Origin of the sequence: Pseudoxanthomonas suwonensis (assembly GCF_000972865.1) — a bacterium.
Classification (GTDB): domain Bacteria; phylum Pseudomonadota; class Gammaproteobacteria; order Xanthomonadales; family Xanthomonadaceae; genus Pseudoxanthomonas; species Pseudoxanthomonas suwonensis_B.
This window is the reverse complement of sequence record NZ_CP011144.1, coordinates 1480070-1537439: the sequence shown is the minus strand read 5'-3', so window position 1 is coordinate 1537439 and position 57370 is coordinate 1480070. Positions and strand designations below refer to the sequence as shown.

Below are 57370 nucleotides of genomic sequence, written 5' to 3'. Positions count from 1 at the left end.
GCTGCGCGGCCAGGTCGGCTACGAGCAGATCGAGACCAACGTGCAGGGCCGCGCGCTGCGCACGATCGGCCGGGTCCCGGCGCGGCCCGGCGCCGACCTGCGCCTGTCGATCGACGCCGAACTGCAGCGCGCCACCGTGGCCGCGTTCGGCGAGCTGGAAGGCACCGCGGTGGCGATGGATCCGCGCACCGGCGAGATCCTGGCCATGGTCAGCCTGCCCTCGTACGACGCCAACCTGTTCGTCCACGGCATCTCGCATGCCGACTACCGCGCGCTGAGCGACAACCCCTCGCGCCCGCAGTTCAACCGCGCCGTGCTCGGCGGGGTGGCGCCGGGCTCCACGCTCAAGCCGTTCCTGGCGCTGGCCGGGCTGGACAGTGGCATCCGCCGGCCCGAGGACCGCACCCTGTCCACCGGCATGTTCTACCTGCCGGGCACCAGCCGCGGCTGGGGCGACTCGCACCGCGGCGGCCACGGCTGGACCGACGCGCGCAAGTCGATCGCCGATTCGGTCAACACCTATTACTACAAGCTCGCCGTGGACATGGGCATCGCCCGGGTCGACCAGTACCTGGCCCGCTACGGGTTCGGCCAGCCCAGCGGGGTCGACCTGGCCGGCGAGAACACCGGCATCCTGCCCAACCCGGCGTGGAAGCTGAAGAACCGCAAGGAGCGCTGGTATCCGGGCGACACGGTCAACATGAGCATCGGCCAGGGCGACTGGCGGGTGACGCCGCTGCAGATGGTGCGCGGCACCGGTGCGCTGGCCGACGGCCACCTGCGCCGGCCGCACCTGGTGCAGGCCCGGCGCGACCGCTTCGACGCGCCGTGGACGCCGCTGCCGCAGCCGGCACCGACCGCGATCAGCGACAACCCGGCCAACCTGCAGGTGGTGCGCGAGGGCATGACCATGACGGTGCACGGCCCCGGCGGCACCGCGCGCGCGATGAGCGTCGGCGCGCCCTACCGCATGGCCGGCAAGACCGGCACCGCGCAGGTGGTCAGCCGCCGCGGCACCGCCGCGGTGGACCCGCGCAGCCTGCCGATGCACCTGCGCCACCGCGCGCTGTTCATCGGCTACGCCCCGGCCGAGGATCCACAGATCGCGGTGGCGGTGGCGGTGGAAGGCGGCGGCTACGGCGGCAGCACCGCCGCGCCGATCGCGCGCAAGATCTTCGATGCCTGGCTGCTGGGCAAGCTGCCCGACGGCCTGGAACCGATCGACGGGCCGAAACCGGCGGCGCCATGCGTGGCCGGCGATGCCGCCTGCATCGAAGCGGCGGCCGCCGTCGCGACACGGCCAGCCACCGCCGCACCCGGGGCGGACGTGCGCGTCCTGGTCGACCGTCCCGCTTCCCCGGCCACGCCTGGCAGCGCGCCTGTCGATCCTGCACCGCCTCCCGCGCCGGCCACCACGCCCGCGACCGAGGCCGTCCGCCGCGACGATGCACCGGCACCGGCACGCGACGGGAGCGGCGTCGGCGACGAAGAAGACGAACGCGAGGTCGACCGGTGAAGGATTTCCTGCGCTGGCTGCTGGACCTGGCCGGACGCGCCACGCGCACCCTGGACTGGCCGCTGCTGCTGGCGCTGGTGGCGCTGATGGGATTCGGCCTGGCGGTGCTGTACAGCGCCGGCGGCGCCAGCAGCGGGCCGGCGCTGATGAAGGCCCAGGGCGCGCGCTTCGTGGTCGGCCTGGTGGCGATGTGGGCGCTGTCGCGGGTCTCGGTGATCCGGCTGCGCGCTTGGTCGCCGGGGGTGTACGTGCTGTCGCTGCTGCCGCTGGTGGCGGTGCTGCTGGTGGGCACCGGCAAGCATGGCCGGCACTGGCTCGACCTGGGCGTGTTCTACCTGCAGCCGTCGGAACTGCTGAAGATCACCCTGCCGATGGTGGTGGCGTGGTACCTGCACAAGCGGCCGCTGCCGCCGCGGATCGACACGGTGCTGGCCACCGGCGTGCTGATCGCCGTGCCGACCGCGCTGATCCTGCTGCAGCCGGACTTCGGCACGGCGATGCTGATCGGCGCCAGCGGCGTGTTCGCGCTGCTGCTGGCCGGGCTGCCGTGGTGGTGGGTGGGCGTGGCGATCGGCGGCCTGGCCGCGGTCGCGCCGGCGGCCTGGTTCTGGCTGCTGCGGCCCTACCAGAAGGACCGCATCCTGACTTTCCTCGAGCCGGAGCGCGACCCGCTGGGCACCGGCTGGAACATCATCCAGTCCAAGATCGCGATCGGCTCGGGCGGGCTGACCGGCAAGGGTTGGGGCGAGGGCAGCCAGTCGCACCTGAACTTCATCCCCGAGCAGACCACCGACTTCGTGTTCGCCGTGCTCAGCGAGGAGTTCGGCTGGATCGGCGTGGCCACGGCGCTGGCGCTGTACCTGTTCGTGGTCGGGCGCTGCCTGTGGATCGCGATGGAGGCGCGCGACACCTATTCGCGCCTGCTCGCCGGCGCGCTGGGCCTGGCCTTCTTCGTCTACGTGCTGGTCAACGGCGGCATGGTCTCCGGCCTGCTGCCGGTGGTCGGCGTGCCGATGCCGCTGCTCAGCTACGGTGGCACCTCGGCGGTGTCGCTGCTGGCCGGACTGGGGCTGGTGATGGCGGTGCGTGCGCACCGGCCGGTGCACGGGTACCGCTAGAGAACAGGTTCCGCCCATCTGGATGCAGAGGGGTAGCCGACACTGGGGGCAACGGCAACGGCAGGAGCGCCGATCGTCGCGGCTTTCGGTGACCGTGCAGTCCATCGCTTCGCTCGACCCGGGCGGATTTTGTAGGAGCGGGCATGACCGCGACACCGACGCCATCGGCACAGGCGACTCCCCCGTGATCCCGACGTCGTCGGTGTCGCGGTCATGCCCGCTCCTACAAGGAGCCCATCGAAGGTCGCGGTTCAGGGCAGCGGCCCACCGAAGCATTTCCCGCCGACGCGGGAATGACGGGCGAACGGGCGAAGTCGTTCATCGGTTGCTTGGCCGCAACGTGGAAAATCCCGCCGGTTCCGCGCGTTTGCCCGCGGTGCTAATCTGCCGTCGATGACGAAGCCTGCATTGACCGGTCTGCTCGCCCTCGTCCTCCTCGGCTGCGTGCCGAAGGAGGCGCAGGTGGCCTCTCCGCCGCCCGCCGTCCCCGCCGCGAACCCGGCCGCACCGGTGCCGGCCGAGGCCGTGCCGGAGAAGGCGGCCGCGCCGGCGGTGGACCTGACCCCGGTGCCGTTCGAGACCGCGCGCGCCAACTTCGTCCGCGACACCTCCGCGCGCTACGGCATCCCCGCCGCCGAGATCGAGGCGACCCTGGCCCGCGCCAACTTCCTCGACAGCGTGGTCAACGCGATGTCGCGCCCGGCCGAGCGGGTCAAGCCGTGGCACGAGTACCGGCCGATGTTCATCAGCCAGGCCCGGATCGACGGCGGGCGCCGGTTCCTGGCCCAGCATCGCGAGGCGCTGGAGAAGGTGCAGGCGCGCACCGGGGTGCCGGCCGAGCTGATCGTGGCGATCATCGGCGTGGAGACCAGCTACGGCGGCAACACCGGCCGCTACTCGGTGCTCGACGCGCTGTACACGCTGGCGTTCCGTTACCCGCGCAGCGGCGATCCGGCCCGGCTCGAACGCGAGGTGCGCCGCGAACTGTTCTTCCGCGACGAGCTGGCGCAGCTGTTCGCGCTGGCGCGCGAGGAGAACCTGGACATCGCCACGCTCAAGGGCAGCTACGCCGGGGCGATGGGCATGGGCCAGTTCATGCCGTCCAGCTACCGCGACTTCGCGGTGGACGGCGACGGCGACGGCCGCCGCGACCTGTTCGGCAGCCTGGACGACGTGTTCGCCTCGATCGCCAACTACTTCGTGAAGAAGGGCGGCTGGGTCGCCGGCGGCCCGGTCGCGGTGCCGGCCACGCTGGCGCCGGGACGCGAGCCGTTCAACCCCGAGGACTGGACGCCGACCTACGCGCTCGCCGACCTGGCCGCGCGCGGCTACACGCCGCAGCAGCCGGTGCCGGCCGGCATCGCCGCGACCCCGGTGTCGCTGGAAGGCAGCGCCGGCCCGCAGTACTGGCTCGGCTTCCAGAACTACTACGCGATCACCCGCTACAACATCTCCAAGATGTACGCGATGGCCGTGTACCAGCTGTCGCAGGCGATCGCCGGGCGCGAGATCCCGCCGGCATGAACGGCTGGCGGCCGCGCGCGGTCCCGCGGTTGGCGGTGCTGGCGCTGGCGGTGTTGGCGCTGGCGGCGTGCGGCAGTGTGCCGAAGAAGCCGACGGCCGGCGCACCGGGCAAGCCGGTCGCTGGCGCGAAGGCGGGCAAAGCTGTGGCAGGCGTCCCGGCCGATTGCAGCGGCGTGTCGCCCTACGCGCCGGCGCAGGAGGACCCGTCCACCCGCGGCGACTATGTCGCCGGCGGCCTGTACAAGCCGGGGGTCCGCGACACCACCCCGGAGTACGTGCCCAACGTGGCCTGCATCCCCGAGCCGATCGTGACCGACGAGCCGCGCTCGCCGGTCGGCAACCGCTCGCCGTACACGGTGCTGGGCAAGCAGTACTACGTGATGGACCGGCCCAAGGGCTATGTCGAGCAGGGCACGGCGTCCTACTACGGCGCCAAGTTCCACGGCCGCCGCACCTCCAACCAGGAGGTGTACGACATGTACGCCTTCACCGCCGCGCACAAGACCCTGCCACTGCCCAGCTTCGCCCGGGTCACCAACCTGGACAACGGCCAGTCGGTGGTGGTGCGGGTCAACGACCGCGGTCCCTTCCACGAGGGCCGGGTGGTCGACCTCAGCTATGCCGCGGCGGTCAAGCTGGGCATCATCGCCCGCGGCACCGGCCGGGTGGAGGTGCGCGCGCTGGCCCCGGGTGACCCCGACCTGCCGCGGCAGGCCGGGGCCGCGCCGAAGCGCGAGCCGGCCCGGCCCGCGCCGGTGGCCGCGACCACCGCGGCGGCCACCCCGGCGACCGGGCTGGACCATTTGGTGCAGGCGCTGCCGTCCAGCACCGGGCCGGCGGCGCCCGCGCCGGGCGTGGCGATGGTTCCGACCGCTGCGACGGGCACCGTCGCCGATGCGACCGCCCCGGCCGGACCGCTGCCGGTACCGCAGTCCGGCAGCTACGCTCCGGCCGGCAACCCGCCGCCGGCGGCGGCCGCGCCGGTGCTGCAGGTGGCCAGCTTCTCCAGCCTGGACAACGCCCGCCGCGCGCTGGACCGGCTGCTGGCTGCGGGCATCCCCGGGGCGCGGCTGGACGACGTGGTCACCGGCGGCCGCACCTTCTGGCGCCTGCGGGTGGCACCCGGCGGCGCCGATGCGACGGAACTTGCCGGCCGCATCGCCGGTCTCGGATTCGGGACGCCGCAGCTGGTCCGCGAATGAACCGGCGGCCCGCGGCCGTGGCCCGTACAATTCCCGTCCCGTTCCCGGCGCCGTTCCCGGCCGCCGCGATCCGTCAGTCCCGCCGGCCGCCGCGCCGGCCAATGCAGGAGTCCGCATCCGCATGAAGTTCCGTTCCGCCACCGGCGCGCCCGTCGGCGTGTTCGCCGCCGCCCTGGCCGCGACGTTCTCGATCGGCCTGGCCCTGGCCCAGGCACCCGCGCCGGCACCGCAACCGGCCGCCGCGGCGCCGGCCGCGGTCGCCATCCCCGACGCACCCAGGCCGGCCCAGTCCACCGCCTGGCTGGTGATGGACTACGCCACCGGCCAAGTGCTGGCCGGCGAGAACATCGACGCGCGGGTGGAGCCGGCCAGCATCACCAAGGTGATGACCGCCTATGTGGTCGCCGCCGAGACCGCCGCCGGCAAGGTCGGCCCCGACGACCAGGTGCTGATGTCCGAGCGCGCCTGGCGCGAGGGCGGCGCCCGCACCGACGGCAGCTTCAGCGGCTTCCCCGTGAACCAGCGCGCGTCGCTGCTGGACATGGAAAAGGGCATGGCCGTGCAGTCGGGGAACGATGCCGCCATCGCCCTGGCCGAGCACGTGGCTGGCACCCAGGAGGCGTTCGCCGACCTGATGAACAGTTACGCGGCCCGGATCGGGATGAAGAACACCCGCTTCGTCAACGCCCACGGCCTGTCGTCGCCGGAGCACTACAGCACCGCGCACGACCTGGCGCTGCTGGGCCGGGCCTTCATCCGCGACTACCCGGAGGCGTACGCGTTCAACAGCATCAAGGAGTTCACGGTCAACGGCATCACCCAGCCCAACCGCAACCTGCTGCTGTGGCGCGACCCGAGCGTGGACGGGATCAAGACCGGCCACCATTCCGGCGCCGGCTACTGCCTGATGAGCTCGGCCAAGCGCGGCGACCAGCGCCTGATCGCGGTGGTGATGGGTTCCAATTCCGAGCGCCAGCGCGCCGACGACAGCCTGGCCCTGCTCAACTGGGGCTTCCGCTTCTACGAGACCCACAAGCTGTACGAGCCGGGCAAGCCGGTGGCGCAGCTGAAGGTGTGGAAGGGCAAGGCCGACCAGGTGCAGCTGGGCGTGGCCGAGCCGCTGCTGGTCAGCGTGCCGCGCGGCCGCTACGGCGAGCTGAAGCCGGTGATGGAGGTGCCCAAGTCGCTGGTGGCGCCGATCGCGGCCGGGCAGGAGATCGGCACGGTGAAGGTGAGCCTGGACGACCAGGTCGTGGCGCAGGCGCCGCTGGTGGCGATCAACACGGTGGAGGAGGCCGGCTTCTTCAAGCGGCTGTGGGACGCGTTCTGGATGTGGTGGGAGTCGGATTGAGACCCGGCATGCCGGTCCGTCGATGACACGCGCGCGGCCCTTCGGGGCCGCGCTTCGTTTGTGGGCGAGTGCACCATGTTTCCGACGTCCGTGCCCTCTGCAACGCTGCTGGCGCTGCTGTTGTAGGAGCTGGCTTCAGCCGGCGACACGACGCCGTCGGCACAGGCGACTTCCTCGTGATCCCGACGCCCTGGTCGCCGGCTGAACCCGGCTCCTACACAAAGCGGCGGCGCTGTTGCTGTTGTAGGAGCTGGCTTCAGCCGGCGACACGACGCCGTCGACACAGGCGACGCCCTCATGACCACGACGCCCTGGTCGCCGGCTGAACCCGGCTCCTACACAAAGCGGCGGCGCTGTTGCTGTTGTAGAAGCTGGCTTCAGCCGGCGACACGACGCCGTCGGCGCAGGCGACGCCCTCGTGATCCCGACGCCCTGGTCGCCGGCTGAACCCGGCTCCTACACAAAGCGGCGGCGCTGTTGCTGTTGTAGGAGCTGGCTTCAGCCGGCGACACGACGACGTCGACACAGGCGACGCCCTCATGATCCCGACGCCCTGGTCGCCGGCTGAACCCGGCTCCTACACAAAGCGGCGGCGCTGTTGCTGTTGTAGGAGCTGGCTTCAGCCGGCGACACGACGCCGTCGACACAGGCGACGCCCTCATGATCCCGACGCCCGTGTCGCCGGCTGAACCCGGCTCCTACAAAGGCCGCTTCGCTGCGGCGCACTGCGTCCGATGCGGTGTGGGGTATCCTCCGGCCGGCTGTCCGCATCCCGTCCATCGATCCATTGATCCACTGGGGGAGCCTGCCGTGAGAGTCCGCCTGACCGGTCTGTGCCCGCTCCTGCTGCTGTGGAGCGCATGCGTCCCCGCCTTCGCCACCGAAGCGCCGATGCAGGTCTACACCCGCGCCACGCACACGCTCGACCGCGAGTGGAAAGCCATCGTCGATCCCTACGAGAACGGCTACTACGACTACCGCTACCAGCCCTTCGACCAGCGCGCCGAGCCGCCGCGCGGCGCCTACTTCATGGACGCCAAGCCGGCCTCGCCCACGGAGCTGATCGAGTACGACTTCGACCAGGCCATGTCGCTGCAGGTGCCCGGCGACTGGAACACGCAGGACCCGAAGCTCTACTACTACGAGGGCACCGTCTGGTACCGCAAGCGCTTCGACGCGCCGGCGCGCCGGCCTTCCGACCGCGTCTTCCTCGAATTCGGCGCGGCCAACTACCGCGCCGACGTCTACCTCAACGGCCGCAAGCTCGGCGTGCACGAGGGCGGCTTCACCCCGTTCCGCTTCGAGGTCGGCGACCGGCTGCAGGACCGCGACAACTCGCTGGTGGTGAAGGTGGACAACAAGCGCCGCGCCGACGGCGTGCCCACCCTCAACACCGACTGGTGGAACTACGGCGGCATCACCCGTTCGGTGGAACTGGCGGTGGTGCCGGCGGTGTTCGTGCGCGACTACCGGATCGCGCTGGAGTCGCTGGAGGACCGCGAGGTGGCCGCCAGCGTGCAGCTCGACGGCGCCCGCGGCGGGGAGAAGGTCACGCTGTCGCTGCCGGAACTGGGTATCCGCGAGACCGCCGCCGCGACCGCGGAAGGCCGCGCCGATTTCCGCTTCCGGGTGCCCGACGCGCAGCTGTGGTCGCCGACGGACCCGCGCCTGTACCGGCTGGAGATCGCCACCACCGACGACACCCTGGCCGACCGCGTCGGCCTGCGCACCATCGCCACCCGCGGCAAGCAGCTGTTGCTGAACGGCGAGCCGCTGTTCCTGCGCGGCATCTCGGTCCACGAGGAGTATTCGGCCGACGGCGGCGGGCGCGTGCGCAACGCGGAAGAGGCGAAGCAGCTGCTGCTCTGGGCCCGGCAGCTGGACGCCAACTTCGTGCGCCTGGCGCACTACCCGCATAACGAGCACATGGTGCGCCTGGCCGACGAGCTGGGCCTGCTGGTCTGGTCGGAGATCCCGGTCTACTGGACCATCGACTGGAACGACGAAGGCACCTACCGCAACGCGCAGGCGCAGCTGGAGGCGATGATCGGCCGCGACATCAACCGCGCCTCGGTGGTGGTCTGGTCGCTGGCCAACGAGACGCCGGTGTCGGAGCCGCGCAACCGCTTCCTGTCGCGGCTGGCGGCCCGGGCCCGCGCGCTGGACGGCAGCCGCCTGCTCAGCGCGGCGATGGAGAAGCATTACCGCGAGGACGATCCGGACGTGGCGGTGGTGGAGGATCCGCTGGCCGAGCTGGTCGACCTGGTCAGCTTCAACCAGTACATCGGCTGGTACGACGGATCGCTGGACAAGATCGACCGGGTGCGCTGGCAGATCCCGTACGACAAGCCGGTATTCGTCAGCGAGTTCGGCGCCGATGCCGGCCAGGGCCTGCACGCCGATCCCGGTGCGATCTGGACCGAGGAGTACCAGGCGGACCTGTACCGCCGGACCCTGGCGATGCTCGACCGGATCGACGGCTACGTCGGCACCTCGCCGTGGATCCTGGCCGACTTCCGCTCGCCGCGGCGGGTCCTGCCGGGCGTCCAGGACGACTACAACCGCAAGGGCGTGCTGTCGGAGAAGGGCGTGCCGAAGCAGGCGGCGCTGGTCCTGCGCGACTATTACCGGCGCAAGGCGGACGAGGCGCGCTGATTGGCGGCGCGGAGGACCCGGGAGCTCGATTCACGTACCCCTCCATCAGCTCCCGCGTCCCCACAATCCCCGTCGTCCCCGCGCAGGCGGGGACCCAGCGACTTTTCGCGCCGGATCAGGTCGCATGCGCAGCCGGAAGGCAAAAGCCAAGTCACTGGGTCCCCGCCTGCGCGGGGACGACGAGTGGTGGGGTTCCTGCCGAACCGGCAGACCGGCGCTGCGACCCGCAGGGCGGTTGAGCCGGTCTCCACGATGGCTGCGACTGCCCCGTCTGTCCCCGTCTGCCGTCACTTGGGATACCGCTCCCGCGCCCCGATAATGCCGGCATGGAGATCAAGTCCGACAACCCCGAGCACGGCTTCCAGTTCCCCGGCACCTTCGAGCTCAGCGCCATGGGCGCGGCCGACAAGGGCCTGGAGACCGAACTGCCGAAACTGCTGTCCGACGCCGGCATCGAAGTGCTGGAGGAGAGCATCCAGTGGAAGCACTCCACCAACGGCAAATACGTGTCGGTGCGGATCGGCTTCCGCGCCGACAGCCGCGAGCAGTACGAGGCCGCCCACCAGGCCCTGCGCGACCACCCGGAAGTGAAGTGGACGCTGTGAGCGGCACGCCGTCGCCCGCGCCGGCCTGCGCGGGCGAGGCGGCAGCACCGGGGCGTGCGCTGCAGCCGGCGAAGCTGTTCGACCTCGGCCGCCAGCCCTACGAGCCGGTGTGGCGCGCGATGCAGCGCTTCACCGACGCGCGCGGCGACGACACCATCGACGAGCTGTGGCTGGTCGAGCACGAGCCGGTGTTCACCCTCGGCCAGGCCGGCCGGCCCGAGCACGTGCTCGCGCCCGGCGAGATCCCGGTGCTGCACGTGGACCGCGGTGGCCAGGTCACGTATCACGGCCCCGGCCAGATCGTGCTGTACCCGCTGCTGGACCTGCGCCGGCTCAAGGTCGGCGTGCGCGAATACGTGTGCCGGATCGAGCAGGCGATCATCGACACCCTGGACGAGTGGAACATCGGCGCCGAGCGCCGCGAGGGCGCGCCCGGCGTGTACGTGGCCGGGGCCAAGGTCGCCGCGCTGGGCATCCGCGTGCGCCGCGGCTGCAGCTTCCATGGGCTGGCGTTCAACATCGGCATGGACCTGGAGCCGTTCCACCGGATCAATCCCTGCGGTTACCAGGGGCTGCAGGTGACCTCGGTGCGGGACCTGGGCGGCCCGTCCGGGATGGAGGCAGTCAAGCCGGTACTGCTGGAGCACGTCGCCCGCCAGTTCGGCCTGGAGTTGCGGCCGCAGGATGGCCTGCCGGAGCTCTAGCCTGCTGGTGGCGTCCTTGTAGGAGCGGGCATGACCGCGACAGGGGCGTCGAGGAAGTGGGGGCGTCGCCTGCGCCCAGCGGCGTCGGGTCGCGGTCATGCCCGCTCCTACAACAGTCGCCGCGCGTCGGTCCGGCTTTCGTGCCGTTGCCCCCGTTCCATTCGCCGGCCCGACTGTTGCGGCGCCGGCACCCGCCGCACCGGGCAAGCAGTCCGCCCGGGGCCTACAATAGCCGCCATGACGTCCTCCACCCCCCGCACCATCCCGCTCCAGGTCCTGTCCGAACCGGCCACGCCGCAGGCGCCGCTGCAAGCCGGCCCGCTCCAGACCGGCGCGAAGCAGCTGGGCGGCGACAAGATCGGCCGCTCGCCGGTGCAGTTCGCCGACGCGCCGGTGCTGCGCAAGCCCTCGTGGATCCGGGTGCGCATCCCCTCGGGGAATGCCGTGGCCAACCTCAAGGCCAAGCTGCGCGAGAACCGCCTGGTCACCGTGTGCGAGGAGGCCAGCTGCCCGAACATCCACGAGTGCTTCGGCCACGGCACCGCCACCTTCATGATCCTGGGCGAGGTCTGCACCCGGCGCTGCTCGTTCTGCGACGTCGCCCACGGCCGGCCCAAGCCGCCGGACCCGAACGAGCCGGTGAGCCTGGGCAACACCGTGGCCGACATGGGCCTGAAGTACGTGGTGGTCACCAGCGTCGACCGCGACGACCTGCGCGACGGCGGCGCCCAGCACTTCGTCGACTGTATTGCTTCCATCCGCGAGCGCGCCCCGGGCACCCGGATCGAGATCCTGACCCCGGACTTCCGCGGCAAGGGCCGCATGGACCGGGCGCTGGAGATCCTGGCGGCCAACCCGCCGGACGTGTTCAACCACAACATCGAGACGGTCCCGGACCTGTACCCGAACGTGCGCCCGGGCGCCGACTACCAGTGGTCGCTGACCCTGCTGCAGAAGTTCAAGGCCCAGCACCCGTCGATCCCGACCAAGTCCGGGATCATGCTCGGCCTGGGCGAGACCATGGAGCAGGTGCAGGCGACCCTGCGCGACCTGCGCGCCCACGACGTGGACATGGTCACCATCGGCCAGTACCTGCAGCCGACCGCCCACCACCACCCGGTGATGCGCTACTGGACCCCGGACGAGTACAAGGCGCTGGAGGTCTACGGCTACGGCCTGGGCTTCAGCCACGTGGCCTCCGGCCCGATGGTCCGTTCGTCCTACCACGCCGACCGCCAGGCGGCCGGCGCCGGGGTCGCGGCCTGAGCGCCGCGCCGGCAAAAGCCGGTGCCGCCGGGCGGATGCCGCCCCGTTTTCGCCATGCCCGCCTGTCGCGGCCCATTCACCTTTTCCTACGCCGCAGCGGCTAGCCTGCGGTGGACCGTTCGGTACGCGCCTGAACCGTCCGTCCCCGCGTCCTGCAACTTCCGGCACTGGTAGACGGTCACAGCGCTGGTCCAGCCTGATCCGACCGGCCTTCCGCCGGCCAAGAGTCCCTGAATGAACCGCAGATTCGCCGCCCCACTGTTCGCTTTCCTGCTGGTCGCCCCGCTCGCGCTGCTAGCGCGCACCGGCACCGACCAGGTGACGGTCGCGCCCACCGCCGACCAGGCCACGATCTCGAAGATGGTCTACGGCGCGCTGTCCGACAGCCGCCTGGCCTACCGCCCGCGGCCGGCCGACCAGGCCCTGTCGGAGGACATCTTCCGCCGCTACGTCGAATCGCTGGACGGCAACCGCCAGTTCTTCACCGCCGCCGACATCGCCCGCTTCGAGCCGTACCGCGGCACGATGGGCGACGCCGTGCGCCAGGGCGACCCGTCGGCGGCCTTCGCCATGTTCGGCGTCTACCGCGAGCGGGTGGAGCAGCGCGTGGCCTACGCGCGCAAGCTGCTCAAGCAGGACTTCGACTTCACCGGCGACGAGCGCTGGGAGTACGACCGCGAGAAGGCGCCGTGGCCGGCCGACGAGGCCGAACTGGACGCGCTGTGGCGCAAGTCGGTGATGAACGACTGGCTGCGGCTCAAGATCGCCGGCAAGGAGCCGGCCGAGATCCGCAAGACCCTGGACAAGCGCTACGGGCAGATCGTCCGTTCGGTGGGCCAGCTCAAGAGCGAGGACGTGTTCTCGCTGTTCCTCAACGCCTACACCGCCTCGGTCGACCCGCACACCGACTACCTGACCCCGCGCAGCGCCGAGAACTTCAACCAGCAGATGTCGCTGTCGCTGGAAGGCATCGGCGCGCAGCTGCAGCGCCAGGACGACGTGATCGTGATCCGCGAGATCATCCCCGGCGGCCCGGCGTCGCTGGACGGCACGCTGAAGGCGGGCGACCGCATCGTCGGCGTCGGCCAGGGCAAGACCGGCCCGATCGAGGACGTGATCGGCTGGCGCATCGACGACGTGGTCGGCAAGATCCGCGGCACCAAGGGCACCCAGGTCAAGCTGGAGTACATCCCGGCCGAGAGCGGCATCGACGGCGAGCACCAGACCGTGACCCTGACCCGCCAGCGCGTGCAGCTGGCCGAGCAGGCGGCCAAGAGCAAGACCTACACGATCCCGGCGCACGGCGACATGCCGGCGCGGCTGGTCGGCGTGATCGAACTGCCGACCTTCTACCAGGACTTCGAGGGCCGCCGCCGCAACGGCAGCGACTACACCTCGGCCACCCGCGACGTGGCCCGCCTGCTGGCCGAGTTCAAGGACAAGGGCGTGGACGGCGTGGTCCTGGACCTGCGCAGCAACGGCGGCGGCTCGCTGGACGAGGCGGTGCAGCTGACCGGCCTGTTCATCGACCAGGGACCGGTGGTGCAGCAGCGCGAATCCGGCGGCCGCGTGCAGGTCTACAGCGACCGCAACCCGGGCGTGGCCTGGGACGGCCCGCTGGCGGTGCTGGTCAACCGCGGCTCGGCCTCGGCCTCGGAGATCTTCGCCGGCGCGATGCAGGACTACGGCCGCGCGCTGATCATCGGCGAGACCACCTTCGGCAAGGGCACGGTGCAGAACCTGCTCGACCTGGACCGCTGGCCGGCGGCGGGCGAGGGCCCGCGCTACGGCCAGGTCAAGCTGACCATCGCCCAGTTCTTCCGCGCCGACGGCGGCAGCACCCAGCACAAGGGCGTGGTGCCGGACATCGCCTATCCGCTGAGCGTGGACGCCAACGAGTTCGGCGAGAGCACCTACGACAACGCGCTGCCGTGGACCCGGATCGCGGCCGTGCCGCACGCGCGCTACGGCAACTTCGCGCCGCTGCTGCCGCACCTGCAGCAGATGCACGCCGCGCGCATCGCCGACGACCTCGAGTTCCAGTGGTGGAGCGAGGACGTCACCCACTACCGCGCCGAGGCGGCCAAGAAGTACCTCTCGCTCAACGAGGCCGAGCGCCGCGCCGAGCGCGACCGCCAGGAAACCCAGCGCAAGGAGCGCCAGGCGATCCGCAGGGACAAGGGCCTGGACCTGGACCCGCTGGCCGAAGAGACCGACGACGGCCTGACCGCCAACGAGCGCGACGTGATCAAGGACGCCGCGCGCGAGAAGGCCGCCGAGAAGCGCCCGGACCCGCTGCAGCGCGAGGCCGCCGCGATCCTGGCCAACGCCATCGACCTGCTCGAGCAGGACCGGCCGATGTCGGCGCAGGTCCTGCCGAAGACGGCCTCGGCGGTGCGCTGGGCCGATTGAGGAAAAGCGGGGATCCGCAAGGAAGGGCATAGGCGGCTTCGGCCGCCGATGCATTTTTCGCACTCCGCCCCCGCCCCCGCGCCTGCTTCCCTGCTTTCTTGCTTTTTTTGCTTTCTGTAGGAGCTGACTTCAGTCGGCGACACGACGCCGTCGGCACAGGCGACGCCTTCATGGTTCCGACGCCCCTGTCGCCGACTGAAGTCAGCTCCTACAAACCGCCGCGGCGCGGTCAATCCGGAATCGCCAGCGCCAGCGTCTCCTTCACCTCTTCCATCACGATGTAGCTCTTGGACTCGCGCACGTGCGGCAGGGTCAGCAGGCTGCTGCCCAGCAGCTTGCGGTAGGACGCCATCTCCGAGATGCGCGCCTTGATCAGGTAGTCGAAGTCGCCCGACATCAGGTGGCACTCCAGCACGTTGGGCAGCCTCAGCGCCGCGCGGCGGAACTCCTCGAAGATGTCGCCGGACTTGTACGACAGGCTGATCTGCACGAACACCAGCAACCCGGCCTTGAGCGCCTGCGGATTGAGCTGCGCGTGGTAGCCCTCGATCACCCCGTCGCGCTCCAGCCGGCGCACGCGCTCGGTGCAGGGCGTGGTCGACAGGCCGACGCGCTCGCCCAGTTCGGTGAAGGAGATCCGGCCTTCCTGCTGGAGGATCCGCAGGATGTGACGGTCGATCCGGTCCAGGTCGCGGTTGCGCTCGGTCCGGGAACGGGCGGGGCGGTCGGCCATGAAAAAAACCTCCGTCGGAGCCTGATTGTTAAGGCGATTCCACCTTAACACGCCAATAAATCAGAAAAAACAACCGGATATTCGTCAATATACTGCGCGCCTTGTCGGCATCTTCCCTGTTCAGGCAGTGGAAGCACCTAAATCGAGGGTTCGGGCGATGCAGCGGGTTCTGGTTCTGGGCGGTGGCGTGATCGGGGTGACCAGCGCGTGGTACCTGGCGCAGGCCGGGTTCGAGGTGACCGTGGTCGACCGCGAGCCGGGTCCGGCGCGGGCGACCAGCTATGCCAACGCCGGCCAGATCTCGCCGGGCTACGCCTCGCCGTGGGCCGCCCCGGGCGTGCCGCTGAAGGCGATCAAGTGGCTGTTCCAGAAGCACGCGCCGCTGGCGATCAAGCCCACGCTCGATCCGGACCAGTACCTGTGGCTGGCGCAGATGCTGCGCAACTGCACCGCCGGGCGCTACGCGGTGAACAAGGAGCGCATGGTCCGCCTGGCCGAGTACAGCCGCGACTGCCTGGACGAACTGCGAGCCGACACCGGCCTGACCTACGAAGGCCGGCGCCTGGGCACCACCCAGCTGTTCCGCACCCAGGCCCAGCTCGACGCCGCCGCGCGCGACATCGCCGTGCTGGACGAGGCCGGCGTGCCCTACGAGGTGCTCGACCGCGCCGGCGTGGCCCGGGTCGAACCGGCGCTGGCCGCCGCCGCCGACAAGCTGGTCGGCGGACTGCGCCTGCCCGGCGACCAGACCGGCGACTGCCAGCTGTTCTGCGAGCGCCTGGCCGCGCTGGCGAAGATGCGCGGGGTGGAGTTCCGCTATGGCGCCCGGATCGAGGCGATCGAGTCCGACGGTGAGCGCGTCACCGGCGTGCGCATCGACGGCAGGCTCGAAACCGCCGACCGCTACGTGCTGGCGCTGGGCAGCTGGTCGCCGACGCTGCTCAAGCCGCTGGGCATCCGCCTGCCGGTGTACCCGCTCAAGGGCTACTCGCTGACCATCCCGATCATCGACGCCTCGATGGCGCCGGCGTCCACCGTGCTGGACGAGACCTACAAGATCGCCATCACCCGCTTCGACCGCCGCATCCGCGTCGGCGGCATGGCCGAGGTGTCCGGGTTCGACCTGTCGCTGGACCCGCGCCGCCGCGCCACCCTGGAGAAGGTGGTCGGCGACCTGTACCCGAAGGGCGGCGACCTGGCCCGCGCCGAATTCTGGACCGGCCTGCGCCCGGCCACCCCGGACGGCACCCCGGTGGTCGGCGCCACCGCACTGCGCAACCTGTTCCTCAACACCGGCCACGGCACCCTGGGCTGGACCATGGCCTGCGGCTCGGGCCGCTACCTGGCCGACGTCATCGCCCACCGCCCGACCCAGATCAGCCGCGACGGCCTGGACATCTCGCGCTATGGCCGCGGCCCCGCCGAGGACGGCGCCGGCGAGGCGATTCCGGCGACAATCGGCTGACCGCTGCGGCGGCAACCCACCGCCGCAGCGACGACAATCAACCAACCAACGTCATCCCCGCGCAGGCGGGGACCCAGCGACTTTCCGCGGCGCCGTCGGACGCCCAAGCACGTATACCCGCCACGCCTGACCGGATTTCCCGCCACTCCATGCGTCCCGCCCGCGCCCTGATCGACCTCGACGCCCTGCGCCACAACTACCGACTGGCGCGCGGGCTCGGCGGCGGCCGCGCTCTGGCGGTGGTCAAGGCCGACGCCTACGGCCACGGTGCCGTGCGCTGCGCCGCCGCGCTGCAGGACGAGGCCGACGGCTTCGCCGTAGCCTGCATCGAAGAAGCGCTGGCGTTGCGCGAAGCCGGCATCCGCAAGCCGGTCCTGCTGCTGGAAGGCTTCTTCGACGCCGACGAACTGGCGCTCATCGTGCAGCACGACCTGTGGACCGTGGTCCACGCGCCCTGGCAGGTCGAAGCGCTGGAGCGCACGCCGCTGCCCAGCCCAGTGCAGGTCTGGCTGAAGCTGGACTCGGGCATGCACCGCGTCGGCATCGACGCGCCCGCCTATCGCGACGCCTGGCAGCGCCTGCGCGCGCTGCCGCACGTGGGCGACATCGTGAAGATGAGCCACTTCGCCCGCGCCGATGAGCTCGACTGCCCGCGCACCGCCGAACAGCTCGACACCTTCGCCGCCGCCACTGCCGGCCTGCCCGGCGAAAGCAGCCTGTGCAACTCGCCGGCGCTGCTTGGTTGGCCGCAGGCCCGTGCCGACTGGGCGCGCCCGGGCCTGATGCTGTACGGCGTCTCGCCATTCCCGCAGGCGCACGACGTCACCGCGCAGCTGCGGCCGGTGATGACCCTGGAGTCGAAGGTGATCGCGGTGCGCGACCTGCCCGCCGGCGAACCGGTCGGCTACGGCGCCCGCTTCGTCGCCGAGCGTCCCACCCGCGTCGGCGTCGTCGCCCTCGGCTATGCCGACGGCTACCCGCAATTCGCCGTCAACGGCACGCCCGTGGCCATCGACGGCCACCCCGGCCGCCTCATCGGCCGCGTGTCGATGGACATGCTCACCATCGACCTCACCGACCACCCGCAGGCCGGCGTCGGCAGCCGCGTGGAACTGTGGGGCGACCAGGTACCCGCCGCCCAGGCCGTGGCGCACAGCCAGACCAGCGCCTATCGCCTGCTGTGCGGGGTGAAGCGGGTGGCGCTGCAGTACCGCGGCTGAGTTGCGGGAATATCCGGATATCGCCTCGTTCCCGGGGTCATAAAAGATATCCCCTCCCAAGTGGAATAAATGCCGATGAACCCGGTGATACCGGTTCGATGAACCCGGTGATACCGGTTCGGCCGATGGGAGTGCCAAGCCATTGATAGGGCAGTGGCGTCCCTTCTTGACACGTCTACGGCACCATCTGAACATCCGGGGCATATCCCCGGAAACGGGATCTACTTAGAGTTAGGTGCCATGTCCAGCATCCAGTGGTTATGGTTAGCGATTTGTGCAGCGGCCTTCTGTGCGGGTACCGCTTGGGTATGTCTGGGTTTGAGGCAGCGCCAAGCTGCGATGGTTGCAAGCATATTGGGAGTTGTGCTGCTTGCAGTCCCATTTGCCATTCACGTTGCTGCAATTCGAGGCTTCGACATGCCGTCATCTTCTAGGGTTATTGGCAGCATGGGGATCGGCTTTGGTGTTCTTCTTGGTGGCATCTTTAGCTTGCTTTTTGGTGCGCGCTCTTCAGTCCGGGCAGAGGATGGCACCTAACAATTCATTCAAGCCGAACCCGCTTCGCGGGTCGGCTTAACTCAAGCGTTAGAACTCACAAGATGCTCTCGTCGCAGACCAAGCACATTCTCGCTGAGAAGTACTACGAGATCGGTAGATCCGTGCTTTTTTTATCCGCGCTAGGCATCCTAACCAAGCTGCTCAACATTGATTTGAGCAAGCTGGAGGTGCTGGGCGTCACCTTTGACCCGGAATCCTCTCGATTGATTCCCGGTCTCATTGGTCTTGCGCTGATCTACGCCTATGCGGCCCTCGTCGTCTCGCGAGCGGAAGCGGCTGACTACTTCGTGTCTGATCCAGCGCAACTAGAGCGCCTTAAGAATCCGAATGATGCGGATAAGGCAAGAAGAATTGTTTCTGCCTTCTTCTTGCCGTTCTCGCTCTTCGCCTATGCAGGGCCTCTTGTCGTTGGTCTTCTTTCAATTGCCCTTCTTTGGCGTGACACTGTCGCAGTGCTCGCAGCGTTATGGTCCGCGCTGTGAGTTCTAACCATTCGTTCAAGCCGACGCCACTTCGTGGCGCGGCTTAACTCAAGCGTTAGGCGCTCACTAAATGTCCTCACCCGTTGAGCAGTTCCAGGAAATCTCTAAGGCTGCGACCGCACACCTCGCGATTACCTTCAACGCACCAGATGTGGTCCCTTTCGGCCAAGCCGCTCTAAAGCTGATATCGGCTTATCCAGAGGAGCGGCCGGCCTTTGCTTTGGCATTCCTGCGCGGCATCGACACGCCCGATGCCTGTGACGAGTGGTTTATCCAGTTCTGTGTGCATGCCTTGCGCTGGCCTGAACTCAAGGCACAATTTGAGTCAATGTCCCGGGATGCAGTCGTCTCAAATGACTGGAATCGCATTCAACGTCTCGGCCATGTTCTAGATGCATTCGAGGATTCCTGGGAGGAAGCTGGTGTTTTTTATGCCGCACATTTCAGTCAGCCATAGCGCAGGTGAATTAACACTCGAAGTGCAACGACCCGCATAGCTCTTTGATTCGTTCGATGGGCGTTTTGTAGCCATGGCGCTTCCTCGGTCGGGAATTGAGCTTGTGAGCGATGAGGTCGCAGTGGTGTTGCCGTAGTCGTGCGAGGCTGCGTCGTTTTGGGAAGTACTGCCGAAGCAAACCATTGAAGTTCTCGTTACTGCCACGCTGCCATGGGCGGTGCGGGTAGGCGAAGTAGCAGCGTACTCCGGTGGCGTCTTCCAGTGCTTTGTAGCCATGGAACTCGGTGCCGTTGTCCCAGGTAATGGTCTTGAAAGGCATGCCGCTGTCGCGGATGAGTTTCAGCGTGGCGCGGTTCACGGCAGTGACGGTGCGATGAGGGAGCTTGGCGACCAGGGCTATTCCGGAACTGCGCTCCACCAGCGTGAGCAGGCAGTCGCGTTCGTCGACGGTGCCGATGACGGTGTCGCCTTCCCAGTGGCCGGGTTCAAGTCTGGTCTCGACCACTTCTGGTCGGGTGTCGATCATGGGCTTACCCTGCAGCCGCCCGCGCTTCTCGGGCCCGATGGCACGTTTGCGACGTCGTTTGCCTCCCTGGCGCAGGGACGATCGCAGCACGCCTCCGCACCGGGTGTCCTGGCATACGTGCCGATAGATAGTCATGTGGCTGATCCGGGCCACGTCATTGAGCACGAGCCAGTGGGCGATCTGCTCGGGACTCCACTGCTCGTGCTGGAGCAGGTACTCGATGGCTTCGTAGACGGCCTCGCCATGGTGGCGCACGCGACGCGACCGTCGGCGGCGGCCATTGGTGCGCTCCTGGGCCTTGCTGGGCCGGTAGGCACCATCGGTGGCGTGACAGGCATTGCGGCGAATCTCGCGACTGATTGTGCTGGGGCTCCTTCCCAGGATCCGGGCGATCGAGCGCCGTGACAGGCCCTGTCGATTCAGGACGCCCAAGGTGTATCGTTCCGGCTCGGTGAGCTGGCTGTACATGAGGGATCGTCTCTTGGCCGAGTGATCCCCTCCAGTCTGCCAGCTCACCTCTCCATCCATGGGCGGCGCAGGTGTTGCACTTACCTTGTTAACCTGCGGCACCTAACAATTCATTCAAGCCGACGCGGTAGTTCCTTCGGTCCAGTGGACACCCTGACCTAACCTCAGGAGTGTTCCCATGCCAAAGCCCGGTCCCAGGACGACGTACCACTACAGCGATGCCTTCAAGGCGGCTGCTGTCCGCTTGAGCCAACTGCCGGGCGTTGCCGTCCGTGACGTCGCCGAGTCGCTTTACATCCATCCTTTCATGTTGTCTCGTTGGCGCAAGCTGGTGCGCGAGGGACAGATCATGGCCAAGGGTGTGGATGTGGATCCGGCGGTAGCCGCCGAGCTCAAGGAGCTGCGGCGGGTCAAGAAGCAGTACGAGCAGTTGAAGCTCGAACATGACCTTTTAAAAAAAGCGATCGCGTTCACTTCCGATCGAAAGGCCAAATCTTCGCCTTCATCGAGCACCACCGGGAAACGTACCCGGTGAGGACGATGTGCCGCCTCTACGGGGTCAGTGCCGCCGGCTATTACGCTTGGGTGCGGCGACCTGCCAGCGCCCGTGCGATCGAGGACGCGGCGCTGGTCGAGAAGATCCGCCAAGTGCATGGCGCCAGCCGGGAAACCTATGGCAGTCCCCGGGTGCATGCGGCGCTGCGGCGGCAGGGTGAGCAGGTGGGACGCCGGCGCGTGGAGCGGCTGATGCGCGAGGAAGGCGTGCGCGCGTGCTCGGCGCGGCTGTATCGGCGACGGTCCGGACTGACCCGGTTCCTGGACAGCGTCCCGAGCCGCGCCCACGACGTGCCGTCCAGCCGCCCCGACCAGGTCTGTGTCGGCGATGTGACCTACCTCAAGGTCGGTGGCCAGTGGCGCTACCTGGCCACGGTCATGGACCGGTATTCCCGGCGCCTGCTGGGCTGGTCGCTGGGAGCCGAGCGCACCGCGGCACTGACCCGTCGTGCCCTGGCGGCAGCCCTGCGGACACGTGCGCCGGCGTGCGATACGCTGTTCCACAGTGATCGGGGGATCGAGTTCATGGCCAGTGACTTCAGGCGCCGACTGGGGAGCGCTGGACTGGTGCAGTCGGTCAACCGGCCGCGGCGGATGAACGACAACGCGCACATGGAGTCATGGAACAAGTCGATGAAGTCGGAGATGTACCACCGCGGCAGTTTCGACAGTGACCGGTCGCTGCGCATGGCGATCAGTGACTACATCCGTTTCTACAACCATCAGCGGCTGCATTCGGCGCTGGGATATCGCTCACCCGTCGAGTTCGAACAGTGCTGCTAGAAAATGGATGTCCACTTTTTCGTAGGAACTGCCACCCGCTTCGCGGCACGGCTTAATTCAGGCGTTAGGCATTATGGAGGGGACAATGACCGATGTAGTAATTGAAGTTCCTGATCGTCGGGCAGAGATTGCTTATCGCAATCGTCGTCGACAGCTGGAGAGCCGCGACTACAAAGTAATGATGGCGACATTTGGCATTCTCGCCTTTTCAGCATTTAGCAACGGAGCTGCGGGTACCATGCAGCTCCTTGGTGGCTCTCAACTTCTTCTTGATGCGATCATCGGTATGGCTTTGGGTGCCTTGTATGCCTTTGGCGCATATCGGGTCTGGATCAAGGATGATCTGCGTAAGTGGTTCATTATCTTGCCAGCCAGTATTTCGCTTGCAATGGCCGCACTAGTTTGGCTGTTCGTCGGGTTGCCGCCAGTTGGCGCCATAGCACTCAATATTGCCCTTCTTGTTTTAATACCAATTCGCGCCAAGTCCAGTCGGGATCTCGCTGCGATGCCTAGCAATTCATTCAAGCCGAACCCGATTCGCGGGTCGGCTTAATTCAGGCGCTAGGCCTCATGTCAGATTCCGTCGAATACCTGCACCTTGAGCCCGGGGCCACTCCGAGCCCGCTTGATAGCAGACCATTCAAAGCTGTCGTAGCTGTCGAGGCTGACGTCTCGCCACAATGGCAATCGCTTGTTAGCGACTGGCTCGTTCAATCGGGCTGCCTCTACATGATGGCTTGGGGTCAAGATTGCAGCTCCTGGGACGACTCAGTGGACCTGGCCAACGCCAAGCCATTCGGCCTGGCTGGCATTCCTGAGGACCAGTTTGTAATGACAACTTGGCACTCTGACGAACCGTTGGCTGAGGTGTTCTGGTTCTCCAAACACACCGCATCGCATCCAACAGTCGATCTCGATCGGACCCTGTTGCTTCACATATCGCTCAAGAGTCAAGAGCAAGAGTTCTTGCGCAGCTATGATGAGGCCTAATAATTCATTCAAGCCGAACCCGCTTCACGGGTCGGCTTAACTCAAGCGTTAGGCGTCCCTTCTCACTGATCGGATACGCGGTCGACGATCCACTCGACGATCGCATCGAATCTCTCTTGATCGAGAGCGTGTCCGCGGTCGACGCGGAGCTCGGTAATGAAGTCGCCGGCGACCTTGGCCACGACCTGGTCTGCATCCCGTGAATACTTGTCCTTGGTACCCGACACAACCATTGTCGGCCGAGGTCCGATGGCTGAAAGAACATCGTGCGTGTCGATCTGGCGAGCGAGCCCGGGCACGGTCTCGAAAAGGGTGATCCCGGTGTCTTCCCGGCGGCGCGTCTCGAAGCTGCATACGGCACCGCTGACGCATGCGAACCTGCATCGTGCATCGACTGCCGCGTGGTAGAGCGCCGTGTAACCACCGTACGAGTGTCCTGCCACGCCCACGAGCCGCTCGTCTATCCCGGCGGCCTGGACCAGAACGCTCAGGGCCCGTTGGGCGTCATCCAGGCACTTCCTCATCAGCAGGTCGCCATCCAGCAGCCGGTAGCTCATGGCGTTGTAGTGCTGAAGCCAATCGTAATAATCCGGTTCCACTCCCTGAACCGCTCCTCGTCGATCCTCGAAAGTGATGGAGTCCGAGGCCAGGACTGCGAGGCCTCTACGAGCGAGTGCCGGCCCGAAGGCTTGAAACGCGTCGCCCACCTCGCCGGCTACCTCACTCTTGCCGAAATGGAACTCCCCATTGTGCTGGTGAAAGACAACCACTCCGCCGAGCGTATCGCGCCCTCTCGGCGTGAACAGGAAAGCCGGGATGAGGTCGCCTTCGAGTCCCCGGTACTCGATCCGTTCCCGGTCGAATCCGTCGGCCTCTTCGACGTCGCCTCGTTGGAACGCCACCGGAACAGGGTCCGCAAGCCCTAGGCGCTCTCGAAGCGTCGTGGTGAGGTCGGTCATCATCTGCAATGATAGCCCGCAATCAGGATGGCACGTAAACCGCCCCGGGGCACCTAACAATTCATTCAAGCCCAACGGGCTTCGCCCGTCGGCTCAATTCAGCAGTTGGGGCCCGCTACAAGCACTAACGGAGAGCGCAAGTGGAGATCTCGGCGACCGTCAAGAACTCTGGAGCCGGACATGTCGTCTCTGTCCGTACCGACAACACAACTCAAGCGCTGGCCATCCCCGGCAAGGCTGCCGGTCAAGGCTCCGGTGTGAACGGCGGCGAGTTGCTGCTCCTCGCTTTGGCGACTTGCTACTGCAATGATCTTTACCGGGAAGCGGCGCGCTTGAGCATTAGCTTGTCCGGGGTTGAGGTCGAGGCTACGGCTGACTTCCCGGGTGTTGGTCTTGCGGCCAGGAACATTCGATATCGAGCCAACGTGTCTTCGCCGGCTGATCCAACTGCAGTGGTGGCTCTGCTTCGGCAAACTGACGCGGTGGCGGAGGTACACAATACTGTCCGTTCGGGTGTTCCGGTCGTCTTAGTCGAGAGTTCGCTGTGAGTCGAGCGTGCCCTGACAATTCATTCAAACCGTCGCCATATCTTGGCGCGGCTTGATTCAGGCGTTAGCCATTCACAACTCCAAGCGGGCGAGGGCTGATAGAAACCGCATGTGCGGATGGAAGGCGATGCCGGAAGGCGGGTAGATGGGTCCGTGGGACGCCGTGCCCACGCAAAGGCAGGGCCGTCTGTTCCGGCGGGATAGGCAGGCGTGTCATTGGCTCGACACCGGCCAGGGGTGGGCGCATATTCCCGGCGCAGGGGCGGATGGAATCCGCTCGGTGGTGCGGGCGATCCGCGACCACCAGGGGAGGCACGCATGGCCGAAGCACCCGAAACGCCGCGGACGGCGAAGGCGCCGTCCTACCTGGACGCGATCGTCCCGCTCGTGGTCCTGGTGGTGCTGGTCGGCACCTCGGTCGCGCTGTTCGGCCTGGATGCGATCAACGGCCCGATGCAGGTGGCCATGATCCTGGCCACGATGGTCGCCGTGGCGGTCATCCTCAAGAACGGCCATGCCTGGGAGGAAATCGCGCAGTCGGGCCAGAAGGGCCTGGCCACGGTGGTCGGTGCGATCTTCATCCTGCTGGCGGTGGGCGCGCTGATCGGCACCTGGAACATGTCCGGCACCATCCCCACGCTGGTGTATTACGGCATCAAGCTGATCGACCCGACCTGGTTCCTGCCGGTGGCCTTCATCGTCTGCTCGGCCATCTCGCTGAGCATCGGCAGTTCGTGGACCACGGCCGGCACGGTGGGCGTGGGCCTGATGGGCCTGGCGCACATGATCGGCGTGTCGCCGGCGATGACCGCCGGCGCGGTGATCTCCGGCGCCTACGTGGGCGACAAGATCTCGCCGCTGTCGGAAACCACGGTGCTGGCCGCCCAGCTCAACGGCGTGGAGCTGTTCAAGCACATCCGTGCCCAGGCCTGGACCACGATCCCGGCCGGACTGTTCGCGCTGCTGGTGTTCGTCGTGCTCGGCCTGACCCAGAAGGGCGGGCTGGATGATGCGATCATCCAGGCCGAGCTGGGGCACATCGAAGGACTGTTCCACATCACGCCCTGGAACCTGCTGCCGCTGCTGTTCCTGCTGGGCATGTCGATACGCAAGGTACCTGCGCCGCTGGCGATCATGTGCGCGGCGCTGCTGGCCGGGATCATGGCGACGTTCCTGCAGCCGCAGGCGGTGGCGCAGTTCGTCGCCGCGCCTGACCAGTCGGCGCCGGTCGTCGCCATCAAGGGCGTGTGGCTGGCGATGGCCAACGGCTTCCAGGCCAGCACCGGCATGGCCGAGGTCGACGCGCTGCTTTCGCGCGGTGGCATGGACAGCATGCTGCTGACCATCTGGCTGATCATCGGTGCGGTGACGTTCGGCATCCTGGTCGATGATTTCGGCCTGCTCAACAAGCTGGTCGCGCCGCTGCTGCTCAAGGCCAGGAGCATGGGCAAGCTGTTCGCCTCGGTCGTGGGCACGGCGGTCGGCTTGAACATCGCCGCCGGCGACCAGTACATCGCCCTGCTGCTGCCCACGCGGCTGTACCGCGGCGAGTTCGCCAAGCGCGGACTGGCGCCGGAGAACCTGTCGCGGGCGGTGGGCGATGCCGGCATCGTCACTTCGGCGCTGGTGCCGTGGAATTCCTGCGGGGCCTACATGTCGGCCGTGCTGGGCATCTCCACGCTCGCCTACCTGCCGTATGCGGTGTTCAACTACACCGCGCCGGTGCTGACCCTGCTGCTGGGCATCACCGGATATCGCATCGTCCGGTTGGCGGTCGGCTCGGCGCCCGGCGATGCGGTGTCGCCCGCTTCCCGCGACACGACCTGAAGACGCGAGGGCTGTCCGTCGGCCGGCCGATGCCGTTCCGGGCGCGCGGCGTGGGTCGCGTGCCTCGGAGGCGGCCACGCTCAGCCGGCCGGCTTCGGCGGCCGCACCATCCGGTCCATCAGGTGTTCCAGCGTGGCCGCCAGGTCGCCGCCGCAGCGGCCCATGTGCACCGGCGAGGTCTGGATGATCGCGCTGCGCTTGGCGGTGAGCCAGTGGAAGCGTGCGCGCGGCGGCAGCAGCCCGATCGGCGCGGCGGCCTCGCCGCCGCGGCAGATCGCCGGGATCGCGGCCAGGTGGCGGCAGACCAGGTCCAGGTCGATGCCCGGATCGAGCGCGCGCAGGCGCGCCTCGTCCACCTCGATGCGTGCCTCCAGGAAGCCGGCGCGCTCGCAGGAGAGGATCACGCCGACGTTGACGAACTCTTCGCGCTCCACGCGCGGTACCACGCGGATCACCGCGTAGTCGTAGGTGTCATGCGCGTGCACGGATCGCCTCCTGCACGAAGCCTTCGCGCTGCGCCAGGCGCCGGGTGAGGTAGTCGACGTAGGCCGCGCGCTGGGCGGCCGGGTCGGCGAACGCGTCCGGGCCCTGCAGCCAGTCGTCCGGCACCTGGGCGACGACGTCGGCAATGGCGTCGCCCTGCAGCCGCTGCGCCATCGATGCGTCGATTTCCGCCAGCCGCGTCGCCCAGCGCAGCAGCACGTGGTCGCGGACCAGCGCGAACGGCCTACTGGCCTGCGACGTGTCGCCGTCCCAGCCGTGGTGGAAGTACAGCGCCGCGCCGTGGTCGATCAGGTACAGCCGGCGATGCCAGACCAGCATGTTCGGGTTGCGCGCAGTGCGGTCGACGTTGCTGGTGAAGGCATCGAACCAGACGATGCGCGAGGCCAGTTCCGGGTCGGGCTGCTCGGCCACCGGGTCGAAGTTGACCGCACCGGGCAGGTAGTCCATCGCCAGGTTGAGGCCGGCGCTGGCGCGGATCAGGTCCTGGATTTCCGGGTCGCCCTCGGTGCGGGCCAGTTCGGCATCCAGGTCCATCAGCACGATTTCCGGCACCGGCAGGTCCAGCGCCCGCGCCAGTCCACCGGCGATGGCCTCGGCCACCAGTGCCTTCGGCCCCTGGCCGGCGCCGCGGAACTTGAGCACGTACAGCCCCTGGTCGTCGGCTTCGACCACGGCCGGCATCGAGCCGCCCTCGCGCAGCGGGGTGACGTAGCGGGTGGCGGACAGGCGGCGCAGCGGCATGCGGCCAAGGATACCGGTCCGGCACTGCCGTGCGGCCCGTTGCCGCGGCGACAGGTTCGCGCGCGACTGGGGCCGGCACCGGCGCTGACGCACCGATGCCGGCGGCAACGCTCAGCCCGCGCTGTTCCTGCGGTCGCGCTTGCCCTGGTTGCGGCGACCGCGGGTGCTGACGCTGCCGTGGATCGGCTTCATCCGGCTCTCGCCGGCATGCAGGCGCATGGCCTTGCTCGCCGCGCTGGCCGACTGGAAGCCGGGGGCGGCGACCGCAGGCGCGGCGGTGGTGTCCAGCGCCTGCCAGGGCTTGGGCTCGCGGTCGCGCGCGGTCTTCTCTTCCAGCAGCTGCTTCTCGGCCGCGATCGCTTTGGCCCGCTTCCGGGCGGCGGTCTGCGCGCGGGTGGCCTTCTTGCGCGGCGCCGCTGCCTTGGCGGCGCCATCGCCGGCGACCTTGCGCGGCGCCGCACGGGATGCGGTGCGCTTGGCGGCCTTCTTCGTCGCAGTGGTACGCGTGGTCTTTTTCGCGGCCTTCTTTGCGGCCGGCTTCTTCGTCGCCTTTGCCGCCTTTGCCACCTTCGCCGCCGGCTTGCGGGCGGAGGCCGCCTTCAGCGCGCCCTCGAAGCGCTTGAGGATGTCGTCCAGCAGTTCGGCCTTGTCCTTGCTGCGCTGGTTGGCCAGGCCGGTGCGTCCGCGCTTGCTGCCGGTGGTGGCGCGCGAGGCCAGCTTCTGCCGCTGGACCAGGTCGCGTGCCCGTTCGCGGGCACGACGGGTCCGCTCGACCCGGGTCTTCAGCATGGCCGCGTCCAGCTGGCGCAACGCGTTGCTGCGGCTGTCGTCGTACAGCCGCATCTCGGTGGCGTTCAACAGGCCCTGTGCACGGGCGCGTGTGATCGGCATGGTGGGACTCCTGTTCGTGGCCGGTGGGGACGCTGTCGAACATACGCCGGGGGCCATCATCGTTCCGTTACGACGCGGGGACGGCCGTCGCTCCGGTGGTGCAGCGCGGGATGGCGCAACCCAGCTTCCCGCCGGTGGCCTTGAGCGGTCCGTTGCCGGGGAGTGAAATGGCGCATCGTCTCCCTCCCCCGAGGCTCCATCATGGAATACCGCTATCTCGGCCGTTCCGGCTTCCGCGTCCCCGTCCTCAGTTTCGGCACCGGCACCTTCGGCGGCAGCGGCGCGCTGTTCAGCGCCTGGGGCAGCACCGACGTGGCCCAGGCGCGGCGCCTGGTCGACATCTGCCTGGACGCCGGCATGAACATGTTCGACAGCGCCGACGTGTACTCCAAGGGCGCGGCCGAGGAGATCCTCGGCGAGGCGATCAAGGGCCGCCCGCGCGATTCGCTGATCATTTCCACCAAGGCGACCTTCCGCTTCGGCGACGGCGAGAACCAGGTCGGTTCCTCGCGCCATCACCTGGTCAACGCGGTCGACGCCGCGCTGCGGCGGCTGGGCACCGACTACATCGACCTGTTCCAGCTGCACGGCTTCGATGCGCGGCCGCCGGTGGAGGAGGTGCTGTCCACGCTCGACACGCTGGTCAAGGCGGGCAAGATCCGCTACCTGGGCGTGTCCAACTTCTCCGGCTGGCACCTGATGAAGTCGCTGGCCGTCGCCGACCGCTACGGCTGGACCCGCTACGTGGCGCACCAGGCCTACTACTCGCTGCTCGGCCGCGACTACGAGTGGGAGCTGATGCCGCTGGCCGAGGACCAGGGCGTGGGCGCGGTGGTGTGGAGCCCGCTGGGCTGGGGCCGGCTGACCGGCAAGCTGCGCCGGGGCCAGCCGCTGCCGGAGGGCAGCCGCCTGCAGTCGCAGACCGCGGTCGATTCCGGGCCGCAGGTGGAGGAGGAGTACCTGTACCGCGTGGTCGATGCGCTGGACGAAGTCGCCGCCGAGACCGGGAAGACGGTGCCGCAAGTTGCGCTGAACTGGCTGCTGCAGCGGCCGACCGTGTCCAGCGTCATCGTCGGTGCGCGCAATGAGGAACAGTTGATGCAGAACCTGGGCGCGGTCGGCTGGAACCTGACGCAGGAGCAGGTGGCGAGGCTGGATGCCGCCAGTGCGGTGGCCAAGCCGTATCCGTACTGGCACCAGGCCGGGTTCAAGTACCGCAATCCGACGCCGGTGTGAGTGCAGTCGGTTGGAGTAGGCGATGGATCGCCGATGCAGCCGCATCGCCGTGGTTGCTGTTGTAGGAGCCGGGTTCAGCCGGCGACAAGGGCGTCGGGACCATGAGGGCGTCGCCTGTGCCGCCGGCGTCGCTTCGCCGGCTGAACCCGGCTCCTACAACAGCCACCGCGCGGCCGCTCTTCTGTAGGAGCTGACTTCAGTCGGCGACACGGGCGTCGGAACCATGAGGGCGTCGCCTGTGCCGACGGCGTCGCTTCGCCGGCTGAACCCGGCTCCTACAAACAGCCACCGCGCGGCCGCTCTTCTGTAGGAGCTGACTTCAGTCGGCGACACGGGCGTCGGAACCATGAGGGCGTCGCCTGTGCCGGCGTCGTCGTGTCGCCGGCTGAACCCGGCTCCTACAACAGCCGCAGCGCGGCCGCTCTTCTGTAGGAGCTGACTTCAGTCGGCGACACGGGCGTCGGAATCACGAGGGCGTCGCCTGTGCCGACGGCGTCGTGTCGCCGGCTGAACCCGGCTCCTACAACAGCGGAGAAAGGTCGGGCACTTCAGAACCCGTAACGCAACGCCAGCGCGTACGTCGTCGCCGATGCGACCCGGCGCTCGATGCGCGCGCCGGTGTCGTCCACCAGGTCGTGCCGGCGGTCGAACGCGTAGCCGGCCTCCAGCCGCAACCGCCAGTGCCGGCTCGGGTGCCAGTCCGCGCCCAGCGTTCCGCGCCAGGCTTCGCTGACGTAGAAGAACTCTGCGCCGCCGCGTTCGTCGCTGACCACGTGCCAGCGCTGTCCCGCCGGCGCCACTTCCAGCCGCAGGCGCCACTGCGGATGCGGCTGCCACCCGGCCTCGCTGCGCGGCCAGCCCAGGACCAGGTCGGTGCGCGCGCCACGGTGCAGCAGGGCCAGTACCGGGTAGGCCCGCGGATCGCCGAAGCGGTCGTCGTAGCCGGCGCCGGCGCGCCAGCCCCAGCCGCCGGGCGTGGCCCGCTCGACGGTGGCCCCGCCGTACAGCGCGAGGTCGTCGCTACTGCCGCGCGAGGGCAGGTCCTTGAACACGTTGGAGGAACTGGCGATGGTCGGCGCCACCACCAACCGCACGAGATAGGCGCCGTCGCGGCGCCATTGCAGCGGCAGCGCCAGCCGGTGCAGGTCGCGGTTGCGGGTGGGCAGGCCGGTGTAGTCGTAGTGGGTGTAGGCATAGTCGGCGCCGAGCGTGGCCCGGCCCTGCAGCAGGCCGAACTCCGGCGCGCGCAGGCGCAGGCCGTCCACGCGGGCGCTGAGGGTTGCGTCGCCGAAATCCGCTTCGGCGACCGCGCCGTGGTGCAGTTCGACGCCGGCCTGGGCGGCGGCCGTGGTCCAGGACAGCAGGCCGACCGCGAGCGTGAAGCCCGCCGGCAGCCATCGGGAAGTCGCCATGTCCAGGCTCCTCCGCAATGCAGGTCGTGGCGCGACGCGCGGGATGGCGCCGCATGCCGCATCGTGGCCAGCATAGCGCCGCGCCCTGCCGGCACGCATTCACGCCGCAGTCGGACGCAGGTGAACCAGACCGGATCCCACGCCGTTACGATCGGCGCGGATAGCGCCGTGGATACCGAGGGACTCAAGGCGTTCTGCGCCGGGCTGCCGGGCGTCGAGGCACGCCGGCTCGATGCGCCGGCGAACATCCTGGTGTATGCGATCGGCGGCAAGACCTTCGCCTATTTCAAGACCAGCGAGCCGGAACGCTGGCGCTTCAGCTTCAAGGCGTCGCCGGAACACTTCCTGGAACTGACCGACATTCCCGGCATCCGTCCGGCGCGCTGGCTGGGCCGGCACCGGTGGGTGACGGTGGTCGACGTGCGCAGCCTGCCGGGCGCGTACCTGGGCGAACTGGTTGACTGGTCGTACCGCCATGCGTTGGGCACCTTGAGCCGGACGCGGCAGGTGGCGCTGACCGGGGTGCCGGTTCCCCCGCGGACGCGCGGCGGGCGCGTCCGCGGGCGTGGATGAGCGCCGGAGTCGCAGGAGGAGGGCGCGCCTGGTGCGGAGCCCTCGCGCTCGTCAAGCGGGACGAGCTGGCGCCGCAGCATCGGACAGGCCGGTGATCCCGGCCAGCGTGCATGCAGGCCATGCCGGCACGCACCCGGGTGCGGCTCAGTCGGGCAGCGGATGGCCGCGCGCGTCGACGATGAAGCGCGCCCTTTGCTTGCCGTAGTAGAACGACGCGCGCCAGGTACCGGCATCCTCGCCGGTGCCGCGTTCGCACAGCACGGTGATCTTGCCGTCGGCCATCAACTGCCGGAACGCGGCCACCTCCAGGCCGATCGCGCGCGCGACCATCGCGCCGTCGATTTCCAGTGGGGGAGCGGGACTGTCCATCGCAGCTTCCATGGGGCTGCTTGCAGGATTGCGCAAGGCGGCCGTCGGCGCCTTGACCTGGGTCAGGCGCCGGGGCGGCAGCACCGACCGCCGTCCGCGGGACGCGCCTGCCGTGAACGGCGGGCGACCTGCGCGTACCCGGCGGGCGCCTGCCCGGTCACCGTGCCGCGACGATGGCGGATAATGGCCCGCCCATTGCCGCCCATCTCCGCTTGACCCTCCACGACGACCCGCTCAAGGCCCTGCTGCTGCCGTTCGACGGCGGCGCGCTGCCGTGGCCGGCGCAGGGGCCGGTCGCATTCCTGCGCGCGCGCGACGGCTGGCCGCTGCGGCGCCATCCGCTGGACCGGCTGCGGTGCGAGCAGGGCTTCAAGCCGCTGGCCGACGGCCTGCGCCAGGCCGGGCTGGAGGTGCAGCCCGAGCTCGAAGACGAGGGCGGTGCGTCGCTGGTGCTGGTCCTGCCGCCACGGCAGCGCGATGAAGCGCAGGCGCTGCTGGCGCGCGCGGTGGCGCTGGCCGCACCCGGCGCGCGGGTGGTCGTCGCGGTGGCCAACGACGAGGGCGCCAAGTCGCGCGAGCGCGACCTGCAGCAGCTGGCCGGCCTCGACGGCACGCTGACCAAGTTCCACTGCCGCGTGTTTTGGACGCCACCGCTGTCAGGCACGCATGACACCGCGCTGGCCGCGCGCTGGTCGCGCGCCGATGCGCCGCGGCCGATCCTGGACGGCCGCTACACCAGCCGCCCGGGCGTGTTCGCCTGGGACCGGATCGATCCGGCTTCGGCGCTGTTGGCCGCGCAGCTGCCGACCGGCCTGCGCGGCCGCGGCGCCGACCTCGGCGCCGGCTGGGGCTACCTGGCCGACGAGCTGCTGCGCCGCGCGCCAGGCGTGCAGGCGCTGGACCTGTACGAGGCCGAGGCGCGCGCACTGGAGCTGGCGCGCGGCAATCTCGCCGCGCATGCCGACCGCGTCGCGCTCGGCTTCCACTGGCACGACGTGACCGCCGGCCTGGCGCAGGACGGCTACGACTTCATCGTCAGCAACCCGCCGTTCCACGCGCACGACCGCGGTGACCGGCCGGAGCTGGGCCAGCGCTTCATCGAGGTGGCGGCGCAGGCGCTGCGTCCCGGCGGACGCCTGCTGCTGGTCGCCAACCGCCACCTGCCGTACGAGGCGACCCTGGCGCGCGGCTTCGCCTCGCAGCGGGTGCTGGCCGAGGCGGGCGGCTTCAAGGCGATCGAGGCGGTGAAGGAGGGTGGGCGGTGAGCAAGTCGATGAAGCTGGTCAAGCACCTGGCCAACCTCGGCTACGGCAGCCGCAAGGAAGTGGCCTGGCTGTTCCGCGAGGGCCGCGTCACCGACGCGGCCGGCGAGGTGCTCTACGCCGACGATCCGCTCGACCACGACAACGTGCGGGTGGACGGCGAGCCGCTGGATCCGCCGCCCGGATTGGCGCTGATGCTGCACAAGCCGGCCGGCCATACCTGCTCGACCAAGGACAAGGGCCGGATCGTCTACGACCTGCTGCCCGCCCGCTTCCGCCTGCGCGACCCGGTGTTGTCCACGGTTGGCCGCCTGGACCGCGAGACCACCGGCCTGTTGCTGATGACCGACGACGGCGCGCTGCTGCACCGGATCGTCTCGCCGAAGTCCAGGCTGCCCAAGGTCTACGAGGCCGCGCTGGCGCAGGACCTGCGCGGCGACGAGGCGGCGCTGTTCGCCAGCGGCACGCTGCTGCTGGAGTCGGAGACCACGCCGCTGCTGCCGGCGGAACTCGAGGCGCTCGGCCCGCGCCGCGCGCGGCTGACCCTGCATGAGGGCCGCTACCACCAGGTGCGGCGCATGTTCGCCGCCACCGGCAACCACGTCGAAGCGCTGCACCGCCCGCGCGTCGGCGGACTGGACCTGGGCGACCTGCCCGAAGGCCGGTGGCGCGCGCTGGACGCCGCCGACCTGGAGCGCCTGTTCAACCCGGAGACCGCATGAGCCCCGTCGCCATCCCGCCGCTGCCGTTCCTGCCTGACGCGGTGATCTTCGACATGGACGGGCTGATGCTCGACAGCGAGCGCGCGATCAACGCCTGCATGGCCCGCGCCGCGCTCGAACTGGGCCACGATCTGCCCGAGACGCTGTGGCTGCAGATGATCGGCGGCGGTGACGGCCTGTGCCGGCGCCTGCTCGCCGAACGCATCGGCGATGCGGCGACGGTCGTGCTGCTGGAGCGGGTGGAGACGATGTACGACGCGGTCGCCGACGCCGGCATCGACCACCGGCCCGGCGTCGTCGACCTGCTCGAACTGCTGGTCGCGCGCCGCATCCCGCGCGCGGTGGCGACCTCGACCCGCCGGCCGCTGGCGATGCGCAAGCTCGCCGCCGCCGGGCTGCTGCGGTACTTCGACGCGGTCTGCACCAGCAGCGACGTCGCGCGGCCCAAGCCGGCACCGGACGTGTACCTGCTCGCCGCCGCGACCCTGGGCGTGGCGCCGTCGTTGTGCCTGGTGCTGGAGGACTCGCCGACCGGCGTGCGCGCCGCGCTGGCCGCGGGCATGACCCCGGTCCAGGTGCCGGACATGCTCGAGCCGGACGACGACGTGCGCGCGCTGCGGCATCGCATCGTCGATTCGCTCGCCGCTGCGCAGCGGCTGCTGGAGGCGCGGCTGGCGATCGGCTGAGGCGCGCGGCCGCGTTCGCCTGCGGCCCTGGAGTGCCTGGTGAAACGCTCCCTCTCCCCCATCGCATGGCGATGGGAGAGAGGGTTGGGGTTGAGGGGGGCTCCATGCGCACTTGAAGCGCGAGTGTTTGCCCCTCGCTTCAGCTCTCCAACCCACAAGCGATGGGGCGCCTTGCTTGACGTTCTTGGACTGTCGTTCCGTCCGGTGCGAAAGTAGCGTGGCCGTTCCGCAGCGAGGCCGCAATGCAGCAGCACCGCCATCGATGGATCGCCGCATCGCTGTTCGCGCTGGCGGCCTGTTCGCGTGGTGGCGACCCTGGTCCTGCGTCCACGCCATCCGCCGCCTCCGGCGCGCCATCGTCGCCGGCCGCGGCGCAGATCGACGAATGGATCCTGCCGGCACCGGCGGGCGCAGCGCAGCCCGACCTGGCCGTGGCCCCGGACGGTCGCCTGCTGCTGAGCTGGATCGAGGCGCTCGCCGACGGCGGCCACCGCCTGCGCCTGGCCTCCACCGTGCCCGGCGGCGCCGCACAGGCATGGGGCGAGCCGCAGACCGTGGCCGCCGGCAGCGACTGGTTCGTCAACTGGGCCGATACGCCGCATGTGTACGCCTTGCCCGACGGCTCGCTGTGGGCGCACTGGCTGCGCAGCACCGGCCCGTCGCGGATGGACTACGGCATCGCGCTGGTGCGCTCCGGCGATGGCGGCGACACCTGGTCGGCGCCGCAGCCGGTGCATCCGGGCACGCGCGGCGACCACGGCTTCGTGACTTTCTGGGCGCAGGCCGACGACCGGCTGGGCATCGCCTGGCTCGACAGCCGGCAGAAGGCCGCGGCCACGCCCGGCGCGGCTGCGCATGACGGCCACCATGCGGACGGCGGCCCGGCGATGATGCTGCGCGCCGCGGTCCACGGACCGCAGGGCGCGCAGGAAGCCGAGTGGCCGCTGGACGCCTCGACCTGCGACTGCTGCACGACCGCCTCGGCATCGACCGACCGCGGCGTGGTGGTGGTCTACCGCGGCCGCGACGCGCACGAGATCCGCGACACCCGCCTCGTCCGCTTCGACGGCGCGGCCTGGACCGCGCCGCGCGACGTGCACGCGGACGGCTGGCGCTTCCCCGGTTGCCCGGTCAACGGACCGGTGGTGGTCGCCGACGGGAGCCGGGTCTGGGTCGCGTGGTACACCGAGGCCGACGGCGTGCCGGAACTGCGCGCGGCGCGCTCGGACGATGCCGGCGACCGTTTCGGCGCGCCGGTGACCCTGGCCAAGGGACCGCAGGTGCTGGGACGCGTGGCCCTCGCGCGCGGCGGCGAGCAGCTGCTGGCGGCGTGGCTGGAGGAAGCTCCGCCGGCGTCGCAGCGGCTGGTGCTGGGCCGCTACGACACCGACTGGGCGCACGGCGAGCGCATCGAGGTCGCCGGGGTGTCCGCGCGCGGGCGCGCCAGCGGCCTGCCGCGCCTGCAGGGGAGCGGGGATGCCGCCTGGCTGGTGTGGACCGACGTGCACGATGGCGCGCCGGTGCTGCGCGGCGCGACGGTGCGCTGACCGGACCCGACGCAAGGCGCCTGCTCAGGCGTACTGCATCTTGCGGGTCATGCCGCCGTCGGCGACGAACTCCTGGCCGGTGACGAAGCCCGAGAGCGCCGGCGCCAGCAGGTACACCGCCAGTGCGGCGATGTCCTCCGGCATGCCGACGCGGCCGGCCGGATGCTGGGCATGGTCGCGCCGCGACAGCTTCGGTGCGCGCCGTCGTGCCGGCCCGCGCCAGGCCTCGGTGGCGATCCAGCCGGGGCTGATGCAGTTCACGCGCACCGCCGGGCCCTCGCTCAGCGCCAGTGCGTGGGTGAACGCGACCAGCCCGCCCTTGGCCGCGGCGTAGGCCTCGCCGTGCGGTTCGGACTGGTGCGCACGGGTGGAGGCGATGTTGACGATCGCGCCGCCGCCCTTGGCCCGGCGCAGTGCGGGCAACGCGTGCTTCGCGCAGAGGAACGCGCCGTGCAGGCTGGACAGGCGCCGGTTCCACTCGGCGAACGCCAGGGCGTCCAGCGGCGGCACGTGCGGGTCGGCGATGCCGGCGTTGTTGACCAGGCCGTCGATGCGGCCAAAGCGTTCGAGTGCGGCGCCGACGAAGGCGGCGACGCTGCGCTCGCCGGCCACGTCGGTGCGCCGGAACAGGCTGCGCTGCGGCAGTGCCCAGTCGCGCAGGCAGGCACGGCCCGCGTCGGCGTCCAGGTCGGCGATCGCCACGCGGCCGCCGGCACCGAGCACTGCCTGGGCGATGCCGCGGCCGATGCCCTGCGCGCCGCCGGTGACCAGGACCACGCGGTCCTGCAGCGGCGCCGGATTCCACGGTTCGATGGCGGGCACGAGGGTCATGGGCGAACCGGCGATGGATGGGAGCGCCAGTGTCGCCCGCGGCGCGTGCATCCGGCGTGGGCGCGGCGGCGGATTGCCGCAGGCCTGTGCCGCGTCGGGTTCACGGCCGGGAGGTGGCGTGCACAGGGGAGGGCGTCGCCCCGGTCGTCCCGGTAAATCCATGCTCCTGCAGCCATCCGGCCATCAGTTCCGGATAGCCGTCCACGTAGGCGGTCCTGCCCCGTTCCTCGCGATCGCGCGGCCGGTCGATCGCCGGGAACAGGCCGTGGTCGGCGCCCTCGAAGACCCGGATCGTCAGCGCGGGATTGCCGCCGCGGGCGAACGCGTCGCGGTAGGCGTCCACGCTCGCCCGCCAGTCCACCATAACGTCGCGGTCGCCGAAGATGGCCAGCGTCGGCTGTCGCAGCTGGGCCAGGTAGGTGTCCGCGCGCAGGAGGTGGTCGGGTCCGAGCCAGTCCGTTTCCGCCGTGTCGCCGATACCCATCCGGGCGAACAGCGGATACCGCTCCAGCGGTGCGGTCGCCGCGAGGAATTCCTCGCGCGATCCGCCGGCGCCCGCGATCGCCAGGGCACGCCGCAGCGTGGCGGCGGCCTGGTCCGCCTCGGCGTCGCCGACGCCCTGCCTGCGCAGCAGCTGGGAGAAGTGGTACGCGGTGTCCGCGCCGGCCTCCCGGCCCGGGCCGCTGACCACGATCAGGAACGCGATCCGTGGATCGCGCACGGCCGCCATCGGCGCGATCCAGCCACCCTGGCTGATCGCCCACAAGCCGATGCGTTCCGGATCGATGTCCTGCCGCTGCCGCAGCGCCGCCACCGCCGCGACCGTCTCGCTGGCCCTGTCCACCAGCACCGCGTCGGCGGCATAGCCGCCCTCGCTGCAGCCGTCGCCGGCCTTGGTCCAGGCCACGGTGGCGATCCCGGTGCGGCGGAAGACCGCCCGCAGCCTGTCGTAGGAGCCATTGAACCCGGGGTCGCGCCCGCTCACGTCGGTCGGTCCGGCGCCGTGCACGAACACGACCGCCGGATGCGGGCCCGCACCCTCGGGAAGATCGACGAATCCGCGCAGGCGGTTGCCGCCCGACTCGAATGCGAACGGCTCGGTGCCGGCGGGCAGCGTGCAGGCCTCCTGCGCGCGGGCCGGGGAGGCGGCCAGCACCGCCAGCACGAGTGCCGCGGCCAAGCCGGAACCGTGTCGCGAAACCTTGCCGGTCATGCTGGAGTCCCCTGGCGGGAGGGAAGGCGGCGCGCGCAACCCTAGCACCCTTCCCGCTGCGCAGCCGCGCCGGCCGGCGCCGACCGGCCCGGTCGCCCGACTCAGTCCGCGAGCAGCCGGCGCCAGCCGTCGTGGCCGAGCTCGCGCAGGGTCGCGAAGTTGCGCTCCACGATCGAGTCCGGGTCCGGATAGACCTCGACCGCGCGGCTCACGCTGTCCTCGCGCAGCAGGTGCAGGGTCGGATAGGGCGCACGGTTGCTGTAGTTCTCGATGTCATCCGGGCGGCTGTCGGCGAACTGGTAATCGGGATGGAAGCTGGCCACCTGCAGCTCGCCGTCCAGTTCCAGCGCCTCGACCAGCGCGTCGGCCTGGTCGAGGAAATCGTTGTAGTCGAGGAAGTCCTGCAGTACGTGCGGATGCACCAGCAGCGTGGTGTCGATCTGCTCGGCCGGGGTGTCGCGCAGCCGCAGCAGTTCCTCGCCCAGCTGCTCGAGCAGCTGTTCGGGCGTGGTCGCGTCGCTGAAGGCGAAGCGCACCTGCTCCTTTACATACACCGCCTTGGCGAACGGGCACAGGTTCAGGCCGATCACCGCCCGTTCCACCCAGCGGCGGGTGGCGGCAATGGCCTCGTCCGCGCCGGGGAGCGGGCTGTCGTGGTCGGCGGACATCGCGGCGCGGCTCAGTCGCGGAAGTTGTCGAACTGCAGCGGGATGCCGAAGTCGGCCTTGCGCAGCAGGGCGATGGCCTCCTGCAGGTCGTCGCGCTTCTTGCCGTTGACCCGCAGCTTCTCGCCGGCGATCTGGCTGTCGACCTTGAGCTTGGCGTCCTTGAGCGCGGACTGGATCTTCTTGGCGGTCTCGCGCTCGATCCCCTGCTTGATCGTGACCTTCTGCCGCGCGCCGGCCAGGTTGGTCTCCACCTCGCCGAACTCCAGGCAGCGCGCGTCGATGCCGCGCGCGGTCAGGCGCTGGCGCAGGATGTCGGTCATCTGCTTGAGCTGGAAGTCGCTGGGCGCGGACTGGGTGATGACGCTGTCCTCGCGCACGAACTTCGCGTCCACCCCCTTGAAGTCGAAGCGGGTGGTCAGCTCGCGGCTGGCCTGGTCGACCGCGTTGGTCAGCTCGTGGGTGTCGACTTCGGAGACGATGTCGAAGGAAGGCATGGGCGCGGTCCGGCAGGGGCGTGGAGCGCGCATTTTACCCGGTGCGTGGCGGGCCGCGCGCGGGCATTCCCGGCCGCTATGCGGCGGACTTGTGCCGGTCCGACAGGGAGCGGCGCCAGGCGGCGGGAGGCACCCCGTACTCGCGCCGGAATGCGCGGCTGAAAGAGGTATCGTTCTGGTAACCGACCTCTTCGGCGATGTTCGTCAGCGAGGCCGTAGTGCGCCGCAGCATGTTGGCGGCGATGAGCATCCGCCACTGCGTCAGATAGAGCATGGGCGAGATGCCCATGATCTTCTGGAACCTGTCGGCCAGAACCGTGCGCGACGATCCGATCGATCTCGCGAGTTCTTCCAGCGTCCAGTCGCGCGACGGATTGCCATGCAGCGCGTTCAGGGCCTTGCCGACCGTCCTGTCGGAAAGTCCGGCAAGCCACCCGATGCGGCCAGCGCCGGTGCACGCGTACTGGCGCAGTATCTCGATGAAAAGGACCTCGGCCAGTCGCGACATCACGCTGCTGCCTCCCGCGCGTGGCGATCTCGCTTCCGACAAGGCATAGCTGATCGACGATTCGAGCCAGGTGCCCGCGGGCGTCGTCCGCATGTCCAGCCGGACCGCGGGCGGCAGGCCGCTGAGAAGCAGCCGCGCCAGGCCGGCATCGCACGCCAGGTAGCCGCAGACCAGCCTCGTGCGCGGCCCGCCGCCGCCGTACGACAGCCGGCACGGCTTGTGCGCGAGGAGGCGCGACAGGTTGGAGCTCTTGGCCGGGCAGATCCCGGCCGCCGAAGCCATGCGATGCGCGTCGCCCTTGGGGAAGATGACCACTTCCCCTTCCTTCGCGACGAAGGGCTCCTGCCCTGCCATCTCGACGACGCACTCGCCCTCCGTGATGAGGTGGAAGATGATCACGTTCTCGGCCTTCGGTTCCAGGAACGGGGCCGCGACGCTGGCGCATGGGGACTGGTAGCACCACGGCGCCGTGAACCGGCCACTGACGAAGAACGTGCCCGATATCTGCACGGATTTCAGGATCTCGTCTAGAGCGTCCATAGTCGAACCGGGATCAGTCGATGGAGGTATCCACCATGACGGTGCATGGCGGCGGCTGGCGCAGGGCTGCCTGCATGGGTGAGCGCTCCAGGCCGAGGTGCACGAGGGCGTGCAGGTCCTGCTGCGGAACGCCGTCGGCCCTGATCTCGACTTCGATCCGCAGCTCCTGCGGGCCCGGGAAGACGGCAACGGCGGAAGCATCGTCCATGCCCAGCAGCCCGCGCGTATCCGACTTGCTGCATACCCTCACCTGGATCGAGGAGAGGACGATCCCCTTCTCGCATGCGCTCATCACGATCGACGTCAATGCGCACGAGGCGATGCCCGCCCGGAACAGCCAGCCGGGGGGTGCGCCGGCGCCCCCGCCGCCGAGCTCATGCGGCATGTCGGTCTCGACATGCGCGCGCTCCGGGAGGGACGCGGTCGACTTCAGACCTCCGGACCAGACGGCCGTCGCGGTGGTGTCTTCCGCGAATGCGATGTCCGGCCTGCGCTGGAACACCTTCCTTGCCCGCGACATTACGCTGGCGATGTGATCGATTCCGCTCATCCGCTGATTCTCCAGTCCGACCAGGCAAGTCGCGGATTCTCTACGAAGTTCACAGGTTGCGGGTGCCGTGCGTCAACGTCGGGACGCCCGGCAAGGAATTCCGGACAGTCTGCCATGAATCGGAACGGCGCCCGGGCGCCGCGGACGGGCGGGCAGCAATCCCGGACGGCGCGGCAGGATTGTTCCGGTTCGCGTCCGGAAGATGTGCCGACCACATCGCCGGAGCCCGTCTTTCATGAATGCTGTGCCGCCCATCCCTTCCCAGATCGATCTCGAGGCCCTGAAATCGAAGCAGCGGCTCGCCTGGTCGAGTGGCAACTATGCCGTCGTGGGAACCACGCTCCAGATCGTCGGGGAGACGCTTGCGGAGGCTTGCGACCTGCGCTGGGACGAGAGGGTGCTCGACGTGGCGGCAGGCAACGGCAATGCGACGCTGGCAGCCGCCCGGCGCGGCTGCAAGGTGACCTCCACGGACTACGTGTCGGCCCTGCTTGATATGGGCGCGCAGCGCGCGTCCGCGGAAATGCTGGAGGTGCAGTTCACCGAGGCCGACGCCGAGAAGCTTCCCTTCGCCGACGGCAGTTTCGATGTGGTCATTTCCACGTTCGGCGTCATGTTCGCTCCGGATCATGCCCGGGCGGCATCCGAGATGATCCGGGTATGCCGTCCCGGCGGGCGGATCGCGATGGCCAACTGGACGCCGGATGGATTCATCGGCCGGATGTTCCAGGTGCTGGGGCGGCACCTGCCGCCTCCGCCGGGCGCGAACCCGCCCTCCGCGTGGGGATCGAAGGCCACGCTCGAGGTGCTGTTCGGGGAGGACGCGACGTCGATCGTGGCCACGCCGCGGATGTTCAAGTTCCGCTATCGCTCGGCGGAACATTTCATCGACGTGTTCCGCACCTGGTATGGGCCGGTGAAGAAGGCGTTCCAGGCGCTGTCGCCCGAGGGCGCGATGGAGCTCGAGGCGGATCTGCTGCGCGTCCTGAACCAGATGAATTGCAGTTCGAGCGGGGTCGGCCGTCGGGACTCGCTGGTCGTTCCCAGCGAGTACCTCGAAATCGTCATCACGCGCAAGTAATCGCAAAGCATGGATGCCGAAGTCCAACGCAGGATCCAGCGATACGGTTGGGACCGCGCGGCCGGGTCGTACGAGCCGTCGTGGCGGCACCAGCTGTCCCGCGCACACGCGGAGCTGCTCGAAATGGCGGCACCGGCCCCTGGCGAACGCGTCCTGGACGTGGCTTGCGGGACGGGCCTGATGACGTTCGCGGCCGCCGAGCGGGTAGCGCCCGGTGGCGGCGGCGTCATCGGCATCGACGTCTCCGGGAAGATGCTCGAGGAGGCGTGGTTGCAGGCCGTCGGGAGCGGCGTGGACAACGCGATTTTCCATCGAATGGACGGCGAATCACTGGCGATCCCGAGCGGGAGGATGGATCTCGCCATCTGCGCGCTCGGGCTGATGTACATGCCGGACCCCAGGCAATGCATGCACGAGATGCGACGCGTGCTCGGCGAAGAAGGAAGGGTCGCGATCGCGGTGTGGGGCGGGCGGCAGAACTGCGGCTGGTCGAGCGTGTTCCCGATCGTGGATGCCGAGGTCGCGAGCCAGGTGTGTCCGCTGTTCTTCAGCCTCGGCGAAAGCAGCGCGCTGGTGGCCCTGTGCGAGGAAACCGGCTTCGTGGTGCGCCAGGAAAGGCGCGTGTTCACCCACCTGGAGTACGCCGATCCGATGGACGCGTGCAACGCGGTGTTCGAGGGAGGCCCGGTGGCGCTGGCGTGGTCGCGTTTCGACTACGTGACCCGCAAGCGGCTGCGGCAGCAGTACCTGCGCGAGATCGAGCAATGGCGGGACGTGGACCGCTACCGGATCCCGGCCGAGTTCGCCCTGGTGGTGGCGGACAAGCGCGCGTAGCCGCGCCGGCGCGGGCCTGACCGGGCGACAAGACAAGAACAACGAGATTCCAGGACATCACGATGAAGCCAGCCCCGAGATCCACCGCCACCCTCAAGCCGCTCATGGCCGCCATCGCGATGGCGCTGTCGGCGCCCGCATGGGCCGGCGATACCTGCGAACCCGTGCTGGGCAGCATGGCGACGGGCGACGCCGCGTTCGCCTGCGGGCGCGCGGACGCTAGCGGAGATCACGCCGTAGCGCTCGGAATCGAAGCCCAGGCCTCTGGAGAAGGCGCGGTGGCAATGGGGATTGGCGCACGGGCGCGCGGAAACTTGAGTGTCGCCATCGGGTTGGCCGCGTTCGCTACTGAACAGGCCGAGCAGGCGGTCGTGCTGGGAAGGTGGGTCCACTCGTCTGCGCGAGACAGCGTCGTGGTGGGCCAGACATCCGAAGTGGCCCAAGGTGCCAGGGAGGCGACCACGCTTGGCTACGGAAACGGCATCAGCAGCGAGGCTGGAACGGCGATCGGCTTCGGCAACGTCATTGAGGTGGGCCGACATGCCACTGCCGCCGGCGGGAGCAATTATGTGGAGGGCGACATGGCCAGCGCCTTCGGCTACGCCAACGAGGCCTACGGCGCCGAATCGCTCGCGGCCGGCACACAAAATGAAGCCGAGGGCGACCATGCGGTCGTGGTGGGCGTGCGGAACTGGGTCACCAGCACGGATGGCGTCGCCGCCGGCGTGGGGAACGACGTCATCGGCGAAGCCGGCACGGCCGTAGGCTACGAAAACTGGGCCATGCAGGTTGCCGACGTCGCCCTCGGGTACTTGAACATCGCCGACGGCGGGCACGCGCTGGCGATCGGTGCGCACAGTTCGGCAGGCGGCGGCCAAAGCAGCTCCGTCGGCATCGCAAACAGGGTGGACGGCGCGCGGGCAGTGGCGGTCGGCCACCATAACGAGGCCGGCGCGGGCGGGGTCGCGCTCGGCCATAGCAACACCGCCGGGGGAACGGAGGATCTGGCGGTGGGGGTAAGCAACTGGGTCGTCCGCCTCGGGCAGGCGTCCGCTGGCAGCGTGGCGATGGGGCAAGGGAACACTGCCGAATCCGGAAGCAGCAATGTGTTCGGCTACTACAACTATGTGATGGAAGGTGCTGGTTCGAGCAACCTGTTTGGTCGCGTACTGAACGCAAACTCAGGGGCAAACCAGTTTGGCTCCCTGCTGGATTCCACTGCCGTTGGCGCCAATCGAGGAGATCTGAATTTCTTTGGCAGGCACATCAACGGTCCGAATTTCCAGCGGTTCCTGAGTGCATTTGGTGACAACATCAGATTTGCTGGCATTGGATATGGTGGATCACAATCCAGCACGCATTCCGTTGTTGCAGGCACCAGCATATTAGTCGGGACAAGCAACATTGGTGCCGTTGCAATCGCAAGCGGTTCGATTGATGCGGTCAGCAATGATGCCTATGGAATCCGACCCAATGCATCCTACGCCACGCTGATCGGGCACGACGGTCGGGTGCTGGAAGGCGGCTTTGCTTCGATCGGCATCGGCCACCAGGTGGTCGCCGGCATTGCCGGGGCGATCGCGGTCGGCGCGCAGGCCCGGGCGAACGCCGGCAGTTCGGTCGCGCTGGGCGCCGGGTCGGTCGCGGACGAGGCGGCCACGGTCGCCGTCGGCCAGCGCCGGATCGTGGGCATCGCCGACGCGACGGCGACGAGCGATGCGATCAATTACCGGCAACTGGCGCTCGCCGTGCAGGGCGCCAGCGCGGAACTGCCCTACCTGGCCGCCGACGGACTGGGGGACGGCAGCGACAACGCACGCGTGTCCGGCACCGGCAGCGTCGCCCTCGGCGCGAACTCGGTGGCCGATCGCGACCAGGTGGTCTCGGTCGGCGCGGCGGGCATGGCGCGCCAGGTGGCGCACGTGCGGGCCGGCGTCGAGGATACGGACGCCATCAACCTGGGCCAGGCGCTGTTCGTCGGCGCCGTCGGCGCCAGCTGGCTGGGCGGGGGCGCCGTGTACCAGACGGTCCCCCCGGTCGCGCCGCAGTACCGGATCGCCGGCAACACCTATTCCACGGTCGGCGGCGCGCTGGCCGCGGTGGACAACGCCATGCGCGGGATTGCCATCAGCGAGCAGGACGTGCGCACCCTGGCCGCCGAAGGCGACGCGCAGGCGCTCGCGGCCGCGCGCGCGCAGGCGGACGGACGCGATGCGCAGACGCTGCAGGCCGCCGGCGCCGCCGCCGACGCGGGCGATGCGCAGGCGCTGCAGGCGGCGCGGGACCATGCCGATGCCGGCGATGCGCAGGTACGCCAGGCGGCCGCGGGCCATGCCGACGCCGGCGACGCGCAGGCGCTGCAGGACGCGAACGCCCATGCCGATGCGGGCGATGCCCGTATCCTGCAGGAAGCGCGCGACTACACCGACGCCCGGGTCGCCACCCTCGACATCCGCGACGAGGTGGGCGAGGTCTCCGGCGACTACACCGACGCCCGCGAGGCGCAGGTGCGCGCGGACATGGCCGATGCCGACGCCCAGACCCTGGCCGCGGCGAACGGCTACACCGGCCAGCGCGAGGCGCAGGTGCGCGCCGACATGGACGCGGGCGATGCGGCCACCCTGGCCTCCGCCCACACCTACGCCGATACCCGCGAGGCCGCGGTGCGCACGGCCATGGACGCCGGCGACGCCAAGGCGCTGGCCGATGCGCGGACCCACGCCGACGCCGGCGACGCGGCCACGCTGGCGTCGGCCAACGGCTACGCCCGCGACGCCATCGAGACGCTCACCGGCATCGACGTCGACGCCTTCAACACCCGGCTCGGCGCGCTGGAGTTCGGCATGGACGCGCTGGACGAGCGCATGCAGTACCAGGACCGCCGGATCGCGAGGATGGGCGCCATGAACAGCGCCATGATCGGCATGGCGTCCGGTGCGGCGGCGGTGAAGGGGCACTACCGCACCCGCATCGCCCTGGGCACCGGCTTCGCCGGCGGGGAACGGGCGATCGCGGTCGGCGTGCAGATGTTCTTCGGCAGGCGCTGGGTGGTGACCTACGGCGGCTCCTGGAGCGGGACCGAGGAATCGATCTCGCTCGCCATCTCCACCGGCTTCTGACCCATGCATCCGCAGCGAAGTCCCGGCCGCGTCCGTGCCGCCGGGGAAGAACGAACACACGAGAACACGAGAGGAATCCAGATGAAGCGTGAGCATGCCCAACACATCCCGAGGCTTCGTGCCCTCGTCGTCGCGCTGGGGATCGCGATCTCCGCGCCCGCCGTCGCCGGCGACGTCTGCGACCCCGGCCTGGGCAGCACGGCGAACGGCGACGAGGCCTTCGCCTGCGGCCGCGGCAACACCGCGGACGGACAGGAGTCGGTCGCGATCGGGACCGACAATGCGGCCTCCGGGCTGGTGGCGGTCGCGATCGGCCATTCGAACACCGCCTCGGCCGAATCGGTGGCGATGGGCCTGGCCAACCTTGCGCTGTCGTCGTCGGTCGCGATCGGCGCATTGAACCAGGCGCTGGGCTGGGAAAGCGTGGCCGTGGGCCGCGGCAACGACGCCCTGGAGACGGCCGCGTCGGCCATGGGCGTCTACAACCTGGCCGAGGGCGTCGCGAGCAGCGCCGTCGGCTACCAGAACGGCGCCATCGGCCACGGCAGCTCGGCGTTCGGCAACCAGAACTACGCCGGAGGAGAGAACGCGAGCGCCTTCGGCTACGGCAACATGGCGAGTGCGAACCAGTCCGTGGCGATCGGCTATGCCTCCGTCGCCTCGGCCGATCAGGCCATGGCGGTGGGCTGGAACAACCGGGCCCAGGCGCTCTGGGCGCTGGCATTGGGCGTGTCGAACATCGCCGATGGCACGGAGTCGACGGCCGTCGGCGTCGACAACGATACCTCCGGCCAGGGCAGCACCGCCGTCGGCCACGGCAACCGCAGCATCGGCCAGGAGGCCACCGCGGTAGGCAGCGGAAATGTCGCGACCGGGCGCCAGGCGACTTCGGTGGGCTACGGCAACAGGATCGTGGGGCAGGAGTCGACAGCTGTCGGTTTCGAGAACACCGTCACCCAGGCCTCGGCCTCGGCATTCGGATACAGGAACCAGGTGGCTGCAACCTACGGCGTCGCGGTCGGCCACCTGAACGAAGTCGCCGGCGCCGACAACAATGCCTTCGGGCGGAGCAACCAGTTGTTCGCCGGCGCGAGGTACAGCAATGCCTTCGGCTCAGAGAACACGGTCGGATCTGGGAATAGCAATGCCTTCGGCTCCGGCAATGTGGTCTGGGGCGAAAACGCCAACGCCTACGGGTCGTCGAACAATGTGTCGGCGGAACTGGGGAACGCTTTCGGTCATATGAACGTCGTGGCCGGTTTCCGAGGCAATGCCTTCGGCGCGAACAACTTCATCGAAAACGGCGCCGAGCTGGCCAATGCGTTCGGCCACTACTCCAGGATCTCCACCGGCGCGACCGGCTCCATCGCGTTCGGCAGCGGCACCGACGCCGCGACCGGCGCGCGGGTGGGCGCGAACTCGCAGTACGCGGTGGCCCTCGGCTTCGACGCGGCGGTGGCCGCGTCCGCCAGCGGCGCCATCGCGATCGGCTACCAGTCGCGCGCCAGCGCCAACGGCGCCATCGCCCTGGGGCAGGATGCGGTGGCCAGCGCCGCCAATTCGGTGGCCCTCGGCGCGAACACCATCGCCAACCAGGCGAACACGGTCGCGGTCGGCGGTCGCCGCATCACCGGCGTGGTCGCCGGCACGGGGGCGACCGACGCGGTGAACCTTCAGCAGCTGCAGACCGCCATCGCGGCGGTCGAGGCGGGAGAGACGCCCTACTTCGTCGCCGATGGCGCCGACGACGGCAGCGACGACGCGGTGGTGACCGGCAACAACAGCGTGGCCATCGGCGCCAACTCGGTCGCCAACCGGGACGACGTGGTGTCGATCGGCTCGGCGGGCAACGCACGCCAGCTGGTGAACGTGGCTGCCGGCACGGAACTGACCGACGCCGTGAACGTGGGCCAGCTCAACCTGCTGGGCGCCGGCCTCGCCGGCTGGCTGGGCGGCGGCGCCGGGTACGCCAACGGCGCCTTCACCGAGCCGAACTACGTGATCCAGGGCGCCAGCTACGACAACGTGGGCGATGCCCTGAAGGCGGTGGACGACAGGCTGACGGCGCTGGAAGGCCAGGGCGGCGGCAATGGCGGCGTCACCGAGCAGCAGGTGCGCGACATCGCGGCGGAAGGCGATGCGCAGATCCTGGCGGACGCGCAGGACTATGCCGATGCCGGCGACGCGCGGACGCTGCAGGACGCCCAGGACTACGCCGACGCCGGCGACGCCGCCACGCTGCAGGAAGCGCGCGCCTACGCCGACGCCGGCGACGCGCAGACGCTGCAGGACGCACGCAGTTATGCCGATGCCGGCGACGCGCAGACGCTGCAGGATGCGCGCAGCCACGCCGATGCCGGCGACGCGCAGACCCTGCAGGCCGCCAACAGCTACACCGACCAGCGCATCGCGGCCGCGGCGGGCGATGCGGTCCAGGTCGCGAACGGCTACACCGACACCCGCGAGGCGGCGATCCGCACGGACATGGCGGCCGGCGACGCGCAGACGCTGGCGGACGCCAATGCGTACACCGACACCCGCGAGGCCGCGATCCGCACCGACATGGCCGCGGGCGACGCGCAGACCCTGGTCGCCGCGAACACCTACACCGACACCCGCGAGGCGGCGATCCGCACCGACATGGCCGTGGGCGACGCGCAGACGCTGGCGGCCGCCAGGGACTATGCCGACGCCGGCGATGCCGCCACGTTGACCGCGGCCAATGCCTATACCAACGACGCTATCCACGACCTGACGGGCGTCGACGGGGATTCCTTCCGCGGCCGCCTGACGGCGCTCGAGGACAGCTTCGAGCGGGTGGACCGTCGCCTGCACCGCCAGGACCGCCGGATCTCCCAGCACGGCGCGATGGGCAGCGCGATGATCGGCATGGCTGCCAGCGCCGCGGCCGTGCAGGGCGAGTACCGCACCCGGATCGGTGCCGGCGTCGGCTTCAGCGGCGGCGAGCAGGCGCTTTCGGTCGGCGTGGTGCATTCGTTCAGCCCGCGCGTCGCGGCCACCCTTGCGGGCGCTTTCAGCGGCAACGAGCGGTCCGGCGCGGCGGGCGTGGGCATCGGCCTCTAGGTTGGACCAGCGAGTCCGGCATTTTTCCGGCCGGCCTCGGCGTACGAGTCAAACCACGTCTCCCCTCGTGGACTCCGCGCCGAAGCCGGTCTCTTGACTGACATTTCAACCAGGGAATCGATCAATGAAGCATTGTGGGATGGCGGTGCGCCGCGCCGTGATGGCCGGCACCATCGGCCTGATCCTCGCCTCGCCGGCATGGGCCGGCGACGTCTGCGAACCGGGACTCGGCAGTGTGGCGGCAGGCACGGGTGCGGTCGCCTGCGGCAAGGACAACCTCGCCGGGGGAACGAACGCGGTCGCGTTCGGCAAAGAGAACGTGGCGGACGAGGTACTCAGCAGCGCGTTCGGCCTGAGGAACGGCGCCAGAGCCCTGAACGCCAGCGCGTTCGGCAACAGGAACGAGGCGGTTGGCACGGAGAGCTCGGCCTTCGGTTACATGAATTCCGCCAACGGATGGGGAAGCAACGCCTTCGGGCGGTTCAACGTTGCCGTCGGCGAACACAGTGCTGCCTTCGGCGTGGACAACGCGGTCTATGGCAGTTCGAGCACGGCCATGGGCATCTCGAACCTTGTGAACAGCGCGCAATCCGCCGCGTACGGCGTCGGCGCGAGTATTCTTCAGGGGGCGGACTACAGCATCGCCCTGGGCGCTGCCGATGGCATGGACGGCCGTACCTTGATCCAGGAAGGCTCAAGTCGATCGCTCGCAGTGGGACATGGCTCGCTCGTGTCGGAGAACAGTCCCAACTCGATCGCGCTCGGCTCCAATGCCCGGGCGCGGGCAGCCAACGCGACCGCGATCGGCGATCGCGCCAGTGCGTTGGGCTACAGCGTGGCCATCGGAACCGAGGCGATGACCGGCGGACGGGCCGTGGCCATCGGTACTTCCGCGCGGGCGGTCGGTGGAGAAAGCATCGCGCTCGGCGCCGATGCGTTCGCGCAGGGAGGAGGCAGCGTGGCGATCGGCCAGGGCGCGAACACCGGCATCGGCGCGTCCCGTTCCGTCGCGATCGGCCTCGGCTCCTACACGGACCGCGCCGATGTCGTATCGATCGGATCGGCCATCCGCGCGCGCCAGCTGGTGAACCTCGCCGCCGGCACCGAGCTCACCGATGCGGTCAACGTGGCCCAGCTCAACCAGCTGGGCGCGGGCATCGCCGGCTGGCTGGGCGGCGGCGCCGTCTACATCAACGGCGCCTTCACCGCGCCGAACTACGTGATCCAGGGCGCGAGCTACAACAACGTGGGCGCCGCGCTGGCGGCCGTGGACAGCAAGCTCACGGACCTGGATGGCCAGACCGGGGGGGGCGGCGGCAGCGGTGGCGGTGGCGGGGTGAGCGAGCAGAAAGTCCGCGATATCGCCGCGGAAGGCGATGCGCAGACGCTGTCGAGCGCCCGCGACCATGCCGACGCGGGCGATGCGCAGACGCTGTCCGCCGCCCGCAACTATGCCGATGCGGGCGACGCGCAGACGCTCCAGGCCGCCAACAACTACACCGACCAGCGCATCGCCACAGTGGTGGGCGGCGCGGTGGAGATCGCGCACGACTACACCGACGCCCGCGAGGCGGCGATCCGTACGGACATGGAGGCCGGAGACGCCAAGACCCTGGCGGAAGCCAAGACCTACGCCGATGCCGGCGATGCCGCCACGCTGACTGCGGCAAATTCCTACACCAACAATGCCATCGAAGCCTTGACCGGGGTCGACTTCGACTCGTTCAAGGGGCGCCTGGATGCGCTGGAAGACCGCTTCTGGGGCCTGGATGAGCGCATGAACCAGCAGGATCGCCGGATCTCGCGCCAGGGTGCCATGGGCGCCGCGATGCTCAACATGGCGATCAATGCCGCGGGAACGCAGAGTCCGCGTGGCCGGGTTGCCGTTGGTGCCGGCTTCCAGGGCGGAGAGCGCGCGCTTTCGATCGGGTACGGGAAGCGGGTCGGGAAGTCATCGTCCTTCTCGCTCGGCGGTGCGTTCAGTGGCAACGAGCGTTCCGCGGGCATGGGCTTCGGCGTCGACCTGTAGCCGGGGCCGTTCCGGCATCCGAAGGGCACCCGGACGGCACGCAGGCCGTGCGTCCGGGTGCGAACGACCACCCACCAACACACCGGAAGGAAACATGCTCGTGAACACCGGAAAATTCATGCTCGTGGCGCTCGTGGCGCTCGCGGCCGCGGCACTCGGCATGCATGCCCAATCGGTCGAGGCGTGCGAGCTGGAGCCCGGGCAATCCCGCGAGGATTCCAGGAGCCTGGGGCAGGGCGAAAACGGGCCGACCGCCCTCGACGCGGCGGTCAACCGCCGGATCAGGAAGGCGAACCTGTCGCTGCGCGAAGCGGCTCATGTCCGCGGCGAAGCCGGGAAGCCTTCCGGCGCCGGACAGCGGCGCGAAGAGGGCGGGCTGGATCCCCTGGCGGGTGTGGTGAACGACATCGCCAGGTCGAAGACCGCCCGCCTGCGCACCAGCACCGTGTATCGCGGCGAATGCGCGCGGAGCGCGACCGGCGCGGCAGGCACGGGAGAGACGTGCGGCCGTCCATAGGATCCAGCCGGTTCCCCGGTGCAATCGGCAGGCCCCCATGACGTTCTCGCTCGTGCCTTGCGATCGGAATGGTGTTCCGGTCCGGACGGTCCCGGACATGCCGGAGGCGCTTGTCGCCGGCTGCCAGGCGACCGCTGATCTCTACCGCCGCGTCGGATTCCATCCGCCCTGGACCGGTTACGTGGCGGCGGTCGGTGGCCGGGGCGTGGGCGGCGGCGCGTTCGTCGGCCCCCCTGAAGGCGGTCATGTCGAGATCGCGTACTTCACCCTCGATCACGAGCGGCGCAAGGGATACGCGTTCCAGACGGCATCATCGCTTGTCGCGCTGGCCCGCGCCCACGCTCCAGGAATCGGCATCAGGGCGTTCACGCTCATGGAAGAGAATCCATCCACGAAGATTCTCCGGGCCCTCGGATTCTCGATCGCGGGAACCGCATGGGACGACGATGCAGGTGAGGTCTGGGAGTGGCGGGGCTGACATTCTGTTCGAAGCAAGCGCCTCGAGGCTACCCGCGGACATGACTCCCATTCCGTCGCAGCCCGCAATGCGGCAGCACTCGGTGAGTCGTGCCGGGCGTTCCGGAATTGCCAGGGCCGTCGCTGCCATTGTCCATAAAACGCGCAGGACTACGCGTGATGCCACAGCGGCACCGTACGTCCCGCCAGGCGATCCGTACGAACGGCCAGCTGGCATGCCTCGTATCGGAGGCAATGTTTTCCGGACGTTTCGACAGGATTCCGTTCCCGCACCACTGGAACATGTGCGGCGTCGTTTCGGATGTGTCCGCAGGGGACGGCAACGCGACGCTTTGCTGCCGCCAGACGCGGCTGCCAGGTGACATCGACGGGAGCCCCCGGATGGCCGCTTGAGCCCGCATGTCGGGAAGAAAAATGGCTTCCTTCCGGTCCCCGGACGGTTTGCCAGGGCGGCTTTGTCCACCTCTACAACCCATCAGCCGCATGGCGAAAGTCTGGAGCCCATAGCAGATGTCCCGCAAGGCAGTATCCGTTGCCATTTCGATCTCACTCCTCGTGCCCCCCGCGGCGGTGTCCCAGGATGTGCGACCGCAAGGTGCGCACGCCAACGGCGTGTTGCCGCTCAGCTACGCCGGCAGCGATGCGCGCATCGGCTTGGGTATCGACCAGGATGGCGACCTGCAGGGTGAGGCGCGTGGCGTATTCGGATTCGATGGCCAGCGCGCGTTCGTGATGGAGGGTTGGATGGGAGCGGGAAGCGCAGGTGGCGGTGCGCTCGGCTACCACTGGCTGGTCCGGAAACCAGGAGAGCAGGGGAGCGTACTCAAGGCGCTTCTCGCTGCAGACCAGAACGCGTTCGGTGACCGGAAGGGCACGCTCGGGTTCGGCATCGAAAGACGGAATGGCGAGTTCGGCATCACGTACTCGCGTGCACTCACCCATGAGCGCCTGCTTGATCGCGACCTGGACATCGGAAGCGAGACTGTGACCGGGACACGGGATGGCCGCCCTTACCGGCAACTCGTCGTTACCACCACCTTGACCGAGTTGTTCGAGCATCCCTACGAGCATGGCATCGGTTTGCGCGGCAGCAGCTTCTACGACCAAAGCATGGTCAGGCTGCGCGCCGGGCTGGACTACGAGTATGGCAAGGCAATGCTGGCCAATGGCAAGGCGAGCCAGTTCACGTCATCGGTCGGGGTGGAGAAGCATTTCGCGGCGACGGGACACAGCTTCGCAATGGAGCTTTCGCATGCGCGCAAGGACGGTCCGTTCGACAGTGATGGTGATGATGCCCGGGCCACGGTTTTCTGGCGATACGAGTTCGGCCGGCCATTCCGCGCCTACGCGGTTTCCGCGCCTGCCGAGGCAGCGGGAAGCCATGTGGCGGGATCGCGGCAGACGCTGGTGCGGAACGAAGTGGAACTGTCGGGGCAGGCGCTGTTTGCGCTCGATCGCTCGGAACTGACCGAAGCGGCGAAAGCCGACCTCCGGTTCCTGGTCGGGAAACTGAAGACGTCGCTGACCGGCGTCGTCGAGATCATCGGGCACACCTGCGACCTGGCCACGGTCGAATACAACCAGTCGTTGTCCGAGGCGCGTGCGGCGGCATTGCGGAACTGGCTGGTCGCCGAAGGAATCCCGGGAGACGTGTTGGTCGCAAGCGGCCGCGGCGAACTGTCGCCGCTGGTCCCCAACGAATCCGAAGCCAATCGCGCGCGGAACCGGCGCGTCGAACTGAGGTTCACCACGATCGAGGAGTCGGTGCTGGATGTACCGGTGGAAACGGTCGTGCAGGCTCCCGTCGCGTCGCCGGTCGACGACGCGTGGGTCGAGCGTGCGCTGCGCAACCTGCCTGCGCACAAGCGCACCGTCGACACGTATCGTGTCGAGCGCGTCCTGACGACGACCATCCCCGGCCCCATCGAGTTCATCAACCAGGTGCCGGTCGCCGCCGATGACACCGCCGGCGTGGTGCAGGACACGGCGATCGACATCGACGTGCTGGCCAACGACGGCGACCCGGACGGCGACGCGCTGACGATCGCGAGCGTGGGTGCGCCGCTCCATGGCACCGCGGCCATCGTCAACGGACGGGTGCGCTACACGCCGGCGCCAGGCTACATCGGCAGCGACAGCTTCACCTACGTCGTCGACGACGGCAACGGCGGCACCGATACGGCCACGGTCACGGTCACGGTCAGCATCAATGGCCCGGACACGCCCAACCAGGCGCCGGTCGCCGCCGACGACACCGCCGGCATGGTGCAGGACACGACGATCGACATCGACGTGCTGGCCAACGACGGCGACCCGGACGGCGACGCGCTGACGATCGCGAGCGTCGGTACGCCGCTCCATGGCACCGCGGCCATCGTCAACGGGCAGGTGCGCTACACGCCGACGCCAGGCTACATCGGCAGCGACAGCTTCACCTACGTCGTTGACGACGGAAACGGCGGCACCGATACGGCAACGGTCACGGTCACGGTCAGCATCAATGGCCCGGACACGCCCAACCAGGCGCCGGTCGCCGCCGACGACACCGCCAGCATGGTGCACGACACGACGATCGACATCGACGTGCTGGCCAACGACAGCGACCCGGACGGCGACGCGCTGACGATCGCGAGCGTGGGTACGCCGCTCCATGGCACCGCGGCCATCGTCAACGGGCAGGTGCGCTACACGCCGGCGCCAGGCTACATCGGCAGCGACAGCTTCACCTACGTCGTCAACGACGGCAACGGCGGCACCGATACGGCCATGGTCACGGTCAGCATCAATGGCCCGGACACGCCCAACCAGGCGCCGGTTGCCGCCGACGACACCGCCAGCATGGTGCAGGACACGACGATCGACATCGACGTGCTGGCCAACGACAGCGACCCGGACGGCGACGCGCTGACGATCGCGAGCGTCGGTTCGGCGCTCCATGGCACCGCGGCCATCGTCAACGGGCAGGTGCGCTACACGCCGGCGCCGGGCTACATCGGCAGCGACAGCTTCTCCTACACTGTCGACGACGGGAACGGCGGCACCGATACGGCCATGGTCACGGTCAGCGTCAACGGATCCGATACGTCGAACCAGGATCCGGTCGCCGCCGATGACACCGCCAGCATGGTGCAGGACACGGCGATCGACATCGACGTGCTGGCCAACGACAGCGACCCGGACGGCGACGCGCTGACGATCGCGAGCGTCGGCACGCCGCTCCATGGCACCGCGGCCATCGTCAACGGACAGGTGCGCTACACGCCGGCGCCGGGCTACATCGGCAGCGACAGCTTCTCCTACACCGTCGACGACGGGAACGGCGGCACCGATACGGCCACGGTAACGGTCAGCGTCAACGGTTCCGATACATCGAACCAGGATCCGGTCGCGGCAGATGACACGGCGGAAACGAGCGGTGCCAATCCTGTCGACATTCCCGTTCTTGCGAACGACATGGATCCCGATGGCGACACGATCAACGTGGTCGGTTTCAGCAACCCATCGGTCGGAACGCTCGACTTCCTGGGGGCAGGAGTGTTCCGGTTCTTTCCTGGTGATACCGGCTTCGTGGGCATCTCGACATTCACGTACACGATCGAGGACGGAAAGGGAGGGCAGGACGTCGGGACAGTGACCGTGACTGTCCATCCGGGCCCCATCAACTGACGGAAGGGTCCATGCAGTGCGGGCGCCGCGTCCTGGCGCGGCGGCTGGCTCACGACAAGGCGAACGCCAGGACGCCGTACGTGATCGCATTGGTGAGCGCGTGCAGCCACCAGCTCGGCAGGATGGAACCGTTGCCCAGCCGCTCGTTGAGGTAGCCGTTGACCCAGCCTCCCAGCGCCGCGAACAGGACCACGCCTGCAGCGACGGCGACCGAGAACTCCTGGCCGATGAAAACCAGCAGGTGAACCAGGCCGAACAGCAGGGCCTGCAGCAGATTGCCGCTCACGAATCCAAGCCGGTGGATCAGCCGCTTCGCCAGGAATCCCCGGAACAGGATTTCCTCGGAAAGCGAAGTCTGGACAAACGCCTTGCAGACCAGCAGGGCGACGGCTGCGCCGGACAGGCCGTGCGCCTTCAGCCCGCCGATGACCGTGTTCGGCCCGGAGACGACGTCGCGTGCGCCCGGCAGGAAGTAGAGGAGCGACAGCACAGGCAGCACGAACGCCAGGGCGAACAGCGTCGCATGCAGCATCGTGCGCCGCCGCGGCTTGCGCAAGCCGACGTAATCGAGGAAGCCCTTGGCGCGCCGGTACCTGGCGAGGTAGTAGAAGAACGGAATCGCAGTGAACACCAATACCTGCAGTACCGCTGAAAGGGTTGCATTGACCAGTAGCACGCCTGTCACTCCTGTGGTGTGGTTATCGGTACTTGACGGAGCGGCCCGACGCCTGGCCGGTTCGCGTCTCCCTGGGTGGGCCGGCATATCCACCGTCGCCGATGAGGTTCCGCCGCCAGGCCGCAGGCGGCATTCCGTACTCGCGGCGGAAAGCCCGGATGAAAGACGTGTCCGTCTGGTATCCGACTTCCTCGGCGATGTTCGCGAGCGGCGCGCTGCTGCGGCTGAGCAGGTTCGCCGCCATGGCCAGGCGCCACTGCGTGAGGTACTGCATCGGAGACGTCCCGACCAGGTGCTGGAAGCGTTCGGCCAGCACGGACCGGGAGGTGCCGGCCACGCGCGCAAGCTCCTCCAGGGTCCAGTCGTTCGCGGGACGTTCGTGGAGGGCGTTCAATGCGCGGCCCACGACCCGGTCGGCCAGCCCGGCCAGCCATCCCTGGCGGCTTTCGTTCTGGTGCGTGTGCTGGCGCAACACCTCGATGAACAGGACCTCGGCCAGCCTGGACAGCAGGCTCGCGCCTCCCGGGACGGGCGAGCGCGCCTCGGCCAATGCGTGGCGCACCGATGACTCGAGCCATTCGCCTGCTTTCCAGTCGCGCACATTCACGCTGATCACCGGCGGCAATCCGTTCAGCAGCAGCTGGGCGAGTCGCAGGTCGCAAGCCATGTATCCGCACACGATACGCGTCGCCCGTCCACCACCGCCGTGCATCAACCGGGCTGGTCGGCGCGAGAGCAGCTTCTTCAGGTTGGCGCTTCGCGCCGGCGGCAGACCCGGTTCCGACGCCATCCGGTGCTCCTGGCCGTGGGGGAATATCACCACGTCGCCGGCGCGCGCGCGCAGCGGCGGCATGCAGTCCATCTCGACAAGGCACTCGCCCTCGGTCACCAGGTGGAATATCACGACGCGCTCGGCACCCGGCTCGAGCCAGGGCGCCGATATCGCCGCGCATGGGGATTGATAGCACCAGGGGGCCGTGAAACGGGCATGCACGAAAAAGGCGCCGCTGAGATGCACCACCCGCAGGATCTCGGAAAGCGCGTCCATCGTCAGCCTGCCGCCTCGCAGCAGCGTCCGCTCGTCGCCTGAATCAAGCCGTGCCGCGAAGCGGTGCCGGCTTGATGAATTGTCAGGTGTCGCGGCATGGGTAGAATTCCGCCCGGCGTATCAGCATTTCTTCCGCAACAAGTGCCGATTTTCCGCCCATCAGGCGTA

Annotated in this window: 52 protein-coding genes (2 of these 52 cut by a window edge); 35 read left to right on the top strand and 17 right to left on the bottom strand. The window is 69.1% G+C overall.

The window, feature by feature from the left end:
* From mrdA to WQ53_RS06430, 10 genes are all read left to right on the top strand, one after another.
* A protein-coding gene (mrdA, locus tag WQ53_RS06475) for a penicillin-binding protein 2 (protein ID WP_082112891.1) crosses the window boundary here: on the top strand, window positions 1–1516 show its 3' portion. 635 nt of this gene lie to the left of the window's left edge; only the last 1516 of its 2151 coding nucleotides appear in the window; the start codon falls outside the window, past its left edge; the stop codon is at window positions 1514–1516.
* Complete coding sequence (gene rodA / locus WQ53_RS06470; RefSeq protein ID WP_052631310.1) at window positions 1513–2634, top strand: rod shape-determining protein RodA; 1122 nt, start codon at window positions 1513–1515, stop codon at window positions 2632–2634. The genes mrdA and rodA overlap by 4 nt, the downstream gene beginning before the upstream one ends.
* Before the next feature lie 393 nt (window positions 2635–3027).
* Complete coding sequence (gene mltB / locus WQ53_RS06465) at window positions 3028–4158, top strand: lytic murein transglycosylase B (RefSeq protein ID WP_052631309.1); 1131 nt, start codon at window positions 3028–3030, stop codon at window positions 4156–4158.
* Complete coding sequence (locus WQ53_RS06460) at window positions 4155–5360, top strand: septal ring lytic transglycosylase RlpA family protein (RefSeq protein ID WP_052631308.1); 1206 nt, start codon at window positions 4155–4157, stop codon at window positions 5358–5360. Before mltB ends, WQ53_RS06460 begins: the two co-directional genes overlap by 4 nt.
* Before the next feature lie 121 nt (window positions 5361–5481).
* Entirely contained in the window at window positions 5482–6711 is a 1230-nt protein-coding gene (locus WQ53_RS06455) for a D-alanyl-D-alanine carboxypeptidase family protein (RefSeq protein ID WP_052631307.1), read from the top strand.
* 810 nt (window positions 6712–7521) lie between these two features.
* Window positions 7522–9366 (top strand): glycoside hydrolase family 2 protein, encoded by a 1845-nt coding sequence (locus WQ53_RS06450; RefSeq protein ID WP_052631306.1) that lies wholly within the window; start codon window positions 7522–7524, stop codon window positions 9364–9366.
* Window positions 9367–9692: 326 nt separating this feature from the next.
* Window positions 9693–9971, top strand: coding sequence for a DUF493 family protein (locus WQ53_RS06445; RefSeq protein WP_052631305.1), 279 nt, complete (start codon window positions 9693–9695; stop codon window positions 9969–9971).
* Window positions 9968–10675, top strand: a complete 708-nt coding sequence (gene lipB, locus WQ53_RS06440) for a lipoyl(octanoyl) transferase LipB (protein ID WP_144409396.1) — start codon at window positions 9968–9970, stop codon at window positions 10673–10675. Before WQ53_RS06445 ends, lipB begins: the two co-directional genes overlap by 4 nt.
* 237 nt (window positions 10676–10912) lie before the next feature.
* Window positions 10913–11941: a lipoyl synthase gene (lipA, locus tag WQ53_RS06435; protein WP_052631303.1), complete on the top strand. Its 1029-nt coding sequence runs from the start codon at window positions 10913–10915 to the stop codon at window positions 11939–11941.
* A gap of 234 nt (window positions 11942–12175) precedes the next feature.
* Window positions 12176–14353, top strand: a complete 2178-nt coding sequence (locus WQ53_RS06430) for a carboxy terminal-processing peptidase (RefSeq protein ID WP_052631302.1) — start codon at window positions 12176–12178, stop codon at window positions 14351–14353.
* Window positions 14354–14582: 229 nt separating this feature from the next.
* Here WQ53_RS06430 and WQ53_RS06425 read toward each other — a convergent pair whose 3' ends face one another.
* Window positions 14583–15086 (bottom strand): winged helix-turn-helix transcriptional regulator, encoded by a 504-nt coding sequence (locus WQ53_RS06425; RefSeq protein ID WP_052631301.1) that lies wholly within the window; start codon window positions 15084–15086, stop codon window positions 14583–14585.
* A gap of 157 nt (window positions 15087–15243) precedes the next feature.
* On the opposite strand from WQ53_RS06425, the gene WQ53_RS06420 reads away from it, so the two are divergent.
* The 5 genes from WQ53_RS06420 (at window position 15244) to WQ53_RS16675 (ending at window position 19268) form a co-directional block, all read left to right on the top strand.
* A complete protein-coding gene (locus tag WQ53_RS06420) occupies window positions 15244–16551 on the top strand; it encodes a D-amino acid dehydrogenase (RefSeq protein WP_052631300.1) in 1308 nt (435 codons plus the stop codon).
* 149 nt (window positions 16552–16700) lie between these two features.
* A complete protein-coding gene (gene alr / locus WQ53_RS06415) occupies window positions 16701–17771 on the top strand; it encodes an alanine racemase (RefSeq protein WP_052631299.1) in 1071 nt (356 codons plus the stop codon).
* Window positions 17772–18011: 240 nt separating this feature from the next.
* Window positions 18012–18308, top strand: a complete 297-nt coding sequence (locus WQ53_RS16685; RefSeq protein WP_144409252.1) for a hypothetical protein — start codon at window positions 18012–18014, stop codon at window positions 18306–18308.
* 62 nt (window positions 18309–18370) lie between these two features.
* Window positions 18371–18811, top strand: coding sequence for a hypothetical protein (locus tag WQ53_RS16680; RefSeq protein ID WP_144409251.1), 441 nt, complete (start codon window positions 18371–18373; stop codon window positions 18809–18811).
* Window positions 18812–18881: 70 nt separating this feature from the next.
* Window positions 18882–19268: a hypothetical protein gene (locus tag WQ53_RS16675; RefSeq protein ID WP_144409250.1), complete on the top strand. Its 387-nt coding sequence runs from the start codon at window positions 18882–18884 to the stop codon at window positions 19266–19268.
* A gap of 10 nt (window positions 19269–19278) precedes the next feature.
* On the opposite strand, the gene WQ53_RS06410 is transcribed toward WQ53_RS16675, so the two are convergent.
* Entirely contained in the window at window positions 19279–20262 is a 984-nt protein-coding gene (locus WQ53_RS06410) for an IS30 family transposase (protein ID WP_201774020.1), read from the bottom strand.
* Window positions 20263–20440: 178 nt separating this feature from the next.
* On the opposite strand from WQ53_RS06410, the gene WQ53_RS06405 reads away from it, so the two are divergent.
* The 4 genes from WQ53_RS06405 (at window position 20441) to WQ53_RS16665 (ending at window position 22590) form a co-directional block, all read left to right on the top strand.
* Window positions 20441–20797, top strand: a complete 357-nt coding sequence (locus WQ53_RS06405; protein ID WP_052631298.1) for a transposase — start codon at window positions 20441–20443, stop codon at window positions 20795–20797.
* Window positions 20755–21600, top strand: a complete 846-nt coding sequence (locus tag WQ53_RS06400; protein ID WP_144409249.1) for an IS3 family transposase — start codon at window positions 20755–20757, stop codon at window positions 21598–21600. The genes WQ53_RS06405 and WQ53_RS06400 overlap by 43 nt, the downstream gene beginning before the upstream one ends.
* 85 nt (window positions 21601–21685) lie before the next feature.
* Window positions 21686–22153, top strand: a complete 468-nt coding sequence (locus tag WQ53_RS16670; RefSeq protein WP_144409248.1) for a hypothetical protein — start codon at window positions 21686–21688, stop codon at window positions 22151–22153.
* 17 nt (window positions 22154–22170) lie between these two features.
* A complete protein-coding gene (locus tag WQ53_RS16665) occupies window positions 22171–22590 on the top strand; it encodes a DUF7684 family protein (RefSeq protein ID WP_144409247.1) in 420 nt (139 codons plus the stop codon).
* Window positions 22591–22652: 62 nt separating this feature from the next.
* Here WQ53_RS16665 and WQ53_RS06390 read toward each other — a convergent pair whose 3' ends face one another.
* On the bottom strand, window positions 22653–23549 hold the full coding sequence (locus WQ53_RS06390) for an alpha/beta hydrolase family protein (protein ID WP_158497817.1): 897 nt from the start codon (window positions 23547–23549) through the stop codon (window positions 22653–22655).
* Between the two features lie 140 nt (window positions 23550–23689).
* Between WQ53_RS06390 and WQ53_RS16260 the strand changes: the two genes are divergently transcribed.
* Both WQ53_RS16260 and WQ53_RS06385 read left to right on the top strand, forming a co-directional pair.
* On the top strand, window positions 23690–24097 hold the full coding sequence (locus WQ53_RS16260) for an OsmC family protein (protein WP_082112890.1): 408 nt from the start codon (window positions 23690–23692) through the stop codon (window positions 24095–24097).
* A gap of 318 nt (window positions 24098–24415) precedes the next feature.
* Entirely contained in the window at window positions 24416–25924 is a 1509-nt protein-coding gene (locus WQ53_RS06385) for a Na+/H+ antiporter NhaC family protein (protein WP_052631294.1), read from the top strand.
* Between the two features lie 80 nt (window positions 25925–26004).
* Here WQ53_RS06385 and WQ53_RS06380 read toward each other — a convergent pair whose 3' ends face one another.
* The 3 genes from WQ53_RS06380 to WQ53_RS06370 all read right to left on the bottom strand — a co-directional run bounded on the left by WQ53_RS06380 (window position 26005) and on the right by WQ53_RS06370 (window position 28060).
* The gene (locus WQ53_RS06380; RefSeq protein WP_052631293.1) at window positions 26005–26409 is read right to left on the bottom strand and encodes a DUF3037 domain-containing protein; all 405 of its coding nucleotides are present in this window, start codon (window positions 26407–26409) and stop codon (window positions 26005–26007) included.
* On the bottom strand, window positions 26396–27163 hold the full coding sequence (locus WQ53_RS06375) for a HipA family kinase (protein ID WP_052633952.1): 768 nt from the start codon (window positions 27161–27163) through the stop codon (window positions 26396–26398). Before WQ53_RS06375 ends, WQ53_RS06380 begins: the two co-directional genes overlap by 14 nt.
* Window positions 27164–27280: 117 nt before the next feature.
* Window positions 27281–28060, bottom strand: a complete 780-nt coding sequence (locus WQ53_RS06370; RefSeq protein ID WP_144409245.1) for a hypothetical protein — start codon at window positions 28058–28060, stop codon at window positions 27281–27283.
* A 201-nt stretch (window positions 28061–28261) separates the two neighbouring features.
* On the opposite strand from WQ53_RS06370, the gene WQ53_RS06365 reads away from it, so the two are divergent.
* Window positions 28262–29296, top strand: coding sequence for an aldo/keto reductase (locus WQ53_RS06365; protein WP_052631291.1), 1035 nt, complete (start codon window positions 28262–28264; stop codon window positions 29294–29296).
* A gap of 548 nt (window positions 29297–29844) precedes the next feature.
* On the opposite strand, the gene WQ53_RS17195 is transcribed toward WQ53_RS06365, so the two are convergent.
* Window positions 29845–30708, bottom strand: a complete 864-nt coding sequence (locus tag WQ53_RS17195) for a hypothetical protein (protein ID WP_052631290.1) — start codon at window positions 30706–30708, stop codon at window positions 29845–29847.
* Window positions 30709–30828: 120 nt separating this feature from the next.
* On the opposite strand from WQ53_RS17195, the gene WQ53_RS17190 reads away from it, so the two are divergent.
* Window positions 30829–31281 (top strand): MmcQ/YjbR family DNA-binding protein, encoded by a 453-nt coding sequence (locus tag WQ53_RS17190; RefSeq protein ID WP_201774032.1) that lies wholly within the window; start codon window positions 30829–30831, stop codon window positions 31279–31281.
* Between the two features lie 144 nt (window positions 31282–31425).
* Here WQ53_RS17190 and WQ53_RS06350 read toward each other — a convergent pair whose 3' ends face one another.
* The gene (locus WQ53_RS06350; protein ID WP_052631288.1) at window positions 31426–31650 is read right to left on the bottom strand and encodes a DUF6522 family protein; all 225 of its coding nucleotides are present in this window, start codon (window positions 31648–31650) and stop codon (window positions 31426–31428) included.
* A gap of 173 nt (window positions 31651–31823) precedes the next feature.
* Here WQ53_RS06350 and WQ53_RS06345 point away from each other — a divergent pair, with 173 nt between their 5' ends.
* The 4 genes from WQ53_RS06345 to WQ53_RS06330 all read left to right on the top strand — a co-directional run bounded on the left by WQ53_RS06345 (window position 31824) and on the right by WQ53_RS06330 (window position 35867).
* A complete protein-coding gene (locus tag WQ53_RS06345; RefSeq protein ID WP_052631287.1) occupies window positions 31824–32915 on the top strand; it encodes a class I SAM-dependent methyltransferase in 1092 nt (363 codons plus the stop codon).
* Between the two features lie 8 nt (window positions 32916–32923).
* Window positions 32924–33634 (top strand): pseudouridine synthase, encoded by a 711-nt coding sequence (locus WQ53_RS06340; RefSeq protein ID WP_052633951.1) that lies wholly within the window; start codon window positions 32924–32926, stop codon window positions 33632–33634.
* Window positions 33631–34320: an HAD family hydrolase gene (locus tag WQ53_RS06335; RefSeq protein ID WP_052631286.1), complete on the top strand. Its 690-nt coding sequence runs from the start codon at window positions 33631–33633 to the stop codon at window positions 34318–34320. The genes WQ53_RS06340 and WQ53_RS06335 overlap by 4 nt, the downstream gene beginning before the upstream one ends.
* A gap of 242 nt (window positions 34321–34562) precedes the next feature.
* Window positions 34563–35867 carry a sialidase family protein gene (locus WQ53_RS06330; protein WP_082112889.1) on the top strand — a complete coding sequence of 435 codons (1305 nt, stop codon included), beginning with the start codon at window positions 34563–34565 and terminating at the stop codon, window positions 35865–35867.
* Between the two features lie 24 nt (window positions 35868–35891).
* On the opposite strand, the gene WQ53_RS06325 is transcribed toward WQ53_RS06330, so the two are convergent.
* From WQ53_RS06325 to WQ53_RS06300, 6 genes are all read right to left on the bottom strand, one after another.
* Window positions 35892–36698 (bottom strand): SDR family oxidoreductase, encoded by an 807-nt coding sequence (locus tag WQ53_RS06325; protein ID WP_052631285.1) that lies wholly within the window; start codon window positions 36696–36698, stop codon window positions 35892–35894.
* A gap of 100 nt (window positions 36699–36798) precedes the next feature.
* Window positions 36799–37911 carry an alpha/beta hydrolase family protein gene (locus WQ53_RS06320; RefSeq protein ID WP_052631284.1) on the bottom strand — a complete coding sequence of 371 codons (1113 nt, stop codon included), beginning with the start codon at window positions 37909–37911 and terminating at the stop codon, window positions 36799–36801.
* Between the two features lie 101 nt (window positions 37912–38012).
* Window positions 38013–38579, bottom strand: a complete 567-nt coding sequence (locus WQ53_RS06315; protein WP_052631283.1) for a DUF1415 domain-containing protein — start codon at window positions 38577–38579, stop codon at window positions 38013–38015.
* Between the two features lie 11 nt (window positions 38580–38590).
* On the bottom strand, window positions 38591–39073 hold the full coding sequence (locus WQ53_RS06310) for a YajQ family cyclic di-GMP-binding protein (RefSeq protein ID WP_052631282.1): 483 nt from the start codon (window positions 39071–39073) through the stop codon (window positions 38591–38593).
* Window positions 39074–39149: 76 nt separating this feature from the next.
* A complete protein-coding gene (locus tag WQ53_RS06305) occupies window positions 39150–40121 on the bottom strand; it encodes an AraC family transcriptional regulator (protein WP_052631281.1) in 972 nt (323 codons plus the stop codon).
* A gap of 13 nt (window positions 40122–40134) precedes the next feature.
* Window positions 40135–40671 carry an OsmC family protein gene (locus tag WQ53_RS06300; RefSeq protein ID WP_052631280.1) on the bottom strand — a complete coding sequence of 179 codons (537 nt, stop codon included), beginning with the start codon at window positions 40669–40671 and terminating at the stop codon, window positions 40135–40137.
* Window positions 40672–40906: 235 nt separating this feature from the next.
* Between WQ53_RS06300 and WQ53_RS06295 the strand changes: the two genes are divergently transcribed.
* The 8 genes from WQ53_RS06295 (at window position 40907) to WQ53_RS06255 (ending at window position 55478) form a co-directional block, all read left to right on the top strand.
* Window positions 40907–41752, top strand: a complete 846-nt coding sequence (locus WQ53_RS06295; RefSeq protein ID WP_201774031.1) for a class I SAM-dependent methyltransferase — start codon at window positions 40907–40909, stop codon at window positions 41750–41752.
* A gap of 9 nt (window positions 41753–41761) precedes the next feature.
* Window positions 41762–42586, top strand: a complete 825-nt coding sequence (locus tag WQ53_RS06290; RefSeq protein WP_052631279.1) for a class I SAM-dependent methyltransferase — start codon at window positions 41762–41764, stop codon at window positions 42584–42586.
* A 104-nt stretch (window positions 42587–42690) separates the two neighbouring features.
* On the top strand, window positions 42691–45705 hold the full coding sequence (locus WQ53_RS16255; protein ID WP_158497816.1) for a YadA-like family protein: 3015 nt from the start codon (window positions 42691–42693) through the stop codon (window positions 45703–45705).
* Between the two features lie 3 nt (window positions 45706–45708).
* Window positions 45709–48789: a YadA-like family protein gene (locus tag WQ53_RS06280; RefSeq protein WP_144409242.1), complete on the top strand. Its 3081-nt coding sequence runs from the start codon at window positions 45709–45711 to the stop codon at window positions 48787–48789.
* Window positions 48790–48928: 139 nt separating this feature from the next.
* On the top strand, window positions 48929–50818 hold the full coding sequence (locus tag WQ53_RS06275) for a YadA-like family protein (protein WP_052631276.1): 1890 nt from the start codon (window positions 48929–48931) through the stop codon (window positions 50816–50818).
* Window positions 50819–50912: 94 nt separating this feature from the next.
* Entirely contained in the window at window positions 50913–51335 is a 423-nt protein-coding gene (locus tag WQ53_RS06270; RefSeq protein WP_144409241.1) for a hypothetical protein, read from the top strand.
* Between the two features lie 37 nt (window positions 51336–51372).
* Entirely contained in the window at window positions 51373–51813 is a 441-nt protein-coding gene (locus WQ53_RS06265; RefSeq protein ID WP_052631274.1) for a GNAT family N-acetyltransferase, read from the top strand.
* A 509-nt stretch (window positions 51814–52322) separates the two neighbouring features.
* On the top strand, window positions 52323–55478 hold the full coding sequence (locus WQ53_RS06255; RefSeq protein ID WP_082112886.1) for an Ig-like domain-containing protein: 3156 nt from the start codon (window positions 52323–52325) through the stop codon (window positions 55476–55478).
* Between the two features lie 49 nt (window positions 55479–55527).
* Here WQ53_RS06255 and WQ53_RS06250 read toward each other — a convergent pair whose 3' ends face one another.
* The 3 genes from WQ53_RS06250 to WQ53_RS16250 all read right to left on the bottom strand — a co-directional run.
* On the bottom strand, window positions 55528–56154 hold the full coding sequence (locus tag WQ53_RS06250; RefSeq protein WP_158497815.1) for a CPBP family intramembrane glutamic endopeptidase: 627 nt from the start codon (window positions 56152–56154) through the stop codon (window positions 55528–55530).
* Window positions 56155–56176: 22 nt separating this feature from the next.
* Window positions 56177–57202 (bottom strand): AraC family transcriptional regulator, encoded by a 1026-nt coding sequence (locus WQ53_RS06245; RefSeq protein ID WP_082112884.1) that lies wholly within the window; start codon window positions 57200–57202, stop codon window positions 56177–56179.
* Between the two features lie 82 nt (window positions 57203–57284).
* On the bottom strand, window positions 57285–57370 hold the end of the coding sequence (locus tag WQ53_RS16250) for an FMN-binding negative transcriptional regulator (RefSeq protein ID WP_082112883.1). 820 nt of this gene lie beyond the right edge of the window; the window shows 86 of its 906 coding nt (coding positions 821–906); its start codon lies off the right edge, out of view; its stop codon occupies window positions 57285–57287.

Coding starts and splice junctions, on each gene's coding strand:
- WQ53_RS06290 (WP_052631279.1), top strand. CDS start 41,762: ATGGATGCCGAAGTCCAACGCAGGATCCAGCGATACGGTTGGGACCGC.
- WQ53_RS06425 (WP_052631301.1), bottom strand. CDS start 15,086: ATGGCCGACCGCCCCGCCCGTTCCCGGACCGAGCGCAACCGCGACCTG.
- WQ53_RS16665 (WP_144409247.1), top strand. CDS start 22,171: ATGTCAGATTCCGTCGAATACCTGCACCTTGAGCCCGGGGCCACTCCG.
- WQ53_RS06310 (WP_052631282.1), bottom strand. CDS start 39,073: ATGCCTTCCTTCGACATCGTCTCCGAAGTCGACACCCACGAGCTGACC.
- WQ53_RS06340 (WP_052633951.1), top strand. CDS start 32,924: ATGAAGCTGGTCAAGCACCTGGCCAACCTCGGCTACGGCAGCCGCAAG.
- mltB (WP_052631309.1), top strand. CDS start 3,028: ATGACGAAGCCTGCATTGACCGGTCTGCTCGCCCTCGTCCTCCTCGGC.
- WQ53_RS06270 (WP_144409241.1), top strand. CDS start 50,913: ATGCTCGTGAACACCGGAAAATTCATGCTCGTGGCGCTCGTGGCGCTC.
- WQ53_RS06295 (WP_201774031.1), top strand. CDS start 40,907: ATGAATGCTGTGCCGCCCATCCCTTCCCAGATCGATCTCGAGGCCCTG.
- WQ53_RS06265 (WP_052631274.1), top strand. CDS start 51,373: ATGACGTTCTCGCTCGTGCCTTGCGATCGGAATGGTGTTCCGGTCCGG.
- WQ53_RS06345 (WP_052631287.1), top strand. CDS start 31,824: ATGGCGGATAATGGCCCGCCCATTGCCGCCCATCTCCGCTTGACCCTC.
- WQ53_RS16670 (WP_144409248.1), top strand. CDS start 21,686: ATGACCGATGTAGTAATTGAAGTTCCTGATCGTCGGGCAGAGATTGCT.
- lipA (WP_052631303.1), top strand. CDS start 10,913: ATGACGTCCTCCACCCCCCGCACCATCCCGCTCCAGGTCCTGTCCGAA.
- WQ53_RS06370 (WP_144409245.1), bottom strand. CDS start 28,060: ATGCCGATCACACGCGCCCGTGCACAGGGCCTGTTGAACGCCACCGAG.
- WQ53_RS06385 (WP_052631294.1), top strand. CDS start 24,416: ATGGCCGAAGCACCCGAAACGCCGCGGACGGCGAAGGCGCCGTCCTAC.
- WQ53_RS06275 (WP_052631276.1), top strand. CDS start 48,929: ATGGCGGTGCGCCGCGCCGTGATGGCCGGCACCATCGGCCTGATCCTC.
- WQ53_RS06460 (WP_052631308.1), top strand. CDS start 4,155: ATGAACGGCTGGCGGCCGCGCGCGGTCCCGCGGTTGGCGGTGCTGGCG.
- WQ53_RS16675 (WP_144409250.1), top strand. CDS start 18,882: ATGTCCTCACCCGTTGAGCAGTTCCAGGAAATCTCTAAGGCTGCGACC.
- WQ53_RS06245 (WP_082112884.1), bottom strand. CDS start 57,202: ATGGACGCGCTTTCCGAGATCCTGCGGGTGGTGCATCTCAGCGGCGCC.
- WQ53_RS06405 (WP_052631298.1), top strand. CDS start 20,441: ATGCCAAAGCCCGGTCCCAGGACGACGTACCACTACAGCGATGCCTTC.
- WQ53_RS06320 (WP_052631284.1), bottom strand. CDS start 37,911: ATGACCGGCAAGGTTTCGCGACACGGTTCCGGCTTGGCCGCGGCACTC.
- WQ53_RS06280 (WP_144409242.1), top strand. CDS start 45,709: ATGCATCCGCAGCGAAGTCCCGGCCGCGTCCGTGCCGCCGGGGAAGAA.
- WQ53_RS16680 (WP_144409251.1), top strand. CDS start 18,371: ATGCTCTCGTCGCAGACCAAGCACATTCTCGCTGAGAAGTACTACGAG.
- WQ53_RS06350 (WP_052631288.1), bottom strand. CDS start 31,650: ATGGACAGTCCCGCTCCCCCACTGGAAATCGACGGCGCGATGGTCGCG.
- WQ53_RS06430 (WP_052631302.1), top strand. CDS start 12,176: ATGAACCGCAGATTCGCCGCCCCACTGTTCGCTTTCCTGCTGGTCGCC.
- WQ53_RS16685 (WP_144409252.1), top strand. CDS start 18,012: ATGTCCAGCATCCAGTGGTTATGGTTAGCGATTTGTGCAGCGGCCTTC.
- WQ53_RS06315 (WP_052631283.1), bottom strand. CDS start 38,579: ATGTCCGCCGACCACGACAGCCCGCTCCCCGGCGCGGACGAGGCCATT.
- WQ53_RS06305 (WP_052631281.1), bottom strand. CDS start 40,121: ATGGACGCTCTAGACGAGATCCTGAAATCCGTGCAGATATCGGGCACG.
- WQ53_RS06445 (WP_052631305.1), top strand. CDS start 9,693: ATGGAGATCAAGTCCGACAACCCCGAGCACGGCTTCCAGTTCCCCGGC.
- WQ53_RS06365 (WP_052631291.1), top strand. CDS start 28,262: ATGGAATACCGCTATCTCGGCCGTTCCGGCTTCCGCGTCCCCGTCCTC.
- WQ53_RS06325 (WP_052631285.1), bottom strand. CDS start 36,698: ATGACCCTCGTGCCCGCCATCGAACCGTGGAATCCGGCGCCGCTGCAG.
- WQ53_RS06390 (WP_158497817.1), bottom strand. CDS start 23,549: ATGACCGACCTCACCACGACGCTTCGAGAGCGCCTAGGGCTTGCGGAC.
- WQ53_RS06255 (WP_082112886.1), top strand. CDS start 52,323: ATGTCCCGCAAGGCAGTATCCGTTGCCATTTCGATCTCACTCCTCGTG.
- WQ53_RS06335 (WP_052631286.1), top strand. CDS start 33,631: ATGAGCCCCGTCGCCATCCCGCCGCTGCCGTTCCTGCCTGACGCGGTG.
- WQ53_RS06410 (WP_201774020.1), bottom strand. CDS start 20,262: ATGTACAGCCAGCTCACCGAGCCGGAACGATACACCTTGGGCGTCCTG.
- WQ53_RS06455 (WP_052631307.1), top strand. CDS start 5,482: ATGAAGTTCCGTTCCGCCACCGGCGCGCCCGTCGGCGTGTTCGCCGCC.
- WQ53_RS06420 (WP_052631300.1), top strand. CDS start 15,244: ATGCAGCGGGTTCTGGTTCTGGGCGGTGGCGTGATCGGGGTGACCAGC.
- WQ53_RS06300 (WP_052631280.1), bottom strand. CDS start 40,671: ATGAGCGGAATCGATCACATCGCCAGCGTAATGTCGCGGGCAAGGAAG.
- WQ53_RS16255 (WP_158497816.1), top strand. CDS start 42,691: ATGGCCGCCATCGCGATGGCGCTGTCGGCGCCCGCATGGGCCGGCGAT.
- WQ53_RS17195 (WP_052631290.1), bottom strand. CDS start 30,708: ATGGCGACTTCCCGATGGCTGCCGGCGGGCTTCACGCTCGCGGTCGGC.
- alr (WP_052631299.1), top strand. CDS start 16,701: ATGCGTCCCGCCCGCGCCCTGATCGACCTCGACGCCCTGCGCCACAAC.
- WQ53_RS06330 (WP_082112889.1), top strand. CDS start 34,563: ATGCAGCAGCACCGCCATCGATGGATCGCCGCATCGCTGTTCGCGCTG.